The 57,671-nt window shown below is 58.5% G+C and carries 44 protein-coding genes and 5 tRNA genes (2 of these 49 only partly in view); 37 read left to right on the top strand and 12 right to left on the bottom strand.

The window, feature by feature from the left end:
• On the bottom strand, positions 1 to 1,009 hold the start of the coding sequence (locus GRX76_RS18310; protein ID WP_160154597.1) for an RND family transporter. 1,430 nt of this gene lie to the left of the window's left edge; only the first 1,009 of its 2,439 coding nucleotides appear in the window; it begins with the start codon at positions 1,007 to 1,009; its stop codon lies off the left edge, out of view.
• A 13-nt stretch (positions 1,010 to 1,022) separates the two neighbouring features.
• Complete coding sequence (locus GRX76_RS18305; protein WP_160154596.1) at positions 1,023 to 2,147, bottom strand: YCF48-related protein; 1,125 nt, start codon at positions 2,145 to 2,147, stop codon at positions 1,023 to 1,025.
• Between the two features lie 267 nt (positions 2,148 to 2,414).
• On the opposite strand from GRX76_RS18305, the gene GRX76_RS18300 reads away from it, so the two are divergent.
• The 3 genes from GRX76_RS18300 to GRX76_RS18290 all read left to right on the top strand — a co-directional run bounded on the left by GRX76_RS18300 (position 2,415) and on the right by GRX76_RS18290 (position 6,849).
• On the top strand, positions 2,415 to 3,452 hold the full coding sequence (locus tag GRX76_RS18300) for an AraC family transcriptional regulator (protein ID WP_201276860.1): 1,038 nt from the start codon (positions 2,415 to 2,417) through the stop codon (positions 3,450 to 3,452).
• A 144-nt stretch (positions 3,453 to 3,596) separates the two neighbouring features.
• A complete protein-coding gene (locus tag GRX76_RS18295; protein WP_160154595.1) occupies positions 3,597 to 5,453 on the top strand; it encodes a DUF1302 domain-containing protein in 1,857 nt (618 codons plus the stop codon).
• Positions 5,454 to 5,469: 16 nt separating this feature from the next.
• Complete coding sequence (locus GRX76_RS18290) at positions 5,470 to 6,849, top strand: DUF1329 domain-containing protein (protein ID WP_236250464.1); 1,380 nt, start codon at positions 5,470 to 5,472, stop codon at positions 6,847 to 6,849.
• A 60-nt stretch (positions 6,850 to 6,909) separates the two neighbouring features.
• On the opposite strand, the gene GRX76_RS18285 is transcribed toward GRX76_RS18290, so the two are convergent.
• Positions 6,910 to 7,098, bottom strand: a complete 189-nt coding sequence (locus GRX76_RS18285) for a hypothetical protein (RefSeq protein WP_160154594.1) — start codon at positions 7,096 to 7,098, stop codon at positions 6,910 to 6,912.
• A gap of 54 nt (positions 7,099 to 7,152) precedes the next feature.
• Here GRX76_RS18285 and GRX76_RS18280 point away from each other — a divergent pair, with 54 nt between their 5' ends.
• The 5 genes from GRX76_RS18280 (at position 7,153) to GRX76_RS18260 (ending at position 13,400) form a co-directional block, all read left to right on the top strand.
• Positions 7,153 to 8,508, top strand: coding sequence for an 8-oxoguanine deaminase (locus GRX76_RS18280; protein ID WP_160154593.1), 1,356 nt, complete (start codon positions 7,153 to 7,155; stop codon positions 8,506 to 8,508).
• A 67-nt stretch (positions 8,509 to 8,575) separates the two neighbouring features.
• A complete protein-coding gene (locus GRX76_RS18275) occupies positions 8,576 to 9,967 on the top strand; it encodes a uracil-xanthine permease family protein (protein ID WP_160154592.1) in 1,392 nt (463 codons plus the stop codon).
• 317 nt (positions 9,968 to 10,284) lie between these two features.
• A complete protein-coding gene (locus GRX76_RS18270; RefSeq protein ID WP_236250463.1) occupies positions 10,285 to 10,731 on the top strand; it encodes a MarR family winged helix-turn-helix transcriptional regulator in 447 nt (148 codons plus the stop codon).
• Positions 10,728 to 11,810 (top strand): HlyD family secretion protein, encoded by a 1,083-nt coding sequence (locus GRX76_RS18265; protein WP_201276859.1) that lies wholly within the window; start codon positions 10,728 to 10,730, stop codon positions 11,808 to 11,810. The genes GRX76_RS18270 and GRX76_RS18265 overlap by 4 nt, the downstream gene beginning before the upstream one ends.
• Before the next feature lie 69 nt (positions 11,811 to 11,879).
• A complete protein-coding gene (locus GRX76_RS18260) occupies positions 11,880 to 13,400 on the top strand; it encodes a DHA2 family efflux MFS transporter permease subunit (RefSeq protein WP_160154590.1) in 1,521 nt (506 codons plus the stop codon).
• Between the two features lie 208 nt (positions 13,401 to 13,608).
• On the opposite strand, the gene GRX76_RS18255 is transcribed toward GRX76_RS18260, so the two are convergent.
• From GRX76_RS18255 to GRX76_RS18245, 3 genes are all read right to left on the bottom strand, one after another.
• Positions 13,609 to 14,022 carry a DUF2147 domain-containing protein gene (locus GRX76_RS18255; RefSeq protein WP_160154589.1) on the bottom strand — a complete coding sequence of 138 codons (414 nt, stop codon included), beginning with the start codon at positions 14,020 to 14,022 and terminating at the stop codon, positions 13,609 to 13,611.
• A gap of 169 nt (positions 14,023 to 14,191) precedes the next feature.
• A complete protein-coding gene (locus tag GRX76_RS18250) occupies positions 14,192 to 15,682 on the bottom strand; it encodes a YdiU family protein (protein WP_160154588.1) in 1,491 nt (496 codons plus the stop codon).
• On the bottom strand, positions 15,682 to 17,163 hold the full coding sequence (locus GRX76_RS18245; RefSeq protein ID WP_160154587.1) for a Ppx/GppA phosphatase family protein: 1,482 nt from the start codon (positions 17,161 to 17,163) through the stop codon (positions 15,682 to 15,684). The genes GRX76_RS18250 and GRX76_RS18245 overlap by 1 nt, the downstream gene beginning before the upstream one ends.
• Positions 17,164 to 17,251: 88 nt before the next feature.
• Here GRX76_RS18245 and ppk1 point away from each other — a divergent pair, with 88 nt between their 5' ends.
• A complete protein-coding gene (gene ppk1, locus GRX76_RS18240) occupies positions 17,252 to 19,426 on the top strand; it encodes a polyphosphate kinase 1 (protein ID WP_236250462.1) in 2,175 nt (724 codons plus the stop codon).
• Positions 19,427 to 19,434: 8 nt separating this feature from the next.
• Here the strand turns inward: ppk1 and GRX76_RS18235 are convergent, their stop codons facing one another.
• The 3 genes from GRX76_RS18235 to aceK form a co-directional block, all read right to left on the bottom strand.
• Positions 19,435 to 19,944: a hypothetical protein gene (locus GRX76_RS18235; RefSeq protein ID WP_160154586.1), complete on the bottom strand. Its 510-nt coding sequence runs from the start codon at positions 19,942 to 19,944 to the stop codon at positions 19,435 to 19,437.
• Positions 19,945 to 20,054: 110 nt separating this feature from the next.
• Positions 20,055 to 21,113, bottom strand: coding sequence for an AraC family transcriptional regulator (locus tag GRX76_RS18230; protein ID WP_160154585.1), 1,059 nt, complete (start codon positions 21,111 to 21,113; stop codon positions 20,055 to 20,057).
• Between the two features lie 209 nt (positions 21,114 to 21,322).
• On the bottom strand, positions 21,323 to 23,083 hold the full coding sequence (gene aceK, locus GRX76_RS18225; protein ID WP_160154584.1) for a bifunctional isocitrate dehydrogenase kinase/phosphatase: 1,761 nt from the start codon (positions 23,081 to 23,083) through the stop codon (positions 21,323 to 21,325).
• A 67-nt stretch (positions 23,084 to 23,150) separates the two neighbouring features.
• Between aceK and GRX76_RS18220 the strand changes: the two genes are divergently transcribed.
• The gene (locus GRX76_RS18220) at positions 23,151 to 23,759 is read left to right on the top strand and encodes a MarC family protein (protein ID WP_160154583.1); all 609 of its coding nucleotides are present in this window, start codon (positions 23,151 to 23,153) and stop codon (positions 23,757 to 23,759) included.
• 101 nt (positions 23,760 to 23,860) lie between these two features.
• Here the strand turns inward: GRX76_RS18220 and GRX76_RS18215 are convergent, their stop codons facing one another.
• Positions 23,861 to 24,007: a lmo0937 family membrane protein gene (locus GRX76_RS18215; RefSeq protein ID WP_160154582.1), complete on the bottom strand. Its 147-nt coding sequence runs from the start codon at positions 24,005 to 24,007 to the stop codon at positions 23,861 to 23,863.
• Positions 24,008 to 24,400: 393 nt separating this feature from the next.
• On the opposite strand from GRX76_RS18215, the gene msrP reads away from it, so the two are divergent.
• Entirely contained in the window at positions 24,401 to 25,402 is a 1,002-nt protein-coding gene (gene msrP / locus GRX76_RS18210; RefSeq protein ID WP_160154581.1) for a protein-methionine-sulfoxide reductase catalytic subunit MsrP, read from the top strand.
• A 32-nt stretch (positions 25,403 to 25,434) separates the two neighbouring features.
• Positions 25,435 to 26,016: a sulfite oxidase heme-binding subunit YedZ gene (locus tag GRX76_RS18205; protein WP_236250661.1), complete on the top strand. Its 582-nt coding sequence runs from the start codon at positions 25,435 to 25,437 to the stop codon at positions 26,014 to 26,016.
• A gap of 37 nt (positions 26,017 to 26,053) precedes the next feature.
• Here GRX76_RS18205 and GRX76_RS18200 read toward each other — a convergent pair whose 3' ends face one another.
• Positions 26,054 to 28,033 carry a PhoX family phosphatase gene (locus GRX76_RS18200; protein ID WP_160154579.1) on the bottom strand — a complete coding sequence of 660 codons (1,980 nt, stop codon included), beginning with the start codon at positions 28,031 to 28,033 and terminating at the stop codon, positions 26,054 to 26,056.
• A gap of 273 nt (positions 28,034 to 28,306) precedes the next feature.
• On the opposite strand from GRX76_RS18200, the gene GRX76_RS18195 reads away from it, so the two are divergent.
• The 3 genes from GRX76_RS18195 (at position 28,307) to GRX76_RS18185 (ending at position 34,090) form a co-directional block, all read left to right on the top strand.
• Positions 28,307 to 30,913, top strand: a complete 2,607-nt coding sequence (locus tag GRX76_RS18195) for a TonB-dependent receptor (RefSeq protein ID WP_160154578.1) — start codon at positions 28,307 to 28,309, stop codon at positions 30,911 to 30,913.
• A gap of 246 nt (positions 30,914 to 31,159) precedes the next feature.
• Positions 31,160 to 33,094 carry a phytase gene (locus tag GRX76_RS18190; RefSeq protein ID WP_160154577.1) on the top strand — a complete coding sequence of 645 codons (1,935 nt, stop codon included), beginning with the start codon at positions 31,160 to 31,162 and terminating at the stop codon, positions 33,092 to 33,094.
• 81 nt (positions 33,095 to 33,175) lie between these two features.
• Positions 33,176 to 34,090: an aldo/keto reductase family oxidoreductase gene (locus GRX76_RS18185; RefSeq protein WP_160154576.1), complete on the top strand. Its 915-nt coding sequence runs from the start codon at positions 33,176 to 33,178 to the stop codon at positions 34,088 to 34,090.
• 389 nt (positions 34,091 to 34,479) lie between these two features.
• Here GRX76_RS18185 and GRX76_RS18180 read toward each other — a convergent pair whose 3' ends face one another.
• Positions 34,480 to 35,436: a hypothetical protein gene (locus tag GRX76_RS18180; protein WP_160154575.1), complete on the bottom strand. Its 957-nt coding sequence runs from the start codon at positions 35,434 to 35,436 to the stop codon at positions 34,480 to 34,482.
• A gap of 332 nt (positions 35,437 to 35,768) precedes the next feature.
• Between GRX76_RS18180 and GRX76_RS18175 the strand changes: the two genes are divergently transcribed.
• The 22 genes from GRX76_RS18175 to rpoC form a co-directional block, all read left to right on the top strand.
• Entirely contained in the window at positions 35,769 to 37,043 is a 1,275-nt protein-coding gene (locus GRX76_RS18175; protein ID WP_236250461.1) for an alpha/beta fold hydrolase, read from the top strand.
• Positions 37,031 to 37,288, top strand: coding sequence for a hypothetical protein (locus tag GRX76_RS19320; RefSeq protein WP_236250460.1), 258 nt, complete (start codon positions 37,031 to 37,033; stop codon positions 37,286 to 37,288). Before GRX76_RS18175 ends, GRX76_RS19320 begins: the two co-directional genes overlap by 13 nt.
• On the top strand, positions 37,285 to 38,034 hold the full coding sequence (locus tag GRX76_RS18170) for an ATP-binding cassette domain-containing protein (RefSeq protein WP_160154574.1): 750 nt from the start codon (positions 37,285 to 37,287) through the stop codon (positions 38,032 to 38,034). Before GRX76_RS19320 ends, GRX76_RS18170 begins: the two co-directional genes overlap by 4 nt.
• Positions 38,031 to 39,233 carry an ABC transporter permease gene (locus GRX76_RS18165; RefSeq protein WP_160154573.1) on the top strand — a complete coding sequence of 401 codons (1,203 nt, stop codon included), beginning with the start codon at positions 38,031 to 38,033 and terminating at the stop codon, positions 39,231 to 39,233. The genes GRX76_RS18170 and GRX76_RS18165 overlap by 4 nt, the downstream gene beginning before the upstream one ends.
• Before the next feature lie 37 nt (positions 39,234 to 39,270).
• Positions 39,271 to 40,392 carry an alanine racemase gene (gene alr / locus GRX76_RS18160; RefSeq protein ID WP_160154572.1) on the top strand — a complete coding sequence of 374 codons (1,122 nt, stop codon included), beginning with the start codon at positions 39,271 to 39,273 and terminating at the stop codon, positions 40,390 to 40,392.
• Positions 40,393 to 40,464: 72 nt separating this feature from the next.
• Entirely contained in the window at positions 40,465 to 41,538 is a 1,074-nt protein-coding gene (gene birA / locus GRX76_RS18155; RefSeq protein ID WP_160154571.1) for a bifunctional biotin--[acetyl-CoA-carboxylase] ligase/biotin operon repressor BirA, read from the top strand.
• Positions 41,535 to 42,326: a type III pantothenate kinase gene (locus GRX76_RS18150; RefSeq protein ID WP_160154570.1), complete on the top strand. Its 792-nt coding sequence runs from the start codon at positions 41,535 to 41,537 to the stop codon at positions 42,324 to 42,326. The genes birA and GRX76_RS18150 overlap by 4 nt, the downstream gene beginning before the upstream one ends.
• Before the next feature lie 136 nt (positions 42,327 to 42,462).
• Positions 42,463 to 43,203, top strand: coding sequence for an SPOR domain-containing protein (locus tag GRX76_RS18145; RefSeq protein WP_160154569.1), 741 nt, complete (start codon positions 42,463 to 42,465; stop codon positions 43,201 to 43,203).
• Positions 43,204 to 43,405: 202 nt separating this feature from the next.
• Positions 43,406 to 43,481 (top strand) — tRNA-Thr (locus GRX76_RS18140).
• Positions 43,482 to 43,592: 111 nt separating this feature from the next.
• Positions 43,593 to 43,675: transfer RNA gene (locus GRX76_RS18135), tRNA-Tyr, on the top strand.
• A gap of 81 nt (positions 43,676 to 43,756) precedes the next feature.
• Positions 43,757 to 43,830, top strand: a tRNA-Gly gene (locus GRX76_RS18130).
• A 131-nt stretch (positions 43,831 to 43,961) separates the two neighbouring features.
• Positions 43,962 to 44,036: transfer RNA gene (locus GRX76_RS18125), tRNA-Thr, on the top strand.
• 168 nt (positions 44,037 to 44,204) lie between these two features.
• Positions 44,205 to 45,428, top strand: a complete 1,224-nt coding sequence (tuf, locus tag GRX76_RS18120) for an elongation factor Tu (RefSeq protein WP_160154560.1) — start codon at positions 44,205 to 44,207, stop codon at positions 45,426 to 45,428.
• A 123-nt stretch (positions 45,429 to 45,551) separates the two neighbouring features.
• A tRNA-Trp gene (locus tag GRX76_RS18115) sits at positions 45,552 to 45,627 on the top strand.
• A 116-nt stretch (positions 45,628 to 45,743) separates the two neighbouring features.
• Positions 45,744 to 46,112: a preprotein translocase subunit SecE gene (gene secE / locus GRX76_RS18110; protein ID WP_160154568.1), complete on the top strand. Its 369-nt coding sequence runs from the start codon at positions 45,744 to 45,746 to the stop codon at positions 46,110 to 46,112.
• A gap of 10 nt (positions 46,113 to 46,122) precedes the next feature.
• Positions 46,123 to 46,656: a transcription termination/antitermination protein NusG gene (gene nusG, locus GRX76_RS18105; RefSeq protein WP_078083382.1), complete on the top strand. Its 534-nt coding sequence runs from the start codon at positions 46,123 to 46,125 to the stop codon at positions 46,654 to 46,656.
• 176 nt (positions 46,657 to 46,832) lie between these two features.
• A complete protein-coding gene (gene rplK, locus GRX76_RS18100; protein WP_160154567.1) occupies positions 46,833 to 47,264 on the top strand; it encodes a 50S ribosomal protein L11 in 432 nt (143 codons plus the stop codon).
• On the top strand, positions 47,265 to 47,963 hold the full coding sequence (rplA, locus tag GRX76_RS18095) for a 50S ribosomal protein L1 (protein ID WP_160154566.1): 699 nt from the start codon (positions 47,265 to 47,267) through the stop codon (positions 47,961 to 47,963).
• Between the two features lie 317 nt (positions 47,964 to 48,280).
• Complete coding sequence (rplJ, locus tag GRX76_RS18090; RefSeq protein WP_160154565.1) at positions 48,281 to 48,775, top strand: 50S ribosomal protein L10; 495 nt, start codon at positions 48,281 to 48,283, stop codon at positions 48,773 to 48,775.
• Between the two features lie 86 nt (positions 48,776 to 48,861).
• Complete coding sequence (gene rplL / locus GRX76_RS18085; protein WP_160154564.1) at positions 48,862 to 49,230, top strand: 50S ribosomal protein L7/L12; 369 nt, start codon at positions 48,862 to 48,864, stop codon at positions 49,228 to 49,230.
• 284 nt (positions 49,231 to 49,514) lie between these two features.
• Positions 49,515 to 53,588 carry a DNA-directed RNA polymerase subunit beta gene (gene rpoB, locus GRX76_RS18080; RefSeq protein ID WP_160154563.1) on the top strand — a complete coding sequence of 1,358 codons (4,074 nt, stop codon included), beginning with the start codon at positions 49,515 to 49,517 and terminating at the stop codon, positions 53,586 to 53,588.
• Between the two features lie 123 nt (positions 53,589 to 53,711).
• A protein-coding gene (gene rpoC, locus GRX76_RS18075; RefSeq protein ID WP_160154562.1) for a DNA-directed RNA polymerase subunit beta' crosses the window boundary here: on the top strand, positions 53,712 to 57,671 show its 5' portion. 273 nt of this gene lie beyond the right edge of the window; 3,960 of the gene's 4,233 nt are visible here — the first part of the coding sequence; its start codon is at positions 53,712 to 53,714; its stop codon lies off the right edge, out of view.

Raw genomic sequence — 57,671 nt, 5'->3', positions numbered from 1 at the left:
AGCGGAACGCGAGTTTGGCCGCGGTCAGTTTGTCTGCACCCTGTACGGTGTTATGGACCACCGCGCTGATGATCTGCACCCCGTGGCTGACGCCGATAGCGAACACCAGGAAGGGCACCAGCATGGAGTAGGGGTTGATGCCGTAGCCCAGCAGGTTGAGTACGCCCAGCTGGCAGAACACCGCAAAGATGGAGCAGGCGAGTACCGCAAAGGTGCTGCGCAGGCAGCGGGAGTAGAGCCACAGCAGGGCGAAGGTGATGAACACCGCGAGCACGAAGAACAGCACTACCTGCACCGCGCCGTCGATCAGGTCGCCGATGACCTTGGCGAAGCCGACGATGCGAATCTGTGCCTGGTCGCTGCTGTATTTGTCGCGCACATTCTGCTCGAGGAAATCCGACAGCTCGCGGTAATCCAGCGGCAGTCCGGTTTCCGGGTTCACGTCCTGTAGCGGCGCCAGCACGATCGCGGAGCGGAAGTCGTTGCCTACCAGCACGCCAACCTGGCCGGATTTGAACACGTTTGCCTTCAGGCGCGCGAGCATGGCCTCGCTGCCGTCGTAACCATTGGGAATCACCGCGCCGCCGACAAATCCCTCTTCGGTGACTTCCTGCCAACGTACGTTGGGTGTCCACAGGGACTTCATCCCGTCGCGGTTCACTCCGGGGACATAGAACACCTCGTCGGTGACCTGCTTCAGCACTTCCTGGAATTCAGGGGTGAAGATGTCGCCTTGCTTGCTCTCCACCACGATGCGCACCACGTTGCCGAGGTCCGCCAGCTCCTGGCGGTAATCCATGTAGTTGTTAATGAACTCATGGTTGCCGGGAATCATTTTGGTAAAGCTGGCTTCGGGGCGCACCTGCAGGCCCTGCCAGCTAAGGAATACCAGTAACAGGGACAGTACAGACAACGCCAGCGCGCGCTGCCCGAACACCAGAGATTCGAAAAATGCCTGTACCCCGGAGGCCGGTGCAGCAGCTTGTTGGTTCGGAATTGTATTGCTCATGCTTGCCGCTACCTCAGTTCATGTTCCAGGCGGTGACGCCGAACTGGCCCGCCAGAATCAATTGCTCGCCCTCTACTGCCACTGCGGAGAATGCCGCACCGGAGGGGTGTTTGCGCACGGTGATGTCGTCGGGCTGCGCGATGGAGAAGCTGGCGACCAGGCCGCCGTGGCCCACCAGTACGACGCGACCGCGGTCATCGATGGTGCCGCCGAGGAGGCTGGCACCGGCATCCAGCTGGTGGTGCTGCCAGCTGTTGCCATCGTCGCGGGAAACCAGCACATGCCCCTGCAGGCCGAAGGCCACCAGGTTGCGGGAGCCAGCTTGGCTGACGATGCCAAACAGGCTGCCGTCGTAGGGCAGTTCCATGGCTGCCCAGCTGTCGCCGTTGTCGCGGGAGACAAAGCCCGTACCGCTCTCACCGACGATATACAGGCTTCCATCGGCACCGCGGGTGATGGCGTTGAGGTGAAAGCGGTTGGGGTTGTCGAGACCGGCGCTGGCGAGCTGCCAGCTTTCGCCGCCGTTATCGCTGCGCAACAGGGTGCCGTAGGCACCGGTGGCGAAGAGCCGCTGGTCGCTGGCGGCAACGACATCGAGCAGCGGCTTGTTGGGGCCGCTTTCCAGTTCGGCCTGGGTGTCTTCGAGGGCGAATTCGAGCTCTTCCAGCTGGTAACCCAGTTCGTCGATATCGGCGTCTTCCTCCGGGTTGTCGATCTGTTGCTGCAGCTGGTCGCGGCGCGACTCCAGTGCGGCGATCTGCAAGCGGGTGAGGTCGTAGCCGTCAAACACCTTCTGCCAGGCACCGTCGCGGACCCGGTGCAGGATGGCTGCGTCGTGGCCCACCGCCACGGCACTGCCGCCGGCGAGTGTTGCGACCGAGGTGAGGCCTACGCTCACGGGAGAATCCAGCTGTTGCCACTGGCCATCGGACTGCCACTGCAGCAACAGGCCGCGCTCACCGGTCAGCAGGTAGCCGGCGTCCAGCGGGTACAGGTTGGTGATGACGCCTTGGGCGGCGCGGCTGCTCTGCAGCGCCGGTGTTTGCAGCAGCTCGACCTTGGCACTGGCGGCCAGGGGCTGGGCAGCGATCATTGCCGACAGCAGAAGCTGGGGGATAGAAAGTCTTGAAAGTCTCATAAGTCGCTTTGCGTGTTTATTATTCGTTCGCCCGATTATCTGGTAGCGGATTCGCGACTCGATATGTCATTCGCGCCAAATCATTATCCGAGCCCGCAGGGTCGTTCTCGCCCGCGACCAAGTCATCTCTCGAAATGGCTGTGAATTTTCGGTGGTCAGGAGTCACAGATTCCTGCGCAACAGGCCAGATTGTTACGGCATCCTGAATTGAGTGTTGATAGACTACCGTCCAATTATGTTCACTGTCATAAAAGTCAGGATAAAAAAGTGAATATTGAACACGCGGTGATGAGTGGCTGGCTGATCCTGATGGTCAGGGCCATGCAGGCTTGTGATATCGATGTGCCGGAGGCGCTGGCGGCCTGTGAAATTGACTGGGAGGAGCTCGGGGATCTGGAATCCAGGGTGACTCTCACCAAACTGGTGGAGCTGCTGAACTATGCCAGCACCCGCGCCCCTGGGCGGGATATGCGAGTGCTGATGGCAGAAAACTTCCACCCCAGTATGTTGCATGTACTGGGCTACGCCATGATGTCAGCGCCCAGCCTGTGCGAGAGCCTCGATTACATCGTGCGTTACCGGCGTATCGTTTCCAGCCTGTGCAATGTGCGTCTGCAAGAAGTGACCGGCGGTTTTGAATTCGGTATTCGCCCGGTGCGCCTTGAACAGCGTGTAGTGCCGGGGCTGGGCATGCGCGAGGCGGAGGTCTTTATTGCCTCGCTGGTCAAGTTCGCGCGGGACCTGGTTAGCAGCGATCTTACACCGCTGTGTGTTTATCTGGAGGCCGAGCAGCCCAGGCAAGCGGTGGATCCTCTGCAGGAATTCTTCGGTTGCGAAATCCACTATGGCTACAGCTATAACGCGGTGGTTTTCCGGCAGCAGCACGCCAAGCGCAAGCTGCTGACTCACAACAGTTTTCTCGCCCGCAGCCACGAGGCCATGCTGGATGAGTACCTGGCCCGGGTGGACAAAAGTGACCTGGTGAATCTGATTCGTTGCAAGATCTACGACTATCTGCCGGGTAGTGCGCCAGCACAGACCGAGGTGGCTGAGGATCTGGGCATGAGTCTGCGCAACTTGCAGCGTCGGCTGAGTGAGCAAGGCACCAGCTACAAGGAAATCCTTGAGCAAACGCGCAGGAAGCTGGCCGTCAAATACATGGGGCAGGCCAACCTGTCCCTGGGCGAAATCGGTTACCTGGTGGGCTTTTCATCGGTCACCAATTTCAATCGGGCATTCAAGCGCTGGACCGGGCTGACACCCGGTGACTACCGGGAAAACCAAGTGGTGCATCACCTTAATTAAGCCGGTGCTTTTTTGCTGTCACTGGCACCCCGATCCCTGTGCGGCATGTACGGATAAACAACTGGCACGTAACGCACATTGAACGGGATCGACCCTTGGCGGCTCTCGTTTTAAGTTTTCCCATGCATGAATGGGAGAACACCAATGCCTATAAGAATAAATTTTTCTGGTTTCAATCGAGTTTTGCTCGCTGCCGCCATCAGCGCTGCCGTAGTACCCGCACAGGCCGCCGAGTTTTATTTCGGTGCAGACGATGACATTTCTCTGCGGGTGAACTCGCAGCTGGACGTCGGTGCAAGCTGGCGTCTTGGCGACGCAGATCCTTACTTTATCGGTTACCTCAACGGCGGAACCGGTTTTACCAGCACCACTGATGACGGCAATCTGAACTTCGAAAAAGGCGAGACCTTTTCAAAAATTATCAAGGGCGTGCACGACATCGAGCTGTCGAAAGACAACTTCGGAATGTTCCTGCGGGTTAAATACTGGTACGACAAAGAGCTGGAAGACGAGAATCGCGCGCACGGTACCAACTCGAATAATTACGCAGCCAATAGGCCTCTTTCCGACGAAGGCTTTTCCGAATTTGCCAAATTCTCCGGTCTTTCGGTACTGGATGCCTACACCTACCTGGATACGGAAATTGCCGAGATGCCCGTCAGCCTGCGCCTCGGGCGCCAGGTGTTGAGCTGGGGTGAAAGTACCTTTATCCAGGGCGGCATCAATGCCATCAACCCGGTAGATGTGAGCGCATTCCGACGCCCGGGTGCGGAACTGAAAGAAGGCCTGCTGCCAGTGGGAATGGGGTACTTCAACGCCGGTGTTACCGAAAACCTGAGCATCGAAGGTTTTTACCAATACGAGTGGGAGAAAACCCAGATCGACGGTTGCGGCACCTACTTTTCTTCCGCGGACTATGCGGCGGACGGCTGTGATCGCGTAACCATTCAGCTTGCAGATCAGGCCGCGGTGGAGCAGGGCTTTTATGCGCAGCGTCTGACAGATATCGAACCGGAAGATGGCGGTCAGTACGGTCTTGCCGCGCGCTACTATGCAGCTGCGCTGAACGATACCGAGTTCGGTGTTTACTTCATGAATATTCACTCGCGCATGCCTTACGTCAGCGCGATTCGCTCTTCTGTGCCGGCAACGGGCGCGACCGACCAGCTTGGAAACCCGCTGATTTTTGTCCCTGAATCTCTGGACCCAACCGGTGGCCAACTGTCGGCGTTGAACCCCGGCTATCAGGTGAGCTTTCCCGAAGACTTGAAAGTATACGGTCTGAGTTTTGCCACCAATGTGTCCGGCATCGCCCTGTCCGGTGAGTTGTCCTACAAGCCCGACACCCCGGTGCAGATCAACGGCACCGATGTTCTTTACGGCGCACTGACGGAAAGCCCGATATTCACCTTTTCCAACCGAGTGAACGCGGTCGGCTATGGAGAGGCAGTCGCCGGATTTGACACCTTCGACCAGACCCAATTGCAGGTTACCGCAATCAAGTTCTTCGAGCGCGTACTCGGCGCTTCACGCCTGGCACTGATTGGTGAAGTGGGTGTGTCCATGCTGGACGGGGTGGAAGATTCCGACCAGCGCTACGGCCGCAACACCGTGTTTGGTATTGGCGATTTCGATCTGGGTAACGGTGTGAATTGCTCCAACCTGGTGGCGATGGGGCAGATCGACAGTGACTGTCGCGCCGACGGTTATGTTACCGACTCCGCCTGGGGTTATCGCGCGCGCGCGGCACTGGAATACCCCAATGTGTTTGCCGGTATTTCCCTGAACCCGACACTGGCCTGGTCCCACGACGTGGATGGTTACTCCGCGGAGCCCGGTCAGCAGTTTAACGAGGGCGCCAAGTCCCTCGGCCTGGCAGTGGAAGCCGTGTACAAGCTGAAGTACAGCGCGACCCTCGGTTACACCGCGTTCGACGGTGGCAACCACAACATTCTGGAAGACAAGGATTTCGTATCCCTGAGCTTCAAACTCTCCTACTAAGTAAGAGGTAGCAGACATGAAAAAGACCATGCATAAAAAAATGACTGTGGCAGCGATGCTGCTGATGTCGCTGGTAGCGGGAAGCGCAGTTGCCAAGGTTTCCGAACAGGATGCAGCCAAGCTGGGTGATTCCCTGACGCCACTGGGTGCGGTAAAAGCGGGCAATGCGGAAGGCAGTATTCCCGCCTGGAACGGCGGCCTGATCAGCGGTGGTGAAGTGGCCAAAGCCAACGGCGACCCCGGTCGTCCGGTAAATCCATTTCCGGAAGACAAGCCGCTGTTCGAGATCACCAACGCCAACCTGGATCAGTACAAAGACAAACTGAGCCCGGGCCAGCTGGCCATGTTCAAGAAGTACCCGGAATACCGCATGCCGGTATACCAGACCCGTCGCACCGCGGCCTACCCTGAGTCCCTCTACGACGTGGTGAAGAAAAACGCCGTCAATGCAGAGCTGGTCTCCGGCGGCAACGGCGTGACCAACTTCGACACCGTGATTCCCTTCCCGATGCCGCAGAGCGCACTGGAAGTGGTGTGGAACCACATTACTCGTTACCGCGGCGGTTCCGCTATTCGCAACACCACCGCAATTCCGGTGCAGGCGGACGGTTCCTTTGTACCGGTGAAGTTCACCGACCAGCTGGTGTGGCCTGAATTCCTCGACGGTGGCCGCGACGACAAGGGCGACGACAATGTGTTGTTCTACTACCTGCAGCAGATCACCGCACCGGCGCGTCTTACAGGTACCGCGCTGCTGGTACACGAAACCGTGGACCAGGTGAAAGAAGCCCGTCGCGCCTGGGTCTACAACGCCGGCCAGCGCCGTGTGCGCCGCGCGCCGAACGTGGCTTATGACGGTCCTGCCGAAGGCACCGACGGCCTGCGCACTGCCGACAACCTGGACATGTACAACGGTGCCCCGGACAAGTACGAGTGGAAACTGATCGGCAAGCGTGAAATGTACATCCCGTACAACGACTACAAGCTGATGGATACGGCACTGAAGTATGACGACATCGTGCAGGCCGGCCACCTAAACCCGGAGCACCTGCGCTATGAGCTGCACCGGGTGTGGGAAGTGGAGGCAACCCTGAAAGACGGCGAGCGCCATATCTACGCCAAGCGCACCATGTTCCTGGACGAAGATACCTGGGGCGTGTCGGTCGTGGACCACTACGATGGCCGCGGCAATTTGTGGCGCCTGGGTGAGGGCCACAACGTGATGTTCTACGACGTGGGTACCCCCTGGATGTCCGCCGAGGTATTTCACGACCTGGATTCCGGCCGCTACCTGGTGACCGGTCTGGCGAACGAGGAACCGAAGTTCATGGAGTGGGGCAACAAGGTTAACCGCCGGGACTTCTCTTCCGCCGCACTGCGCAGAATCGGCCGCTAAACAATCTCTCTATTGCGGTGTCCTCGCAATTTCTCTTGGGCCGGCTTTGCCGGCCTTTTTTTATCCTGTGTTATCCACACCTTCGCCTGTTTCATCCCCGTCGGCGCCGGCCGAATCCCCGCAGCCTGGCGGAACTTTTGCCTCTTCGCGCCTACCACGTCTCTCCCCGATATTTTTGCGGTTGACATCCGCACCCAAGTGGGGCAATTTTGAATACATTAATGTATACAAAAAAATAAACAACTGCATACCGGGGTTCCGGTGTGCGCCTGCGATGCGAGAAAGGCGAGGAAGGAGAGACCTGTGAAGCGAGAAACTGCCACTTTGTGGATTCGCAATCCATTGGCCTGTAGTGATGATGACGCCGGCGGCGGCGTCGTTATCGACGGCAACCGGATTGTGGAAAAGGTGCCTGCCGGTGGCCGGCCCAGTGTGCCGCCAGACGAGGTGTTCGATGCCTCGCAACACGTACTACTACCGGGCCTGATCAATACCCACCACCATTTCTACCAGACTCTCACCCGCGCCTATTCCCCGGCGCTCAACAAAGAACTTTTCCCCTGGCTGGTGACGCTTTATGACGTCTGGGCCAATCTCGATGAAGAGCAACTCAGTGTCGCCAGCGAGCTGGCAATGGCAGAGCTGCTGATGTCGGGCTGTACCACCGCGGCAGATCACCACTACATATTTTCCGGAGCCCTGGCGAACGCCATTGATTGCCAGGTGGAGGCGGCGCGCAAACTCGGGGTGCGCGCGGCGCTGACTCGCGGCTCCATGAGCCTTGGCAAAGAGGACGGCGGCCTGCCACCCCAGGCCGTGGTCCAGGACGAACAGACGATTCTCGATGACAGCCAGCGCCTGATCGATCGTTACCACCAGCGCGGCGAAGGCGCGGAGATTACGGTGGCACTGGCTCCCTGCTCGCCGTTTTCCGTAAGTCGTGAATTGATGCGGGAAAGTGCGCGCCTGGCTGAGAGCAGCGATGTGCGGTTGCACACCCACCTTGCCGAGACCGGTGATGAAACCGAATTCTGCCAGCGCCTGTTTGGCATGCGTCCACTGGATTACCTGGAGGACTGTGGCTGGCTGTCGGGCCGTACCTGGCTGGCGCACGGCATCCACTTTGACGACGCTGAAATCCAGCGCCTGGGCAGCGCCGGCACCGGTATCGCCCACTGTCCTTCTTCCAACATGGTACTGGGCTCCGGACTGTGCCGGACTCTGGAACTGGAGGCGGCGGGTGCGCCGGTGGGTCTGGCGGTGGATGGCTCCGCGTCGGCGGATCACTCGAACCTGTTACAGGAAATGCGCCAGGCCCTGTTGCTTGGTCGCCTGCGTTACAGCCCCGCGGAGGTAACCCATCAGGCGGTGATCCGCTGGGCTACCGAAGGTTCTGCACGCTGCCTCGGGCGCTCGGATATCGGCACCCTGGAGCCGGGCAGCCAGGCAGACCTGGCGCTGTTCCGTCTCGATGAGCTGCGTTTTTCCGGTGCGGAAAATCCGCTGGCCGCGCTGCTGCTCTGCGGCGCCAGCCGCGCAGACCGGGTGATGGTTGCGGGGCGCTGGCGGATCCTCGAAGGCCTACCGGTCGACCTGGACCTGGAGGCGCTGATGGCGCGACACGGCCAGGCCGCGCAGCGCTTGCGTCGTGCACTCTGAATCCGAAAAAACTGAACAACGACCTGAACAACTACCTGAATAACGATAAAAATCAGGAGAAATTCCAATGTCTAGCATCTCTACAGGCCCGCAAGTGGCCAACGGGACAGTTGCGCCCGAAAATCGTGATGTGAACTACATGCCGCCGCTGACGCGAGCGGTGCCCCTCGGTATCCAGCATGTTCTGGCCATGTTCGTGGCCAATGTCACGGTACCGATTGTGATTGCCGGTGCTGCCGGCTTATCCGCGGAAGACACCGCCTTTATGGTACAGGCGGCGATGTTTGTCGCCGGCGTCGCAACCCTGATCCAGTCGCTGGGAATTGGCCGCATCGGTGCGCGCTTGCCCATTGTTATGGGCACCAGTTTTGGCTTTGTACCGGTGCTGATTCCCATCGCCGTGGGGATGGGGGTGCCCGCGGCACTGGGTGCCGGTCTCTGTGGCGGTATCGCCATGGCCCTGGTGGGGTTCTTCTTGCCCTGGCTGCGGACCCTGTTTCCGCCCATCGTGACCGGCACCTTTGTCATCATGCTGGGTATTCTGCTGATGCCGGTAGGCTTTGCGTATATCGGTGGCGGTTACGGCGCCGAGGATTTTGGATCGCTGCAGCATATTTCCCTGGCGGCGCTGGTGTTTTTCGTAACCGTGGGGCTGCACCAGTTTGGCCGCGGCATCTGGTCAGAAGCCGCGCCACTACTGGGACTGCTGGTGGGATTTGTGACGGCCATTGGATTTGGCATTGTCAATTTTGACAAGGTTGCCGAGGCGAGCTGGATTTCACTGCCGCGGCCGTTTGCCATCGGGATTGAATTTCATATGGCGGCGATCGTGCCGGTGGTGCTGCTGTCGCTGGTTACATGTGCGGAATCTATAGGCGATATCGTCGGTACCACCGCCGGCGGCCTGAACCGGGCTCCGACCCAGCGCGAGCTGTCTGGCGGCGTCATGGCCGACGGGCTCACCACGGTGTTTGCCGGGATCTTCAACAGTTATCCACAGATCAGTTTCAGCCAGAACGTGGGCATGGTGGCGCTCACCGGTGTCGTCAGCCGCTATGTGGTTGCCATTGGTGGTGGCTTTCTCGCGATTGCCGGACTGGTGCCGAAACTGGGCGCGCTGATCACCAGCATCCCCAGCGGTGTGCTGGGCGGGGCCGTGATCATCATGTTCGCGATGATTGGCAGTGCCGGTATCCAGATGCTGAGCCAGGTTGAATTCAACAAGCGCAATATGATGGTGATCGGGTTGTCACTGGCGGTGGCCATCGGCCTGCCGGCGAACGAGGGGCTGTACATCAATCTGTCGGAAAACCTGCAGGCGATTATTGAATCGGGGCTGATTCCCGCGGCGATTACGGCGATAGTGCTGAACCTGGTGTTGCCGGGGCGCGAGCGTGAGCTGGGCGAAACGGCTGAACCTGAAATGACGGTCGGGGAAATCAGCGCACAATCACTTTAGGGTCTCTGCTCGATCAGCGGTCCGGCGCCGTATGTCTGCGCCGGGTCGCTGTTGTCATCTCCACTCCTGAACAGTTGCCGGTTGTGGCTTTTACCTCCTTTGCTCCGATTCCATTCATTCGCTTGTCATTCTCTCTTCAGCTTTCCTTCATTCGTCCATTCCTATCTCTGACACTGGCTCTGACATTGGCATTGCCTCGGAGCTGAATTCCCGGTCACCGGATGTTTACGGATGCTTGTCACTCGGGGCTAACTTGCCAAATTCGTAAGCATGCTTACAATAAGCACCCTCAAAAATGCCCGGAATGTAAAAAATCCGTGAATAAAACCGATACCGCAGCCCAATTGGGCTTCGAGTTACATACTGCCGCGCGCCTGTTAAAACGCAATTTTGACCGCCGCGCCAAAAGTCATGGGCTGACCCGTTCCCGCTGGCAGGTCCTTTGGATCCTGAATAAAGACCAGGGGCTGAAGCAGGCGGCGTTGGCCGAGCGCATGGACGTAGCCCCGATTACCCTGACCCGCCAGATAGACCTGCTGGAATCTGAGGGGCTGGTGGAACGCCGGCCCGATCCCCAGGACCGGCGTTGCTTCCGTATTTTTCTTACCGATGCCGCGGCCCCAGTGCTGGAAACTCTCCAGGGCCTCGCTGGACATACCCGTGCCCAGGCACTGGCAGGTATCAGCGCGGATGAGCAGCGGCAATTGATGCATTTACTGAGCCGGGTGCGTGAAAACCTGAGCCGAGAGGAGACGGTCGAGTGACTGAGGTCGTGAATAAAATGAAATCCCGCCCACTGGCGTTTGGCTTTGGTATCGCTATCGCCGGCGCTATCGCCGCCTGGTGCATCTGGGGTGGTGGCAACAGCGTACACACCGACAATGCCTACGTGAAAGCCGACAAGCTGTCCCTCGCGCTGGAAGTCAGCGGCATCGTCGCCGAGGTGCCCATCAAGGCCAACCAGCACGTGAACAAGGGCGATCTGCTGGTGCAGTTGGACGACACCACCTTCCGTCTGGCCGTGGCGGAAGCCGAGGCCCATCTCGCGCAGATGAAAAACCAGGTACACGCCCGCCAGGCGGATTACGCCGAGGCAGAGGCGGAGTTGCAGCAGGCCCAGACCGATGCGGAATTCTACCGCCGCCAGCTGGACCGCAATGAAAAGCTCGGCAAGGTCGCGCTGTCGGAATCTCAGTTGGACGAGTCTCGCCAGAAGCTGGATCAGGCCCGCGCGAAAATTGCCATCAGTTCGGAAAAGCTTGCGAGCCTGCGTGCAGAGCTGGGGGGGAATTCCCAGGTGCCGCTGGAGCAGCAGGCCGATGTGATGGTGGCCCAGGCACAGCTGGAAAAAGCCCGTTATCAGCTCTCCCGCACCCGCATCGTGGCGCCGGTGTCTGGCGTCATCGCCAACCAGACGCCACAGGTGGGTGAACTGGCCGTGACCGGTATGTCTGTGGTGACACTGCTCAGCACCGATGACATGTGGATAGAAGCCAACCTGAAGGAAACCCAGCTGGAACATGTACACGCGGGGCAACAGGCGGAAATCACCGTGGATGCCTACCCCGGCGTCAAATTCCAGGCGCTGGTGGAAAGCCTGAGTGGCGCTGCCGGCAGTGAGTTCGCGCTGATCCCAGCGCAGAATGCCAGTGGCAACTGGGTGAAAGTGGTACAGCGGGTACCGGTGCGCCTGCGCCTGCTGCCGGTGGACCATGTTTCTGACAGCCCGGTCCCGGTGCTGCGTGCGGGCATGAGTGCGGAAGTGGTGATCGATACTGCGGAAGACAAAAAGCTGGTTTCTGCCCGCGCCGCCAATGGCGATGACAGCCGTGTCGTACTTTAAGCGGTCGCGCCTGACCGCGAGTCGATTGGTGTAAGTCAGTGGGTATGAGACAACGGGTATGAAACGGGTATGAGTCAAACGGCACAAGCCAGCGCCCAGACTGCGCCGGGGCCCCAGGCCAAAGCGCGCGGTGGTGAACTGATGGTGGCCCTCAGCGTCATGCTGGCCACCATCATTCAGGTACTCGACACCACCATCGCCAACGTCGCCCTGCCACATATGCAGGGCAGTCTCGGCGCCAGCAGCGACCAGATTACCTGGGTGCTCACCTCCTACATCGTCGCCGCCGCCATCATGACTGCGCCGGTGGGCTTTCTCGCCCAGCGCTTCGGTCGCCGCCAGCTGTTCCTGTGGTCGGTAGGTGGTTTCACCATTACCTCCATGCTTTGCGGCCAGGCCAGCAGCCTGAATGAAATGATCCTGTGGCGCGTACTTCAAGGTGTATTCGGTGCATCGCTGGTGCCGCTGTCCCAGGCCACCTTGCTCGACACCTATCCCAAGGAAAAGCATGCCTCCGCCATGGGAATCTGGGGCGTCGGTGTGATGATCGGCCCGATCCTCGGCCCCACACTCGGCGGCTGGCTCACCGAGTACTACTCCTGGCGCTGGGTGTTCTACATCAACCTGCCGTTCGGCATCCTGTCCATGCTCGGGATCTATTTCTTCGTACCCGAGACCGAAACCCGCAAGCTGCGCTTCGACGCCTTTGGCTTCGCCATGCTCGCGCTGGCGGTAGGCGCACTGCAAATGCTGCTGGACCGGGGCGAACAGGTGGAGTGGTTCGAGGCACTGGAAATCCAGCTTTACGCCATCGCCGCGGCGCTCGGCCTGTATCTGTTTATCGTGCACTCGCGCACCACCAGCAACCCTTTCCTGTCACCGGGACTGTTCCGCGACAAGAACTATGCCTCCGGCGTCGTGTTCATTTTCATCGTCGGCATTACCCTGCTCGCCACCATGGCCCTGCTGCCGTCCTTCCTGCAACAGTGGAAAGGCTACCCGGTCGTCACCACCGGCCTGATCCTCATGCCGCGGGGCATCGGCACCATGATCTCGATGATGCTGGTGAGTAAACTGATGCAGCGTTTTGACGCGCGCGGGTTAATTTTGCTGGGAATGGGGTTGATCTCCTTCTCCCTGTGGCAAATGACCGGCTTCAACCTGCAGGTAAGCCAGCACGACCTGATCGTTACCGGTGTTGTACAGGGCCTGGGACTGGGCTTGGTATTCGTCCCCATATCCACCCTGGCCTACGCCACCCTGGAGCCGCGCTTGCGCGGCGAAGCCACCGCCTTGTTCAGCCTGTCGCGTAACCTCGGCAGCAGTATCGGCGTGTCCATCGTGATGGCCGCGCTGACACGTAACCTGTGGATCAACCAGCAGCAGCTGGGCGAGCGGGTTCAGATCCCACCGGGAATGAACCTGCCATCCGCTGACCAGCTCAGCGCACTACCGGCGGAAGTAATGAGCACCATTACCCAACAGGCGGCGGAGATTGCGTACGTGAACGATTTCCAGATGCTGATGTGGATCAATATCGCGGCGATGCCGCTGGTGTTTTTGTTATCGAATCCCGACAGGAAGGGGTGACGCAAATTTTGTAGCTTCCAGGACTCTGTTCGAAGCTACAGGAGTCAGAATGGAAGGGTAGGGGACAGCGGAAGGGTTTTCGGAAGCGTCGGCGACAGGGATGTCGCCGACGCAGCGTACAGGGATGTATTTAAGGGGGGCGCCTAGCCCGGTTCCGAAAACCCTTCCGCTGGCACCTGCCCGCCACAGACTGTATTCGAGATGAGGTTTACTTCACCGGATACCAGGTCTGGGTGCGATAAAAGAAGCCGAGATAGCCCCGTACCATCAGGTTACCGCCTTCTTCCCACATCCGGCAGTCGTATACCTTGCCCTTCACCGGGTCGAGGATCTGTCCGCCCTCGTAGATATCTCCTTTCTTCACCATCCCGGTGATGATATCCATGCCCACAATCTTCTGGCCTTTCTTCGCCCCCGGGCAGGCATCACACACCGTATCGTCCGGCTTCATCAACAGATCCACCACCCGACCGTAATATTTACCGCCTTTCTCATAAACCTCCACGATCGACTTCGCCTGCCCGGTTTCATCATCGATCGTCTTCCAGCGGCCGACAACATCGGCGAAGGCAAGCTGGGTGCTCAACAGCAAAGTGGTAATTGCAAGGAATAGAGTTTTCATAAGGCATCCATCGCTAAGGGAAACAGGGTGTGACCATAACACCATATCTGGTCTATTTCCGCCTCGGGGCATCCACCACAGTGTAGTCCGATAGTTTTGCCCAGGTGTTTTGACCAAGTGTTTTAACCAGATGTTTTGGCTCGCAATATTGTTATGTTTTCGTTGTGTCTCAGGAAGAGCAGCTGATCGGCAAATGCTTTCCTGACTCCGGCGGCGCGGCCGCCCAGCTCTCAAACCCCGGGTGCTCCGCAAACGGCGACTGCAACAAGGTAAACAGTGTCTCCAGCGGCTGGTAATCCCCGGCTTCCGCCGCATCAATGACCCGCTGGGCCAGGTAATTGCGCAGTACAAACTTGGGGTTGGTTGCCAGCATGGCGCGACTGCGCTCCTGTGCTGAGCGCGTCTCCTTCTGCAGGCGCTGGTCGTAGTGTCCCAGCCAGCCGTGCAGTGCCTCATGCTGGGAAGGGGCAACCAGTGCTTCCAGCGCCGCCGCCGGACGCTCGCCGCAATAGCGACTCAGGGCACGGAAAAACAGTGAATAGTCCACCCGCCCGTCCGCCAGCAATTGCAGCAGGTCGGCACACAGCTGCTGGTCGCCATCGTCCTCCAGGGCTAGGCCCAGCTTCGCCCGCATCAAACCGGAATAGGCCTCGATCAACAATGGCTGGAACTGACCCAGGCAGTCTTTCAGGACTTCTGTATCCAGCAGTGATGAAAAGGCATGGGCCAGGGCATTCAGGTTCCACAGCACCACGCCCGGTTGTGCATCAAAGGCGTAGCGCCCGGTGTGATCCGAATGGTTGCAGATAAATCCGGGTTCGTAATCGTCGAGAAAACCGTAGGGGCCGAAGTCAAAGGTGTCGCCGATGATCGACATATTGTCGGTGTTCAGCACCCCGTGGGCGAAACCCACCGACTGCCAGCCGGCCGCCAGTTCCGCACTGCGCCGTACGGTAAACCGCAGCAATGCCTCGGCCTGTTCCTGAACCGGCGCATTGGCCACCTGCGGCAGAAATTGCGCGCACACAAATTCCACCAGCTGGTGCTGGGCCTCGAGTTGGCGGGTGTAAAACAGGTATTCAAAGTGCCCGAAGCGCACATGGCTCTGGGCAACCCGGATGAGGGCCGCGCCGGTTTCCATTTTCTCCCGCGCCACCGGTTCCTCGCTGCCCGCGATACACAGGGCACGGGTGCTGCGAATTCCCAGCGCGGTCAGGGCCTCACCGGCGAGGTACTCGCGGATGGTGGAGCGCAAAACCGCGCGGCCGTCGCCAAAACGGGAGTAGGGGGTTTTGCCGACGCCTTTCAGGTGCAGGTCCCAGCGCTTGCCGCCGTGCTCGACTTCACCCAGTAACAGTGCGCGACCGTCACCGAGGTCGGGGTTGTAGCCGCCGAACTGGTGACCGGTATATTTCATCGCGAAGGGTTTGCTGCCGGCAAATAATTTTTCGCCGGTTGTGAGCTGGGCCCAGTCCGGGTGCTCTGCTTCAGCGGGGTCCAAACCCAGCAGTGCCATTGCCGATGTATTGACGTGAATCAGGTGCGGCTTCTGCAGTGGTGTCGGCGCGGTGGGGGTGCCGAATACCGCGCCCAGGTCGGCGTACCGGTGGTGCAGGCAGAGGTCTTTGAGGGGGGTAAATGATTCGTTGGAATTTGGCACTAATCACTCAATGTCAGTTTGATATGTTTGTCGTCCCAGCACTCTACCTCCAGCGCCAGCAGATCCTCGATGGCCGGGTTCTGGTAGAGCCAGTCGCTGGGAATCGCCAGTTTGTAGCCGGGGCCGTCAGCGGACAGTTGCAGGCCATCGATACTGCGGTCGACGTGATCCCGGTGCACGATACAGGCAAGGCGCAGGCAGAGTAGCAGGTCGTTGTTGGGGTGGAAGCCGTAGTGCTCCTGCACGGCTTTGATGTCGCCGCGCTGGTTGCGCACCAGGTAGGCCAGGTTTTCCTGCTCACTTTTGCCGAAGCCCGCCATATCGGCGTGCTCGATCATATACGAACCCAGCTTGCGGAAACTGCTGTGGGAAAGCGCCAGCCCGATTTCGTGCAGGTCCGCGGCCCAGCGCAACATGCGCCTCTGTGACATCAGCGAATGCGGGTTCAGGTGGCCGAAAAATTGCAGCGCCGTATTGGCGACCCGCCTGGCCTGGTCCGGATCGATATTCCAGTTTTCCATCAGTGTGCTGACGGTATCCGCACGGCGGTCGCCACCGTGGGCGCGCCCGGCGAGGTCGTGCACTATGCCCTCGCGGATCGCGTAGGGAGAGACATGCATTTCCCGGATATCCAGCTCGCGGAATATACCGTGCAGAATGGCGAGACCGGCGGCAAACACCGGGCGACGCTCGGGGTCCAGGTGGGGAAGGTCAATGGCATTGACGGTTTTGCAGGCCGCTACCCGCTCGGCGAGCTTATCCAGATCTTCCCGCAGTATCGGCAGCAGTTCGCCATCGTTCAGCACGCGCGCCACCGATTTGACGGTACCGGAGGCGCCCATCACCAGTGCATCGTCTGCCAGGTGCCTGAGCTCCTGTAATTCCGCCTGGGCCGCGCGACGGGCGCGGATGAAATTGTTGTGTTTGCCGGATTCAATTTTGCCATTGTCGAAAAAGCGGCGATTGAAAGCGACACAGCCCATGCTGACGCTCTGTAACTGCCGCGGTGTTTCAACACCGCGCACCAGCTCCGTGGAGCCGCCGCCAATATCCACTACACAGCGCAGGCAGGGCGGGCCTTCTGCCGCCGCCATGACCCCGGAGTAAATCAAGCGTGCTTCTTCAATACCGGAAATGATTTCAATGGGGGCGCCGAGAATGGCTTCTGCCGCTTCCAGGAAGCCGTCGGCTCGGGTGCTGGCGGCACGCAGGGTATTGGTGCCGACGATGCGTACATTGTCGTCGGGCAAACCCTGGATCACCGGGGCAAAACGTCGCAGGGCTTCCAGTGCGCGCTCTGCCACCGCGGTATCCAGATTGCACTCGGCATCCAGTCCCTCCGCCAGGCGCACCATGGCGCGGTCGGTGTGCAGGCGCACCATGCGCTGGTCGCGGAATTCCGCCAGTAGCAAGTGAAAACTGTTGGAGCCGAGGTCCAGTGCGGCGTAACGTTCGTGCCCGTTGTCGGTGTCGTTTGTCATCTTATTGGTTGTCAAATCTCTGTAACAAAAATGTAGCAAACTGCGTGATTATCACCTATGGCTTTGATGTGCCGGAAAAAATCTGCCAATGACTAACGATACGCTGGTGTTAGACCCTGTTGCGCCGGAAACTATGTGCGCACCGAAACGTCTGGGCCACCCGGAAAACTCTGTCGCTCACGGACGCAATTTGCTGGAAAACGCAGTAGAGAGTATGGCAAAAGAGATTCCCCTATACCCCAAAGAGCTCAGCTGGCTCTCATTCAACGCCCGTGTTCTGCAGGAAGTGGAAGACGAGAGCGTACCTATTATTGAACGGGTACGCTTTCTTGGCATCTTTTCCAACAACCTCGATGAATTCTACCGGGTTAGGGTGGCGGATGTACGCCGCCTTGCCACTTTTGCCAAGGGCAGCAAGAAAAAAGAGCATTTTTCCGAACTGCTGGGGGACATCAATGAAAAAGTGCTGCGGCTGCAGGCGCGCTTTGGCAATGCCTATACCAAGGCATTGAAAGACCTGGGGCGACACAATATTCATGTCATCAACGAGCGCCAGTTGACCGACAGCCAGCGGGTCTATGTGGAGGAGTTCTTTCACCGGGAGGTGCTTCCGGAGCTTGAGCCCTTTTTTATTGATGACCGGGACACCATGCCGTTACTGAACGAAGCGAGCATTTACTTCGGGATTTATCTGGAGCTGGAAGATGGCAGCCTGCGCTTCGCCGCGCTGGAAATTCCCACGGATATACTGCCGCGGTTTATCGCCATCCCCCACCGGGACGGCCGCCATGAAAAGGTATATATCGTTCTCGATAACGTGATCCGCGCCTGTCTGCTGGATGTATTCCGCTACGTGCTGCCGATCGAAAAGGCGGCGGCCTTCACCTTCAAAATCAGTCGCGACGCCGAGCTGGAAATGGGCGAGCATGTCACCCAGCATATCGTTGACCGTCTCGCCAAGTCCCTGAAAAAACGCAAACAGGCCGAGCCGGTGCGTCTGGTGTACGACTCCACCATGCCCGAGGCACTGCTGCAGGCGATCAAGAAAAAGCTGAAGATGGGGCGCTATGACAGCTATACCCCCGGCGGCCGCTACCACAATTCCAAAGACTTCATGAGTTTTCCGGCGGATATCAAACGGCATACTTACGCCAGCATCAAGCCGCTGCCCACGCTGCCGGACAGTGCCAATATTTTTGACTGGCTGAGAGAAAGCGACCGCCTCTGCTATTACCCGTATCACGACTTCCGGGTGATCACCAAGCTGCTGGCCTCCGCGGCGATTGACCCCAAGGTGCGGGAAATTCGCATCAACCTCTACCGGGTGGCAAAAAATTCCCGGGTGGTGGCAGCCCTGGTTAACGCGGTGCGCAACCAGAAACAGGTCACCGCGGTGGTGGAGTTACAGGCGCGCTTTGATGAACAGGCCAACCTGCACTGGTCCAGTGAGTTGAGCGACGCCGGCGTCGATGTAATTTACGGCGTGCCCGGTCTGAAAGTGCACTGCAAACTGATTTCCATCGTGCGCGAGGAGGCGGGGCGCGAGCGCTATTACAGCCACTTTGGCACCGGCAATTTCAACGAAAGTACCGCGCGCTTTTACTGTGACTTCAGCCTGCTCACCAGTGATGACAAGCTGGGTCTGGATGCCTACCGGGTATTTGATTTCATCAAGCAGACCCATTTACAGCCGGACTACGAGCACATCTGGGTGTCGCCACACTCCAATCGCCCCAATTTGCTGGCGGCGATTGAGCGGGAAATTTCCGCGGCGGTGGCCGGCGAGCGCGCGGAGATTTTCATCAAGTGCAACAACCTGGTGGATTCCGAGGTGGTTGAACACCTCTACCGGGCCAGTGACGCGGGCGTTAAGGTACGCATCATCGTGCGCAGCATGTGCTCGCTGCTGTGCCAGAGCAAAGGCCTGTCTGACAATATCAAGGTCATCAGCTTGGTGGATAAGTTTCTGGAGCACGCGCGGGTATACGCCTTCCACAATGGTGGCGAGGAAAAGGTCTATCTCTCGTCTGCCGATCTGATGACCCGCAACCTGGATTTCCGGGTAGAGGTGACCTTTCCGCTGCTCTCTGCCGAGCACCGCCGGACAGTGCTGGATATTCTCGAACTGCAATGGCAGGACAACCAGAAGGCCCGGTTACTGGATGCGGATCAGAGCAATGGTCGCATTGCCAACCGCAAGAGCAAGCGCAATGTGCGCTCGCAGGATGCGATTTACCGGTATTTGAAAAAGCGAGATGTGTAACCGGACATTCAGTTTTTGCTGAACCCCACCAGCTTGCCGTTATCAAACGAGAAGCGGTAGCGCTCGCCCACTTTCAGTTGGCCTTTGCAGCGGGACTCAATGGTAATGCGGGGGAACTGCGGGGTGACGACCCAGGTGGAAAAATCATCCTCTGGACCGCGCTTGATCAACCAGTAGTAGTCACCGTGCTGGCAGGTGCCTTTCTCCCCGCAATTGTCGTAACCCCACACATAAGCGCGCACATCGTACTTGGCCGGAATGTTCGCGGCGGGGCTGAAGGGATGGCGGGGGTCGCCGGTGACATCGTAGAGGTCGTCGAAGGCGACCGTCTGGTAGCCCTTGGCGCGGCTGTCGCAGCTGGCGGCATGCAGGCTGACGCCGGCGGCAGACTCCGGCGCCTTTGATTTCTCAGCCTTGGGCTTGGGTTCCATTTCGCTGGGCAGATAGCCGCAACCCGTTTGCGCCAGGCTCAACAACGCCAAACCGACGCACACCGCGCCACAGCCTAAATACCGCACTGCCAAACCTCCATCGGTACTCGATCGCTTCTCTAAAACTATAGCCGTTGATTGTGTGCATAACCGTTGGGCGCAATTTGCCACCTGGTGATGCGAAATGGCGTCGCCGCTCAGGTCAGGGGAGCCGCATGCGGAGTGCGTAAATGACTGGCCGTTTTCCCGCTCCAGTTCTTGACCGCCCGGCGCAGGCTTGAGGCGCAGGAAAAGCCTGTGTACTCGGCAATCTCCTCCACTGCCAGGCAGGAGTGTTGCAAATGGTGCAGGGCGATCTCCATGCGGATTTCATGCAGCAGGCCGCGGAAGGTTTCGCCGTCTGCGGAGAGGCGCCGGGACAGGCTGCGCGGCGACAGTTGCAGTTGTTCCGCGACCTGGTTCAGTTCCAGGTTCGGAGTGAAGTGGGAGCGCATATGCCAGCGCACCCGGTTGCCGAAACTGAAACGCTCGGAAAAACGATCGAGCTCCAGTTCGCACTCCCGTTGCAGGCGTTCATAAGTGCGTATCCGCATGGGCCGGAAGCGCTTGAACACCAGCTCGATACTTCCGGAAATCGTCGACTGGTCGCAGCCGAACTGCAGGGACTGACAGGGCAGTTGCGCGTAATACCCGTAGCTGCTGGGCACGGGCAGGTCCAGCCGCACATGGATGTCCGGGTCCGCCACGGTTTTGTTGCCGCACTCATCCCAGATTCGCAGGGTCGTGGCGAGACGAAACTGTCGCAGGAAATCTTTAAGAACCGGATCCGTGTCCTGGGAGGTGGCGTAGTTAATGGGTTCGACCACCCGGTTTCCCTTGTCCAGGTAGGAGTTGGAACGGCCCGCGTGCAGGGCGTAGAAGGGCTGCACCGTAACCATATAGCGCCGAAAGGCCTCGGCGATGTCCTTGAGGCTGGGGCTGCAATGCACCATAAACCCCATGGGCCCCCAGAAACTCCAGTCGAACTTCAGTCCTGCGATCAGCCCCAGCTGTGCGTGGGCGCACTGGTGCACGCCATTGTGCAGCAGCGCGCGCCACTGGTTGTAGCTGATACGCGCTTCCTGAAGTTCAAACATGGCGGGGGAAATACCGGTGCCTTTCAGCAGCGCCTCTAAACTGGCGCCGAGCCCGCAAAAGACCTCGATAAACCCCAGGGGGTGTCGGTGCAGGGGGATCAGTCGTGCGTCGAAATCCATATCCGCTCCCAAAACTTCTTATTATTCTTCGGGATAATGTTTCGCTGTTCCGGCAATCACTGGCGGTGATTGTTGCTGGCGAAAATGCTTGCGGTTAGTTTTACTGGTTCACCGGAGGCAGGGCAAGCCTGCCCGGTGAGTTGCCCGGTTCTTTAGCGTCAGCTTGTGACGGCGGTAGTTGATCGCCAGTGAGTCCAGCCTGGACCCGGTTACTGGCTGCGCTTGATCGGTAGGCGCCGGAAGCGCACTTTGCGCCGGTAGGGGAAGGTGCTCTCCACCCGGCCCGCACGAATCCGTTCCTGCAGGCGTTGCCAGTAGCGGTAGTCGTAGAGATCGCTGTGCTGTTCTTCAAAGGCCTGGCGGGCCACCGGGTTGCCGGAGAAAAACAGCCGGAATTCCTCCGGAAATACATCCGCTTCCGCCACCGTATACCAGGGCCTGTCTGCCAGTTCCTGTTCCGCGGTATGCGGTTCCGGGATCTTGCGGAAGTTGCACTCGGTCAGGGGGCAGAGTTCGTCGTAATCGTAAAACACCACGCGCCCGTGGCGGGTGACGCCGAAGTTTTTCAGCAGCATGTCCCCGGGGAAAATATTCGCCGCGGCCAGCTGTTTGATGGCGTTGCCGTATTCTTCCATGGCGGCGATGGTCTGGGGTTCGTCGGCGGCATCCAGGTAGAGGTTGAGCGGCTCCATGCGTCGCTCTACGTACAGGTGTTTGATGATGACCCACTTGTCGTCCATCAGCAGCTTCGATGGCGCCAGGGTTTGCAGCTCCTGCAATAGCTCTTCACTGAAGCGATTGCGATAAAAAATAAAGTTGGTGTATTCCTGGGTGTCCGCCATGCGGCCCACCCGGTCGGCGCGGGATACGAACTTGTATTTTTCCTTGACGATTTCTTCGGTCACCGTTTTCGGGTTGTCGAATTTGTCCTTGATGACTTTGAATACCACCGGGTAAGAAGGCAGGGTAAACACGCTCATTACCATCCCCTTGATACCGGGGGCGATAATGAATTTGTCGTTGCTCACTTTCATATGCGCCAGTACGTGGCGGTAGAACTCGGTCTTCCCGTGTTTGTGGAAACCGATGGAGTTGTACAGTTCCGACTTTTCCTTCAGCGGCATGATGGTGGAAAGGAAACGCACGAACCGCGATGGGATGGGCGCATCCACCATGAAATAGGAGCGGGTAAAGCTGAAAATGATACTGGCAGAATCGTTGTCGTAGATAACGGTGTCCACAAAGATACTGCCGCGGCCATTGTTGAGGCAGGGCAGAATCAGCGGAATCACCTCGCCACCAAACATCAGCCGGCCTACCAGGTAGGCCGCCTTGTTGCGGTAAAATACCGACTCCAGCATATCCACCCGCAGGCGCTGTTCGTCGTCTTCATCTTCCAGCTTGCCCGCCAGCGGCCCTTCGCGCAGCGCGTCGCAGATGTTTCCGAGATCGCGTTCCAGATCCTCCCAGGGAATGGAAAATTCATAGTCGGCGAGAATATCCTCGATCATTGCCCGGAGACCGTGGCGGCCGTTGTAGCTGATATAGATGCTGTAATCCCGCAGCGGCTTCTCGTCCGGGGCGCGGGAGGATTTCACAAAAATGTGGCTGTCGTGGATGTGGGCGTGCTGAAACTGGCTGCAGAACACCGAGTTGAAAAAAGTCTCGGCAATTTCGTAATTGTTGTTGTTGGCAATGAGCTGGCTATAGGTCGCCTTGGCCTGCCCCCAGAGCTCCAGCTGGGTGGTATCTTTACTGGTGACCGAGTGCACCAGCTTCAACACCTGGTTGACCTTGACTTTGTACAGGTCAATGCGCTCTTTATTGGTTTCGTGCACGGCTGGCCAGGCGGCGGTTTCGAAGCGCGCCTTGGCGCCCAGGGTAATATTCTGGAAGTCCGCGAAGTAGGCATCAAAGCCATTGAGAATCGTTTTGGCGATACGGCGCGCCGTCGGGGAATGGTTTGTCATGCACTAGACTCTTGTGGAATCATCTCCGTTATTTTTCCGATACTAGCACGGGCTTACGGGAGACCACTTGAACGATTGGATCAGTAGCTTTGTCTTTTTCTTTGCGGTGATCGACCCGGTGGGCACACTGCCGGTCTTTATTGCCGTTACCAGCCGCCACAGTGAGTGGCAGCGGCGCAAGATTGCGATTCTGGCGGTAGCGGTGGCCACCGGTATTCTGATGTTTTTCCTGCTGTTCGGGCAGTATCTGCTCGAAGCCATTGGCGTTCCGCTGTCGGCGTTTCAGGTGGCCGGCGGCATAGTGTTGTTCCTGTTTGCCCTGACCATGATCTTTGGCGAGGGCAAGCCGGAAAGGGAGGTGGAAATCATCCGTGAGGGACACGAGACCGCGATCTTTCCCCTGGCAGTCCCTTCCATTGCCTCGCCCGGTGCCATGCTGGCCGCAGTGGTACTCACGGACAACCACCGGTTCGACCCCATTCACCAGATGAATACCGCCAGTGCGATGCTTGCGGTACTGGGCATCGTTTTACTGTTGTTGCTGACTGCCAACTGGATTTACCGCTGGATTGGTAATGCCGGCGCCAGCATCGTCAGTCGGATCATGGGGCTGATCCTGGCCTCGGTGGCGACCACCAATGTGCTGGTTGGACTGCAGCAATTTTTTATGACGTGATCCAGCTCGCGGTTGCGCACGTATTTAATTGTCACAAAAAACGCCGGAAAGCCGGCGTTTTTTGTGACTGGCGCTTACTGGCCTGTCTACTGGAATCTCTGCTATGGCCCGCGACCGCGCACCAGGCGCAGGATCAACAGGATGACGGCAATCACCAGTAATATGTGCAGGAAACCGCCCATGGTATAGGAGCTCACCAGCCCCAATAGCCAGAGCACAACCAGAATAACGATAATCGTCTCGAGCATTTGTGCTACCTCGCAGTGATTACGGGGTTTCCAGCCATTCCCACCATGAGAGCGGGGAGACAGCTGTCGTGGTAAAACAATAGTTTGCCCGGATAGCAGGCACCAAGAAATTTGTTCTACATCGCGAATGGATATAAATAGGAACAAACCCATTTGGAAGTGTTCTTAAAGTCGGAAGGTGTTGTGGTTCGACATTAAAGTACCTCCTAGAAAGTACCCTCCAGGCATAGGTACCCAATAGACATAAGTACCCAATAGGCAATTGGCGGGACCAGGTGGATGTGTAAACCGGCCGGAGCAGTGTAAGAACTTCAGTCCGCTGGCGACCAACAGTCTGTAGGCAAAAACTATTCGCGGCCACGGCAGCCGACAAGTAACAAAGAGGATAGCCCAGTGTTGATCAAATCACGTACGCGCAGCGCTTTGACCGAAGCAGAGGCTACTCCCGAGTCGTCCTATGTCTCCCGGCGCACGTTGATAAAAGGTCTGGGGGCCGGCCTCGCCAGTCTGGCGGTTTCCAGTAGTACCTGGGGCCTGGATCTATTCGGTGGCGATAATGGCAAGGAGGCTCCGCGCAAACCGTTGGAATTTTCGCCGCAAAAGCGGGTCCCTGATCTGATGCTGACGCCGGAAACCAAGGTGATCAACCACAACAATTTCTACGAATTCGGCACGGGTAAAACCGACCCGGCGAAAAACAGCCAGGGGCTCAAAATCGAACCCTGGACCCTGACCGTAGAAGGGGAGGTTGCCAAGCCGGCCACGGTCGATGTGTGGAAACTGATGGCAGACATCGGTCTGGAAGAGCGTATTTACCGCATGCGCTGTGTCGAGGCCTGGTCCATGGTCATCCCCTGGGTGGGGTTTGAACTCGGCAAATTCCTCAAACGCTTCGAGCCTACCAGTCGCGCTAAGTATGTCGCGTTTGAAACCCTTTACGATCCGGAGCAGATGCCGGGCCAGCGCAACCGCTATGTGGGCGGCGGTGTGGATTACCCCTATGTGGAAGGCCTGCGCATGGATGAGGCCATGCACCCGCTCACCATTCTCTCGGTCGGCCTTTATGGTAAAACCCTGCCGCCACAAAATGGCGCCCCCATTCGATTGGTGGTGCCATGGAAATATGGCTTCAAGGGCATCAAGTCCATCGTCAAAATCAAGTTGGTGGAACAAATGCCGCCCACCAGCTGGAACAGGCTCGCTGCCAACGAATACGGTTTCTATGCCAATGTGAATCCCGCGGTTGACCACCCGCGCTGGTCCCAGGCCAGTGAGCGTTTTATCGGCCCCGGTGGTCTGTTCGCGGTCAAGCGCCAGCCCACGCTGCCGTTTAATGGCTACGGCGAGGAAGTGGCCTCTCTTTACCGCAACATGGATTTAAGGAAGTTTTACTAGTGGCCGGCGGTTGGAAAAAACCTACGGCCATTGTGTTGCAGCTGGCGGTGCACATCGGTGCCCTGCTGCCATTACTGTGGTTGGTTGTGGCCATTAACCAGGGTCGTCTCGGTGGCGATCCGGTCAAGGAGCTGATTCACTACCTGGGGATGGGCAGTATTCGTTTGTTACTACTGACGCTCTTGGTATCCCCGCTGGCGAAATCACTCCAATTTGGGCAATTGAACCGCCTGCGCAGACCCCTCGGGCTCTGGTGTTTTACCTGGGCGAGCCTGCATTTCTGCACCTGGCTGGCGCTGGACCTTGGCCTCGACTGGTCGTTGATTGGTGGTGAGCTGGTCAAACGCACCTATATTCTTCTGGGCTTTTCTGCCTGGCTTATTCTGTTGGCACAGGCGATTACCTCGATTCCCGCACTGCTCAGAAAAATGGGAAAAAGCTGGAAGAAGCTCCACGGACTTCTGTACGTCGTGGTCTTGCTCGCATGCTGGCATTTCTGGTGGTCGGTGAAGAGCGGTTGGATAGAGCCGGCGATTTATTTTGCGATAGCGGTTTGCTTACTGGTTTGGCGGCGAGCGGCCGTCGCGCGTTGGGCCAGATCGTTCAAGGGTTAATGAGCCAAAGCCGCTAGCGACTTTGGCTCCGGCACATTTAGCTGCCCACCAGTCCGCCGTCTTTGCGGCGAATGGCCAGCACGGAAGGTCGTGGTGGTAAGTCGGGGTCATTGTCCGGCCAGCGGTGCATCGGTTTGTCGAAGGTGGAAAAATCACCGTCTGCCGGGTGCTGGACCGAGACAAACAGGGTCTTGCCGTCGGGGGTAAATTCGGGCCCGCAAATCTCCGCGCCCTCAGGGCAGCCAAAGAAATGCTTCGGTGCCGCGCGCAACTCGCCTTCGGTTGCCATTGCCCAGAGCCCATCGTGGAAACCGAAACTCTCGCAGCCGTCGGTGGCAATCCACATATTGCCGCGCTGATCAAACGCCACATTGTCCGGGTTTGCAAACCACCCGTTGACAGAGATGTTCCCCGGGTGCTGCTGGCCGTAAGCGCCGCGCTCCGCCGGGTTCTCTGCGTTCGGGTTGCCGCCCAGCAAAAAGGTATTCCAGTGGAAGCTGTCGCTGGCGTGGTCCCGCTCGCCGGTTCTTCCCGGCGGCACTATTTCAAGCACATGACCTGCGGTATTGCGCGCGCGTGGATTGGCCGCATGCTCGTCGCCTTCCTTGCGTTTTTTATTCTTGGTCAACATCACATAAGTGCAATCGTTCACCGGATTGGTTTCCACATCCTCCGGCCTGTCCATTGGCGTTGCGCCCAGCAGTTTGGCAGAGCGCCGGCAATCGATCAGTACGTCCGCCTGATTGCGAAAACCCTGTTCTTCCGTCAAGGGGCCGTGACCGAATCGCAGTGGCAGCCATTCACCCTGGCCGTCTTCGTTGAATTTTGCTGCGTACAAAGTGCCTTCGGTGAGCAATTGCCGGTTGTGTGCACTGTCGCCGGGGCGATAGATGCCGGATGACACAAAGCGGTACACAAACTGGTGTTCGTCGTCGTCACCGCCATAGGCCACCACTGGCTGACCGGGCTTGGTGACCAGGGTAAAGCCCTCATGCTCGAAGCGTCCCAGGGTGGTGAGTTTGCGGGGCACCGAATCCGGGTCGTAAGGATCGTACTCCACCATCCAGCCGAAGCGGTTGGGCTCGTTGGGCTCCACGGAAATATCGAAGCGGCGATCGTAATCTCCCCAGTTGCGGTTGTCGGTGGATATGCCAAAGGCGTGGTGGTTACGGGCTTCCACCTCGTCCGCCACATTGTCCGGATCTCCCTGGAAAGCGCCGCCAAACCCTTCCTCCGCAATCAGCACAGTTCCCCAGGGTGTCTTGCCGCCAGCGCAATTGCCAACGGTGCCGAAAACCCGGGTGCCACTGTGATCGGCGCCGGTTTGCAGGCGCTGGTCACCGGCGGCGGGGCCGACGATATCCATTGCGGTGGTCAGGGAGAGACGGCGGTTGTAAGGGCTGCCGGTGACCGGGAGCCAGCCATTCGGGGTTTTTTCAATTTCCACAATGCTGTGCCCGCAGGCCTGCTGCTCCACCGCGATGTGCTGGTGGCTGGTACCGCGATTGGCACTGTCTTCGGTGTAGCCGGAAAACATCAGGTGAGGCTGGGTGTATTCGTGATTTACACACAGTAGGCCGCGTTCGCTGTTGCGGCTCAGGCTGTGCCTGTCGCCCTCTCCGGGACCCGCATCCGGGGCCAGTGGCATAAACGCGATGAAATCGTTGTTGTAACCGAAACGACGGGCCTGCTCGGTGGCGTCGAGTCTGTCCGGCACAAACTTGCCGGCGAACGCATCCAGGGGGTCGCCCCAGCGCAACAGTAAATCGGCGTGGTAACCGTCGGGCAGATGATGCTCGAAGTCGAGCCTGTGGGGAATCTCCGTGAAGCCGAGGTCGTCACCCGCTTGCCGCGATTTGGGCTCGCTGCAGCCGGGCAGCAGCGCTGAACCACTGACCACTGCGGCGGCGCCGCCCACCGCTTTGAACAGGGCTCGGCGCTGCAGGTTAATGCTTTGCTCCTGTTGCTTTGAGGGTTGATCCGGGGATTGTTCCTGGGTGTTTTTGCAATCTGTCATAAATTGTTCACCATTTTTTTGTTCGTCACCTGCGTGTGCCGAAATGGCACCAGAGGCCGCGTTTTTGTTTGCGGTCGCAGCGACTGCTTCATTTTTTCTGAGCCCAGATTAGCGGCGCTTTATGACAAATTTAAAAAAAGCGTAACGCAAAGTTCACATCGCAAGTCTAGCCTGCGCCCACAAATCAACAGGCCGGACTTGGATTTCAACGCCAAAGTACCGGTCACCCAACGGCTTCTTCCGACTAAATCAAATCCAACGGGGACGGGGACTATGACCAAGGTTGTATTCAATCTGAAAATGCTGGCGCCTATTGCGGCGGCGGTAATTAGCGTCAATGCTGGCGCACAGCAAGCCACTGAACAGGCAGCGGGAAAGCAGGGCGAGCTGATGGAGACTATCGTGGTCACCGCACAGGCCGCCAATGCCCGCAGTGATATCGAGCGTCAGCGCGACTCCAATAAAGTCGTTGCGGTACAAACCTCCGAGGCCATTGGCGAACTGCCGGATGCCAATGTGACCGAAGCCCTGCAGCGTATGGCTGGCGTTTTTATTGCCCGAGACCAGGGTGAAGGCCGCTTTGTCGGTGTGCGTGGTATTGATCCCAACTTGAACGCTTCTACCATCAACGGCATGAGCCTGCCGGCACCGGAAACCGACAGCCGTGCGGTGGCCCTGGACGTGATTCCGTCTGACCTGCTGGCGAGCCTGGAAGTCTTCAAGACCCTGACCCCGGACATCAGCGCCGACTCCATCGGTGGTGCCATTGAGATCAAGAGCATTAACGCACTGGATCACGACGGCCAGACATACAAGGTGACCGTAGAGCATGGCTACGGCGAGTTGCAGGGTGAAAATAGCCCCAAGCTGGCCGGTACCTACACCAATAAATTCGACCTTAACGGACGCACTCTGGGCGTTGCCATTGCCGCCTCTCATCAGGAGCGCAACTTCGGTTCCGAGAACGTGGAAACCGATGGTGTGTGGGAAGAGTTTACTGCGCTGGACGGGAGCGAAGGTATCACTGCTGCAGAAATCGAGCAGCGCGATTACACCGTTACCCGTGAGCGCACCGGTCTCGCCGCCAACTTCGACCTGGAAGTTTCCGAAGGCCATCAGCTTTATCTGCACAGCCTCTACTCAGATTTTTCCGACAGTGAGGAGCGCCAGCGCAATTCTTACAAGTTGGATGAAGAGAACGACGACCCGGATACCATTTCCGGTAGCGCGGTAATCTGGTCCGATGCGGCTTTGGAAAAGGAACTGAAAGACCGCTATGAAGAGCAGGAGATCCTGTCTCTGGTGGTCGGCGGTTCCCACGACTTGAACAACTGGGGTGTTGAGTACGCGCTGGGCTTCTCCCACGCAGAAGAGTCCGAGCCGCACCGCCGCGACACTACCTTCGTTCAGGAAGGTCTGGAACTGGGTTACACCCGCGCCGGTAAAATTCCGCAGATGGTTGCCAGCGGCAGTGCTCTGGATGCCGCCAGCTATGAGCTGGATGAGCTGGTGATCGAAGACAACTACACCGACGATGAAGAAGTCAGCTTCCGCATCGACATCCGTCGCGATATTGACGTTGCTGGCAAGCCGTCCGAGCTGAAGTTTGGTCTGCAGGAGCGTCGCCGCGAAAAAACCGGTGACCTGAATGCCACCGTATACGATGGCTTCGGCGGTGACTTCACCCTCGCAGACTTTGCCAACAACGGTATCGAATACGGCCTCGGTACCTTCGGTCCGGGCGTAAACAAAGCCGCATTGAACGCCTTTATCAATGCCAACCTCGCCGACTTCGACGTCGACGAAACCGATACTGCTCTGGATAGTGCGCGCGACTATGTGATGAACGAAGACATCACTGCGTTTTACGTAATGAACGACATTGATTTCGGCCGCGCCAACCTGGTTTACGGTGTGCGCTACGAAGCCACCGATTTTTCCGGCCAGGGCTACCGTGTAGCGGAATCCGGCGAAGCCATCCCCGGCTCTGAGGAAATCGCCGAAGACGTTTACGCTTCAGCCGTGGAATACCAGAGCGATTACAGCAAGCTGTTCCCGAGCGTGAACTTCAAGTTCGACTACAGCGAAAATATCGTACTGCGTGCGGCCTACACCGAGTCTCTGTCCCGTCCGTCCTTTGGTGACCTGAACCCGTCTCCGGCTGCCATCGAATACGATGAGGGCGAGCTGGAAGTGGAAGCCGGCAACCCGCTGCTGGACCCCTATGAAGCGCGCAACTTCGACGCTTCTTTCGAGTACTACGCTGACGCACTGGGCATGTTCTCCGTCGGTGCTTTCTACAAGCAGATCGACAACTTCGTGGTCACTGCCGACGTGGCCAGCACTGCAGACTACAGCATGTATGTGGGAAGCCTGGCAGTGGAAGAAGCGGAAATCTTCCAGCCAATCAACGGTGACAAAGCGACCCTGACCGGTGCCGAACTGTCCTGGACCCGTGGATTCGACAACGGTTTCCTGCTGCGTGCCAACGCCACCATGACCGACTCCGAAGCGAGCCTGGGCCTGGGTGCAGACACTGAACGCAGTGACAAGATCGCACTGCCTTCCCAGGCGGATCTGGTGGCTAACTTCATCGTTGGCTACGAGCGCGACGCCCTGAGTCTGCGTCTGTCCACCGCCTACAAAGGCGAGCGCTTGCTGGAAGTGGATCTGGAAGACGAAGCCTTCGACCTGTATGAAGACAACCACATGCAGGTAGATTTGTCCGCCAAGTACCGCTTCGAAAACGGCATGCAGGTGTTCTTCAATGCGGTCAACCTCACCGACGAACCTTTCTACGCCAACCGTCGCGGCTATAACGGCCAGTACGAAGAGTACGGCCCTGCCTACGTGCTGGGTGTCACCTACAGCACTTTCTAAACCTGGGGCTAGACACGGTCTCATCTGATTGAGGCCTGGGCAGCAAGCCCGGAGCGCTTCTGGATCACCCAGAGCGCCCGGGCTTTCTGCTATTTTTTTATATAGGATTCATTGGTCATCTGTTTGCCATATTCCGGTCACACCTGTGGCGTATTTTGACGCGGCATGTGGTCCCAGATTGCAGGTCTCGACAGCAGACAAGCTGGGCCCCGGAAGCAAGCGGAACAATTGCGAAACGAAACTGTTATGGCGTTCAAAACCTTTTATAAAGTTGCAGCCGCTCTGGCCACCGCCGGTGTGTTAAGCGCCTGCGGCCCCCAGATTGAGAAAACCGCCGCGGAACCAAAGCGGATTACCTCGCAGCAGCAACTTGCTCTAACGGATGTGGTCTCCAGTCAGCTGGCACCACTGGCGCTTGGCGGCAAGGATTACCTGCTGCTGGCCAGTGAAAAGCGCGGCCTGGTGCTGGTCACTGGCGAGGGCGAAGAAAAACTGGCACTGGATGGCGGTACCGTCGAGCGCTTTGCGTTGCAACAGCTGGCCGATGACAGCTGGTTGATCGCGGTCTACGACGAAGACGGCGCTGAATTGCAGTTGCGCCTGCTGGACGTGGAAGACGGCAGCCCGCGCATTCGCTACCTGGCGTCCATGGCCACCACAGCGCCGCAAGTCGCCATGTGCTTTTCCCGCCAGGCGGGGCGGACCCACCTGTTTGCCATCGATGAAAATGGCCTGGGCCACGAATATGTGGTGCATCCCCGGGAGCAGGCGTGGGAGTTTACCGGCCTGCGTCCGCTGTACTTCGGTGAACAGGTGTCCTCCTGTGTGGTCGATGACCGCAGTGGCAAGCTGCTGGTAGCTCAGCCGCCCCTGGGAATCTGGAGCCTGAATGCGGACGCGGAAATGGACGAGGCGCGCGAAGTCTTCGTCGCCGCCAGCGAATTGCCGGCGGGCGAGTTCGGCGGCCTGTGGCTGGACAGCAGCAGTGGCAACCTGTGGCTTACCGGTGGTGAGAAGGTACTGGCGTTCAATATCAATGCACCCGGCCAGGGCCCGCTGTTTGTCGAAGCGCTGGCGGACATTGAGCCGGTTTCCGCGGCGGTGCAGCAGGGCGCATTACTGGCGCTGGAAGAAGAAAGTGACCAGGTGCACCGCTTTGCAGTGACCCTACCGGAGCCCGCGGCGGAAATGCAGGCATTCCGTAGCCCAGTGGAAATACCGCGGGTACGTGCCAGCGGCCAGACGGCACCGGTGCAATCCGGGGGCGATGCCGCCGACGACCCGGCAATCTGGGTCAACCCGGTCAACCCGTCGGCCAGCCTGATTCTGGGGACCGACAAGAAAAGTGGTCTCAGCGTCTACGATCTGAACGGCAAGCTACTGGAGCACTTTGCGGTGGGCCGCGTTAATAACGTGGATCTACGGCCGATGCAGCACGGCAAATTTGTTGCCATCGCCGCTGCCACCAATCGCACCGATCCCGGTGTCAGCCTGTTCGGTATCAGCGCTGCCGGTGAAGTGGAATACCTGGGCCTGCGCAATCTGGAAATGGACGACCCCTACGGGCTCTGTGTTTACCGCAAGGGCGCGGACCTGATGACCTGGGTGTCGGATAAAGACGGCGCCGTGCAGTTACTGCAGATAGTGCCTGGCACGGGCAATGTGGACTGGAGTCTGGAAAAAGTTGCCACACTCCAGGTTGAGAGCCAGGTGGAAGGTTGTGTCGTCGATGATGAGAAACAGATGTTGTTCTTCGGCGAAGAAGACGGCGGCATCTGGCGCCTGGACATTGCCGCTTTCCTCAGTGGTGAAGCCAAGCCGCAGCTGATCGCACCGGTGGATGGCGAGCGCCTGGCGGCGGACGTGGAAGGCATGGGCCTCTATCACGCGGGCGACAAGAGCTACCTGGTGGTGTCCAGTCAGGGTAATAACAGCTATGCGCTGTTCAGCCGCGACGGCAGCCAGTTTGTGGGCCACTTCAAGGTGGACATCAACCTGGATAAAAACCTCGATGGCAGCTCGGAAACCGACGGCCTGGAAGTTTCAAGTGCGTCGTTCGGCAGCCAGTACCCGCAGGGCTTGCTGGTGGTACAGGACGGCCGCAACCGCATGCCGAGCCAGACGCAGAACTTCAAGCTGGTATCCTGGGCGGACATCGCCGAGACCCTGCAGCTGAAGTAAGCCGACCCCGGGGAGGGTTTTCTCTCCCGGGCAATATGCGAAAATCCGCCGGAATCATTTCCCGATCCGGCGGATTTTTTTATGCAGCGCGTACCATCCTCTCTCCTCTCCGATTTTTCCCTTTCCCGTATCGCCTTTGGCCTGTGGCGGCTGACGGACTGGAACTACTCTCCATGCGAGCGTCTGAGCCTGTTTGAGCAGATGCTCGACCTGGGTGTTACCACTTTTGACCTGGCGGATATTTACGGGGATTACCGCTGCGAGCAGTCTTTTGGCGAGGCACTGAAGCTGAAGCCGGAACTGCGTGCGCGCATGGAAATTGTCAGTAAGTGCAGTATTCGCCTCGCCGGCGCCGCCTCGGGTGCGCGTATCAATCACTACGACACCAGTGCGGAACACGTGCGCGGTGCGGTGGAAACCAGCCTGCGGGATATGGGTGTCGAGCAGATGGACCTGTTGCTGTTGCACCGCCCGGACCCGCTGATGGATGCGGATGCGCTGGCAGGCGTACTGGAGCAACTGGTGGCCGAAGGCAAGGTAAAACACCTCGGCGTGTCCAATTTCCTGCCGCATCAGGTAGACCTTTTGCAGTCGCGCTTGTCGCTGCCACTGGTGGCAAACCAGATTGAAGTTTCCCTGCTGCATTCCCAACCCCTGTTCGACGGCCAGCTGGATCATTGCCAGCAGCACCGGATCATTCCCATGGCCTGGTCGCCATTTGCTGGTGGACGTTTATTTACCGGCGAAGATACGGATTCCGCGCGCGTACGAAGCGCTTTGCAGGCATTGTGCAAAACCCGCGGATTGAGCGAGGAGAATGGCACCATGCAACTGGCACTGAGTTGGCTGCTGAAGCACCCTTCTCAGATGGTGCCGGTATTGGGAAGTGGTAACCCGCAACGACTGGTTGCGGCTCTCGCTGCTCTGGAAATGGAATTGGATCGGGAAGAGTGGTTTGAATTGCTGCGCGCTGGGCGTGGGCGGGATGTGGACTGATTTGAGCGGCGGTGGTAGTTCTTCTAAAACAGCCCGGTGGCGCAATGGCACCGGGTGTTTGTTTTTGAAACCGCTGTAAATACATCCCTGTACGCTGAGTCGGCGACGTCTCTGTCGCCGACGCTTTCAAAAACAAACACCCGCCACCCTTGCTTCAATTTGAAGCTATTTACTTCGTAAGCGTTGGTTGGTCGAAGTAGCTGAGGTGGAACTGAAGACGTTGTCGCCGGGGAAAGTTTGCGGGACCGTCTGCGGCCTGGATGGCCGCAGCCGAGCCCCCAGGGATGGGTTAACGGGGGGGCGCCTAGCTCGTGTCCCGCAAACTTTCCCCGGTGACAGCGTCGCCACCGAAAGGAGATTCGAAGTAAATAACCTCGCGTGCCGGGAGGCTATCCCGCGTAGGCGTTCTCTGGCACCAGATCGTAATTCACATCTCCGAGATCAAACTGTTCCAGAGGTGCGAGTTGCATGGGCACGCGGTAGCAGCGCAGCAGTTCGCCATTGCGACGATCCATTACGGCCAGGTCATGGCCGGCTATGCTGTGCAGCAAGCGGTCAAATTCAGTTACCGCTGAGGCAATCAGGGTTTTGTATTCCAGCTCGTCACCCAGCTTGATGTAGCGGGCATCGCCACCGGCTTGCTCGATGCGCAGCCAGCCCGGGCCACGCTCGGCGCCGGAAACGCCCAGCACCAGGGGGCCCAACTGATCCTGGCACAGGGGCGCCAGATCGTGCACCGAAGGTTCGGCTTCAGATTCCAGTCCAACCCACACCCAGCCCGGAAGACCAATGCGGGTCAGGTGCCACTCCGAAAGCCATACGGTCTGGTCGTCGTCCACCCGGAACTCACTGTATTCCTTCTGGCCGCTACCGCTGGTGAGACTCACATTCGCATCGGGGTTTTCTTTGCGGAAACTATTTAGCTGCTGGGTCATCTCGTAATTGACCTCCCAGTGCTTTTGCAGTCGCCACTGCATCGGGTACTCGCCCCATTCCACCAGGTATTCCTCACGCTCGCGCAGGGTTTCTGCCACGCGCCAGAAAGCGCCATCGATCAGGATGCAGGTATCACCCGGCTTGCTGCCGGGGGCGATGATGCTGTGTTCTGGGGAAGCTTCAGAGGCGTTGACCACATGCTCGCTGCGGCCCTCGATCACCTCGTACCAGGGAAAGCCGTGGCGCAGGGGGGGCGGGAAGGCGAGGGGAGGGCGGCCCGCCAGCAGGCGGCGAAAGAGCACCGACTTCTCTATTTCCAGATCAGACAGGGTATAGCCTTCTTTTTGAGTGATCTGCCCCCAGGCAAAGGCTGCCCTTACTAGTTGTTTTTCTCTATCTGAAAAGCTCATTGGTCGGTGTCTAGAAATTATTCGATTACCAAGCGACCGCAAACCTTACCACTGTGCGCCGCAGGGCGCCACGGATATTCCCCGCAGGGCCCGCAAGACGTGGGCGGGCGCGGAAAAAGTCCGGTAGACTGGGCGAGTTTCGTATCCCGTCAGGTGAGTACAAGGTGAAAAATAAGGAAGCTGTGTTGGATTCAAGGACGTTATCCCCCAAAAGCTCGCATGCGAGCGGTAGGCGGCCCGGCAGGGCAGTGGCAGTGGTTGCTAAATCTCTTCAGGTAAGGCCTGTATGGTCTCTAAGGTCACTTACAGGGCTGGCCCTACTGGTCGCCGCCTTGTGCGGTTCCGCGGCAAGCGCGGATGACCGCTCCCAGGCCGCGCAAGCCTGGCAGGCTCCCGCGAGTGAAGCCTGTTACGCCGACGGCTGGGCAGAGTCCCTGCGCTGTTACCAGATCCCGGTGGACGATGCCGGTGAGGTAGCGCTGTCGGTGCTGGTGGCGCCGGCGCTGAACAGTGGCCAGCAAGAGCCGCTGTATCTGCTGGCCGGGGGGCCGGGGCAGGCGGCCAGTGATCTGGCGCGGTTGCTGAACCCCCTGCGCAAACTGAACCGGGGGCGGGATATTGTGATGGTAGATCGCCGCGGCGGTGGCCGTTCCGATGCGTTCGACTGCGGCCTGAAGGAAGATGTGCCGTCAGACCTGGATCAGTTTTCCCGCCGTTTGGCCGAGTGCTATGCCGGTGCTGGTGAGCGCCCGCTGACCATCAACAGCCGCCAGACAGTTGAGGATCTGGAAAGCGTGCGCCAGGCGCTTGGGCACCCACGGATTTCTCTCTGGGGAGGCTCCTGGGGCACGCGCACCGCGCTGCTGTATCAGCAGTGGTATCCGGATTCCCTTCAGAGTCTGGTGCTCGATGGCGTGGCGCCAATAGACACCAAGGTATTTCTCGCGGCCGGTGCTGCGGAGGCGGCGCTGCAGGAATTGCAACTTGCCTGTAGCCAAGACCCGGCATGCGCAGGCTTCGGAGACTGGCGCCGCCAGCTCGACGTGCTGCTGGCGAACTGGAGTGAAGAGCAGGCGCGCGCTTTTCCCGATCCCATGACCGGCCGACCTTCTGAGGAACCCGTGGAAGCCTGGGTACTGGCCAGTGCCTTGCGCACGGCGCTGTACGATCCGGCCTCTGCGGCGCAACTGCCTTTTGCCATCACCGAAGCGAGCCGCGGCAACTATGCGCCGCTGTCCGGCATTTTTGGCCTGTTTGCAAAAATGGAAGGCGCCATGTCCATGGGGCTTACCTTCTCGGTTGCCTGTGCCGAGGAAATGAATCGGATTAGCGCTGCGGATATTGCCGAAGACACCGCTGGCTCTTTTGTTGGTGATGCCTTCATTCGCACTTTTGTGAAAGGCTGCGATGTGTGGCCGGTACCGGCGCGCCCCTACGACAAGCCCGAAGAGCGCGGTCATCCGGTGCTGCTGATTTCCGGTAGCGCCGACCCCATTACCCCACCGCTGTATGCCGAGCAACAGCTCGATTATCTGCCGAATCGGCAGCATCTTGTGGTACAGGGGGGGGCCATATCAATTCCGCGCGGGGCTGTATGCCCGACCTGATTTTGACGTTTCTCGATCACCCGGGCGAAAAACTGGATGGCAGCTGCCTGGAGGACATTCATCGTCCGCCGTTTATGGTTGGTGCCTATGGCCCGGCGCTGATGCCCGAGCCGGTGGTGCCGGAAGCGGAATCCATTCTTGCGGCGGATGACTCGGCTGACCGTCACCCGACGAATACTGGCGAAGAGCAAGGACCTACCGGGGATATGCCGGTGCAGGGCGACCAGGAGGTAGCGGACAAATGATCCGGATTGAAAACATCAGCAAGTCGTTCGGTGCGACCCCGGTACTGAAAAACCTCAACTTTGATGTGCCCGATGGCCGTATTACCGCATTGCTTGGTGCCAATGGCGCCGGCAAAACCAGTTGCCTGCGGATTATCTGTGGTCTGCTCAAGGCGGATTCCGGACGGGTACTGGTCGGGGATGCGGATCCTGCGCAGGACCCCATGGCGGCGCGCCGGCAGCTGGGTGTGGTAGGGGATCGCGAGGGGCTCTATGAGCGCCTGACGGTGCGCGAGTACCTGGCGTCTTTTGCTCAGATGCAGGGGCTGGGTGGCGCAGAATTGGTGGATGCGCTGAGTGCTGTGCGCGAAGAGCTGGAACTGGAAGCGCTGTGGGACAGGCGTATGAAGGGCTTCTCCCAGGGGGAGCGAATGAAGGTGTCCCTGGCACGGGCACTGGTGCATCGTCCTCCGCACCTGATTCTGGATGAGCCCACACGCGGCCTCGATGTACTGGCGGTGCGGCTGCTGCGCAAGACGCTGCTGCGGCTGCGGGCGGCGGGCACCACCATTCTTTTTTCCAGCCATGTAATGCCGGAAGTGGCCGAGTTATCCGACCGGGTACTGGTTATGGCGGCGGGGCAGATCGTCGGCAGTGGCACCCCGCAAGAGCTGGCCACAGAGACCGGCTGCGATAACCTGGAAGACAGTTTTGTCGCGCTGGCCTATGGGCAGCGCCCGGCAGCGGAACAGGGAGAGCCCGCATGAGTACCAACAATTTGGCGCAACAATGGATGCAGGGCTGGAAGCGGATGGCACCGCTGTTGCGCAAGGAACTGCTGGAAGCCTGGCGTGACCGACGCGCCTTGCTGATGGCCGTGTGCTTTTCGTTGTTGTTTCCCGCGGCACTGACCGGGGGCATGGTGTTTATCGCTAAAAAGCAGACCCAGGAAGTCACGCGGGTGGCACTGCTGGGAGCGGAGCGCGCACCCTTGATCCAGCAGCAGCTGCAGTCGCCCGACCTGGAAATTGAGGTGCTGGATAGCGGCGAGCCCCGTGACCTGCTGGCCGGCGATTACGATCTGGTGCTGGTGGTCGCGGAGGATTTCGCCCGCCGTTACCAGGAGTTTCGTGCGCCGCGGCTGTACCTGTACCTCAACAGCTCGGATACCAGCAGCGGGCGCGCCCAGCGCGACTTGCAGGAGCGCCTCGGGGAGCTGCAGCAGATGGTGGTCATCCAGCGGTTGTCTGCACGGGGCGTAGCACCGCAGCTGCTGGCGCCCTGGCAGCTGGAAACCCGCGACGTCAGCACGCCTTCGAGCCGGGGCGCGTTGATACTCGCCACGGTGCCCGGACTGTTGATCATGACGCTGTTTATCGCCTGCCTGGCAACCTCGGTGGACAGTTCTGCCGGTGAGCGCGAGCGCCTGAGTCTCGAAACCCTGTTGCTGCAGCCGATTCCTGGCTGGCAGATCATAACTGCAAAAATGCTCGCCGCGGCAAGCCTCGGTTGGCTGGGGGCGCTCTTGGCCATTGGTGCCCTGGTCGCATTGATGCCGGTGATGCCGCTGGCGGAATTCGGTATTCAGCAGGCCACAACGCCGGGCAGTGTTGTGGCCATGGGGCTGCTACTGTTGCCGTTGGCACTGCTGGTGGCGGTGCTGCAGATACTGCTGGCACTGCGTTCGCAGTCTTTCAAGGACGCCCAGACCCAGCTGAGCATTTTCCAGATCGCGCCGGTCATGTTGTTGACGATACTGGATATCGCGCAGGTCAAACTGGCGGATAGCTGGCAGTTGTTGCCCATGATTGGCCAGCAACAGTGGTTGAAAGGTTTGCTGGTAGGCGATTCGGTTTCGCCGCTTTGGATGCTGGCGGGCTCCGCCGTTACCCTTTTACTGGTAGCGGCGGCTGTTGCTTTTGGCGCGCGTGCTTTGCAGCGTGAAAGCCTGTTGTCTGCGGCGTGAGCCGCATTAGCATTGAATTCTGGGGATGACTGCGGCCATGACTGAAGACGAGTGCGAAGGGGTCTTGAGTATTGATCTGAGTGCCATCGCTGGGAATTACGCCCGGATGCGTGGCCGGCTCAGCGCCCGCAGCCGCTGCGGTGCTGTGGTCAAGGCCGATGCGTACGGACTGGGTATGGCGCGCGTCGCCCCTGTTTTGTACCAGGAGGGTTGTCGGGACTTTTTCGTTGCCACCCTCCGTGAAGGGGAGGCGCTGCGGGTACTGGTTGCGGATGATGCGCGCATTTTCATTCTGACCGGTGTCCGTCCGGGCTTTGAGCAGCGCTGTGTTGCCGCACGCCTGATTCCGGTGCTGGTGAGCGTGGCTCAGCTGCGCGCCTGGAGCGATGTCGCCGGAACCGGAATGGCGGCGGCGCCCTGTGCACTCAAGCTGGACTCCGGCATGACCCGTCTGGGAATGGGAGCGGCAGAGTTTAACCAACTGCTTCAGACGCCGGCGCTGTTGCAACAAGTCAACCTGCAACTGGTTCTCAGCCACCTCGCCTGCGCCGATGAACCCGGGCACCCGCAGAATGCGGCGCAACTGGCGTTTTTCGACGACGCAGTTTCCCGGTTGCGCAAGCTGTGCCCGCAAGTGGAGGCCAGTCTGGCCAACTCCGCGGGTATTTGTCTCGGAGACGCCTACCATTTCGATCTGGTGCGCCCCGGCTGCTCGCTCTACGGCGTGAACCCGGAGCCGGGAACAAAAAATTCCATGTCTGCTGTGGTTAACCTGCGTCTGCCGGTGCTGCAGCTGCGCCAGGTCGATGGCGATAGCTGGGTCGGCTACGGTGCAACCCAGTCGGTGACAGCCGGCAGCTGGCTGGCTGTGGTGAGGGGCGGCTATGCAGATGGCATGCTGCGCTCCCTGAGCGGTTGTGGACACGGCATGGCGGTGGTCGGCGGAGAGAAAATCCGGGTGCCCATTTTGGGGCGCGTTTCCATGGATACCACAGTGTTTGATATTTCCGCGCTCAGCCCTTCTCAGCGTGGTCAGCTGGGGGCCATTGAGGTTCTCGGGCCTGAGCTGGGTGTCGATGATATGGGCGCGGCCGCGGGTACCATTGGTTACGAAATTCTCACCGCCCTGGGGCGCCGCTACTGTCGCCGCTATCTCTGAGTTCCGGCCCCTGATCGCTGACTTTTAGCGCAGTCACACACGTATTTCGATTTGATGCCAACTTCCGGAGAAATGAATTTGGTCCCGCGTAATCCCGTCAACCCTGTCACTGGCACCGTCGAACCTTTACGCCCGCTGCTGAATCTGCTGGCGGATGGCGAAGTCCATTCCGGTGAATCCCTCGGTGAAGCACTGGGGGTGAGTCGGGCGGCCGTCTGGAAACAGCTGCAAAAACTGGAGCCGCTGGGGCTGCAGGTCGAGTCCGTAAAAGGGCGCGGCTACCGCTTGCCCGGTGGACTGGACTTGCTGGCGGAGAGCGATATTCGACGCCACCTTGCCGGGGATACTGGCGGATTGTTGTCGCAGATACAGATTTTCGATCAGGTAGATTCCACCAATGCCCGTCTGCTAAGTGCGCTGGATGCCGGTAGTGGGCACGGCCTGGTGATGCTGGCGGAGCAGCAGACTGCCGGGCGCGGTCGGCGTGGCCGCAGCTGGGAAAGCCCTTTTGCTTCGGGTATCAGTATTTCCATCGGGTGGCAGTTCAGCGGCGGCGTTCAGTTGCTGGAGGGATTGAGTCTTGCGGTGGGGGTGGCGCTGGTGCGAGCGCTGGCGAAATTCGATGTGCCGGACCTGCGCCTGAAATGGCCGAATGATGTCTGGTGTCGTGGGCGTAAGCTTGCCGGGGTATTGCTGGAGTTGAGTGGCGACCTCACTGACCGCTGCGCGGTAGTGGTGGGGATAGGGCTGAACATGCATTTGCCGGCAGCGGCTGCCGAGGCCATCGGCCAGCCCTGGATTGATCTGGCGGAGGTGCGTCCTGGCATTTCCCGCAACGCTCTGGTCGCTGCCTTGCTCGATGAGCTACTGCCAATGCTGTCCGACTATGCCGGTGCCGGTTTTGCACACTGGCGTGAGGAGTGGTTGGCGCTGGACCAGTTTGCCGGCGCTGATGTTTGCGTACAGTCTGCCCAGCAGCGCTGGTGTGGAATCGCCCGTGGGGTCGACGCAAGTGGCGCGCTGTTACTGGAAATGGATGGCGAGCAAAAAGTATTCCATGGTGGTGAGGTATCGTTGCGGGCTGCCGGGCAGAATCCAGGGCCGGGGGCGGGGCAAGAGCCGATAGGGTCGGGTGACAAAACTTGAGTATCAGTACCATTCTTGAGCTGGATCAGGGGAATACCCGTTGCAAGTGGCGATTGATTTCAGCGCCTGCGGAACGCGAGCAGCCCGGAATTATCGCCCGCGGCGCTTTCGCTCCGGGAGACTGGTGGGATGCAGAAGAGCTGCCCGCAATCTGGTTTGAGCGCCCGCCGGCCAGGGTGCGTATTGGCAATGTGGCAGGGCCGCGTGTCGAGAGCGGGATTGCCAGTCGCCTGCACGCCGCACTGGGTGTGGAGGTAGAGTTTGCGCGGGTCGCGGCCGAGTGTGGCGGCGTTCGCTGTGCTTATTCGGAGTATTCACGGCTCGGCGTGGATCGCTGGCTTGCTGTCCTGGCCGCTTTTCGGAGGCATCCATCACCGGCACTGGTGGTCGACTGCGGCAGTGCGGTGACGCTGGATCTGCTGGGCGGGGATGGGGAGCACCTGGGGGGCTATATAGTCCCGGGTATTAACCTGATGCGCCGTGCCCTGTACAGCGATACGGATGCGGTGAAAGTGGCGGCAGTCCATGAAGAGGGTATGTCACTGGCGCCCGGCTGCGATACCGAGAGCGCGGTCAACCGGGGGCTGCTGCTGATGGTGCTCGGTGCCATTGAGCGCACCTACGATGGCCTTGCGCACCAGTGTGCAGTCACAGGGTTGCCAGTGCCGCGGCTGTTGTTCACCGGAGGGGATGGGGCTCTCGTGGCGTCTCTGTGTGACCGTTCGGGGGAGTGGGTTGAGGATCTGGTGATGGAGGGATTGGCGCTGACCAATCCCTGGCCCCGCTGAAATCCCTGAGCTTGTACCTGAGTTTGTATAACCATCGGGCGCATCCTGTGCGCCAGTAGATGCCGGAATCTTGGGTAAGCCGCTAAAATGCGCGCCTTGTTTATCTATGATCGTAACAACCTGTTGATCGAAAAATATGCGCTGGATTTTCCTCTTGTTAGTGGTTGCCAATCTTGGGCTTCTGGGATGGTTTCTTACCGCGGAGCGGTCTCCCTCAGCGGTTACCGTATCTGCTGCGGGCTCCGATGACGCTGCGGGTATCACCCTGGTGGACGAAGCTGACCCCGACAGCCTGGTGCAGCCGGAAGCGCCTACAGCCAATGCTGCCAGGCCGCCGGTAGTCTCCGGCGGTGTAGATTCGCCACGTACGACGCCAGCGAGCCCTTCTGAGCCGCTGTGCACACTGGTGGGACCCTTCGGTGAGGCTTATCAGGGAGAGGATGTAGCCAGGCGTTTGCAGGCGCTCCAGGTGACGGCGGCCTTGCGCGAGATCGAGATGCAGGGGCAGATGCGATACTGGGTATACCTCGCTCCGCTAAATTCCTCCCAGGAAGCATTTCGCAAGTTGCGTGAATTGCAGGCGGCGGGAATCGACAGCTATGTTATACCCAAGGGGTCGCTGGAAAACGGTATCTCATTCGGGATATTTTCCGAGGTTGAGCGCGCCCAGGCATTGGCTGAAGAATTGAAAGAGCGCGGGTTCCGCGCGCAATACCGGGAGGAGCCACAGACCTATCTCGAGCGATGGGTGGTGGTGGATGGTGACGCAGAAGGACAGATCGCAGAGGCTTTCTGGGAGCAGTTGCAGTTGGACTATCCAGAAATCGACCGGCGCCAGAACCTTTGCAGCGAGATTCGCGAGGCCGGTGACGAGTAGTTTGGCGAACAATTTGGCGTGCTTGGGCGCGGTTCCCGGGCCACGGCTTGGAGGGATTTTTGCCGGGACAGCGGCGAGGTGAAGAAAAGCGACAATAGCCTGTTGCTTGTCAGGATCACTTCCCCTAGAATCCCGCCTCCACTTCAGGGGGTGTCAACAAACCCGAAGTGGTGAGAGCCCTGAGAGGGGTTCAAACAGAGATGCTGGCGTAGCTCAGTTGGTAGAGCAGCTGACTTGTAATCAGCCGGTCGGGGGTTCGACTCCTCTCGCCAGCTCCATCTCTTTCCTGTTTTGCAGGCTGCTGAAGAAAATCAGTTAAGTGTGTGAAATTAAAGGAAAAAATTGTTGACATCGAAATGGTTGCTGTAGAAAATACGCACCGCTTTCGAGCAGGGGTTCCCGAGTGGCCAAAGGGATCAGACTGTAAATCTGACGCGCAAGCTTCGGTGGTTCGAATCCACCCCCTGCACCATTATTCAGATGCCTATGTGCTGGCATCGAAGGCAGAAGAGGTTGTTTGGTCTTCTGTTGTTGAAGGTTTCGCACGCGGTATGCGGGCATAGTTCAATGGTAGAACCTCAGCCTTCCAAGCTGATGATGCGGGTTCGATTCCCGCTGCCCGCTCCATTCGATTGTGTGGAGCCTTAGTTGGCAAAAGTTTGGATTGCAAGGTTTTGTCAAAAGGTCATTCGGTTTGTTCCGGATGCATTGCAAGCGGCCCCGCTTGCGGCTCGGCAGGTTTGTCGAGTCAGGAGTAAGCTCATGTAGCTCAGGGGTAGAGCACACCCTTGGTAAGGGTGAGGTCGGCGGTTCAAATCCGCCCATGAGCTCCATTATTCGTAACCGCGGTGACTTGTGTCTCCGCGGTTATTTGTATCCGGGTTTTGTGTCTTTCGCTGTCCCCGGGTGCATTGGTTCCCGAGCAGGCCCCATGGGGTGCGCGGGGGCTGTTCTTACGTAAAGTCGCTAGTTCGGCTCACGCTTATATTGGGAGGCCCGCAATGGGAAAAGAAAAGTTTGAACGTTCCAAGCCCCACGTAAACGTGGGCACCATCGGTCACGTTGACCACGGTAAAACCACCCTGACTGCTGCGCTGACCCGCGTATGTTCCGAAGTATGGGGCGGCGCTGCCGTTGCCTTCGACGGTATCGACAATGCACCGGAAGAGCGTGAGCGCGGTATCACCATCGCCACCTCTCACGTTGAATACGAGTCCCCGACCCGCCACTACGCACACGTAGACTGCCCGGGCCACGCCGACTACGTTAAAAACATGATCACCGGTGCTGCTCAGATGGACGGCGCTATCCTGGTATGTGGCGCGACTGACGGCCCTATGCCGCAGACCCGTGAGCACATCCTGCTGTCCCGTCAGGTAGGTGTACCTTACATCGTAGTATTCCTGAATAAAGCTGACCTGCTGGCAGAAGACTGTGGCGGCGCTGGTTCTGAAGAATACGCCGAGATGATGGAACTGGTAGAGATGGAGCTGCGCGAGCTGCTGGATCAATACGAATTCCCGGGTGACGACACTCCGATCATCGCTGGTTCTGCCCTGATGGCACTGAACGGTGAAGATGCAGACGAAATGGGCACCAGCGCTGTTAAGAAGCTGGTAGAAACCCTGGACGCCTACATCCCTGAGCCTGAGCGTGCTATCGATCAGCCGTTCCTGATGCCGATCGAAGACGTGTTCTCCATCTCTGGTCGCGGTACCGTAGTAACCGGCCGTGTAGAGCGTGGTATCGTTCGCACTGGTGACGAAATCCAGATCGTTGGTATCAAAGAAACCACTTCTACTACCTGTACTGGTGTGGAAATGTTCCGCAAGCTGCTCGACGAAGGTCGTGCTGGTGAGAACATCGGCGCCCTGCTGCGCGGCACCAAGCGTGACGAAGTAGAGCGTGGTCAGGTACTGGCGAAGCCGGGTTCCATCACTCCGCACACCAAGTTCGAAGCGGAAGTGTACGTACTGTCCAAGGATGAAGGTGGTCGTCACACCCCGTTCTTCAAGGGCTACCGTCCGCAGTTCTACTTCCGTACCACCGACGTAACTGGTGCGTGTGAGCTGCCGGAAGGTACCGAGATGGTAATGCCGGGCGATAACGTTCAAATGACCGTTACCCTGATCGCTCCGATCGCCATGGAAGATGGTCTGCGCTTCGCGATTCGCGAAGGTGGCCGTACCGTTGGTGCTGGCGTTGTAGCCAAAATCATCGAGTAATCGATGCATTGAGTGCGGTCGTCAATATGAATTGGCGGTCGCGCTTGCAAATGTGGGGTTGGATGGTATGATCCGCCCCTCATTTTTTCCGGTAGTGACGCAGTTTGCTTCCGGAAGTGTTCCAGGCCAGTAGTTCAATTGGTAGAGCACCGGTCTCCAAAACCGGCTGTTGGGGGTTCGAGTCCCTCCTGGCCTGCCAAATTTCAGATGTCCGCAAGGAGCCTGAGTTTAGGCTATCCTGTACTGCTGTCGCTCTTTGCGGTCGTTGGCAATAAAGGCGCCTTGCAGTATCTGGCGCACTAAAGGCTTCTCTGTATGAACGCTAAAGTAGAGGCGAAAACCTTTCGTCTTGACGGCCTGAAGTGGCTGCTGGTGGTGCTGCTGATTGGCGCCGCTGTAGCGGGCAACTCCTACTACGCCGAAATCCCCCTGTTGTATCGTGTGCTGGCAATCGTTGTGCTTTGCCTTGGTGCTGTTGCCGTGGCGGTGCAGACCGAGAAAGGCAATGCCTTCTGGAATCTGCTGCGCGAAGCTCAGAATGAAGTGCGTCGGGTAGTCTGGCCGAGTCGCCAGGAGGCCACTCAGACCACCCTGATCGTGGTGGTGTTTGTGCTGCTGATGGCGGTCATTCTGTGGGCGTTGGACTCCGGTCTCGGTTGGGCCGCCTCCAAGATTATTGGCTAAAGGTTAATCCATGGCAAAGCATTGGTATGTAGTTCAGGCCTACTCCGGCTATGAGAAGCGTGTGAAGACTTCTCTGAAGGAGCGCATTGAGCTACACGAAATGGATCACCTCTTTGGCGAGGTTCTGGTGCCCACCGAGGAAGTGGTGGAAATGCGTGCCGGCCAGAAGCGTAAAAGCGAGCGCAAATTTTTCCCTGGCTATGTGCTGGTGGAAATGGAATTGAATGATGATACCTGGCATCTGGTGAAAGAAACGCCGCGCGTGCTGGGCTTTATTGGTGGTAAGGCGGACAAGCCTGCGCCGATTACCGATCGCGAAGCTCAGGCAATCCTGAATCGCATCGATGACTCTGTTGACAAGCCCAAGCCCAAGACGCTGTTCGAGCCGGGTGAGATGGTGCGTGTCATCGACGGTCCGTTTAATGATTTCAACGGTGTGGTCGAAGAGGTCAACTACGAGAAGAGTCGCCTGCGGGTGGCGGTGTTGATCTTCGGTCGCTCCACTCCGGTAGAGCTGGAATTCGGTCAGGTAGAAAAGAACTGATTTCGAGCTGGAAGGATTCGGCCCTCTTTCGTTTCGGCGGAAGAGGGCTTTCGCGTCCCTGAAAACCCTGTTGGGCTTTTGCCTGGCGAGGCGGGACAAAGCAGGGGAGCTGAGCGTTGCACGTTTGTATGAGTGTACAGCGCAGGCGCTAATACCCAGTTAAAGAGGAAGCTGTAATGGCTAAGAAAATAGAAGCTTACATCAAGCTGCAAGTGAAGGCCGGCCAGGCCAACCCGAGCCCCCCCGTTGGTCCCGCACTGGGTCAGCACGGTGTGAACATCATGGAGTTCTGTAAAGCGTTCAACGCACAGACTCAGAACCTGGAGCCGGGCCTGCCGGTACCAGTAGTGATCTCTGTATACAGCGATCGCTCCTTCACCTTCATCATGAAGTCGCCGCCCGCCGCTGTACTGCTGCGCAAGGCTGCCAAGATCAAGAGCGGTTCCGGCCGTCCGAATACCGACAAAGTTGGTAAAGTGACCCGCGCTCAGATCGAAGAGATCGTGGAAATGAAAAAAGCTGACCTGACTGCTTCCGATATGGACGCAGCGGTGCGCACCATCGCGGGTTCTGCGCGCAGTGCCGGTATCGAAGTGGAGGGTCTGTAAGTGGCTAAATTGACCAAACGTCAGCGCGCAATCGCTGAAAAACTGGAAGCGGGTAAAGCATACGGTTTCGACGAAGCTGTAGCGCTGCTGAAAGAATTCTCCAACGTGAAGTTCGCAGAGACTGTTGATGCCTCCATCAACCTCGGCATCGATCCGCGTAAGTCCGACCAGGCTGTTCGCGGTGCCACCACTCTGCCGCACGGTACTGGTAAAACCGTTCGTGTTGCCGTGTTCACCCAGGGTGCCAACGCCGACGCCGCTAAAGAAGCTGGTGCCGACCTGGTAGGTATGGATGAGCTGGCCGCTGAAGTTAAAGCGGGCAAGATGGATTTCGACGTGGTTGTAGCTTCTCCGGATGCTATGCGCGTTGTTGGTCAGCTGGGTCAGATCCTCGGCCCGCGCGGCCTGATGCCGAACCCGAAGACCGGAACCGTAACCCCGGACGTTGCGACTGCGGTTAAGAATGCCAAGGCTGGTCAGGTGCGTTTCCGCGCTGACAAAGGCGGCATCATTCACGGCGGTATCGGTAAAGTTGGCTTTGACGCCAATGCACTGAAAGAAAACCTGGAAGCACTGGTAGCTGACCTGAAAAAGGCCAAGCCGGCTTCCGCGAAGGGCGTGTATCTGAAAAAGATCACCCTGAGCACTACCATGGGCCCGGGTCTGACCATCGACCAGGCTACTCTGGACGTTAAATAATCTTCCGAGAATTGAATTCTCTGAAGGTTAACAACGTTCAGTAAAAAGAACTTTGGGGTTCGCCACTTTACCCGGGTTTTATTCCAGGCAGGGTGGCGGGTCGTCAAAGACCGTAGGTGTGGCGAGTATTTGAGGTTTAAATGCGCGCTGCTTAATCCATTCTCCGACCAGGTTGGTCATTCGGTGTCAAACCGAGGAGAGCGAGCCTACGCAGACGGTGTGCCCAAACCAGTATTTTTACTGGATTTGAGCTTTAAGCACCGGAACGGATCGGGGTCATGATGTCCCGATCTTTTTTCAAATCCAGGAGTGACACTATGGCTATTGGACTCGTAGACAAGAAAGCGATTGTCGCGGAAGTCCAGCAGGCTGCTGAGGGTGCTCTGTCTGCGGTCGTTGCGGATTCCCGTGGCGTAACCGTGAATGACATGACTGCCCTGCGCAAAGAGGCTCGCGAGAACGGCGTTTGGTTGAAAGTCGTCCGCAATACTCTGGCGCGTCGCGCTCTGGCCGGTACCGAATTCGAATGTCTCATCGAGAAATTCGTCGGTCCCAGCATCATTGCCTTTTCCAACGAACATCCGGGTGCCGGCGCGCGCATCCTGAAAGAGTTCGCCAAGGGCAACGACAAGCTGGAACTGAAAGGTGCCGCCTTCGAAGGCGTAGCGACTGACATCGCTTTGTTGGCAAGCCTGCCGACTTACGATGAAGCAATCGCGAAGCTGATGAGCTGCATGAAAGAAGCCTCTGCTGGCAAACTGGTTCGCACTATTGCGGCCGTTCGCGACCAAAAAGAGCAGGAAGCTGCATAAGGGTTTCGCAAACGCGAAGCGGCAGTTTTCACTTTTTAATGAATATACGAGCAGTTTCCTGCTCACACGAAATCAGGTACTAACTCATGTCTCTGACTAAAGAAGATATCATCAATGCGATCGCTGAAATGTCTGTTAAGGACGTTGTTGAGCTGATCGAAGCTATGGAAGAGAAGTTCGGCGTAACCGCAGCTGCTGCAGTTATGGCTGGCCCGGCTGGCGGCGAAGCTGCAGCTGAAGAGAAAGACTCTTTCGACCTCGTTCTGGCTTCCGCTGGCGACAAGAAAGTGAACGTGATCAAAGCGGTTCGCAGCATCACTGGTCTGGGTCTGAAAGAAGCGAAAGCTCTGGTTGACGGCGCTCCGAGCACCGTTAAAGAAGCTCTGTCCAAAGACGACGCTGAAGCAGCCAAAAAAGAGCTGGAAGAAGCTGGCGCTACCGTAGAACTGAAGTAATTCGGTTTTACACATCACCGCCAGCAACCGCAATTCGTGGGGCTGGCGGAAAGGCTGGTGGACTTTTGTCCGCCGGCCTTTTTGCCGTTTGCAGCATCGGGCTTTTGAATGCTGAAAAACGGTCCAAATCGTGAAGTTTGCGCACAGGGCAGTATGGTTTTTAACCGCCTGTTAAAAGCGTAGTGCATTGTGCAGAGACTTCCCGCCCGGACGGGTTGCGTACTGTCAGAAATCTGACCGCATCTCTACTGAAGTCTTGTCATTGATCAAGCTGGGGAATATGAATGGCTTACTCATACACTGAGAAAAAACGTATCCGCAAGGATTTTGGCAAATTGCCTAAGGTCATGGACGTACCTTTCCTGCTTGCGATACAGCTGGACTCGTATCGCAAATTTACTCAGGCCGACACGCGCCCAGACGAGCGCCTGGATATCGGTCTGCAGGCGGCGTTCAAGTCTGTATTTCCAATTGTTAGCTATTCCGGTAACGCCGCGCTCGAATATGTGAGCTATACCCTCGGCAAGCCGGCATTTGATGTGAAGGAATGTACCCTGCGTGGCGTGACTTACGCTTGCCCGCTGCGTGTGCGTGTACGCCTGATCATTTACGATAAAGAATCTGCCAATAAGTCCATCAAGGACATTAAAGAGCAGGAAGTGTACATGGGCGAAATTCCGCTCATGACCGAAAACGGTACCTTCGTTATTAACGGTACCGAGCGTGTAATCGTATCCCAGCTGCACCGCTCCCCGGGTGTATTCTTCGATCACGACAAGGGCAAGACCCACTCTTCCGGTAAGCTGCTGTACGCCGCGCGGGTAATTCCTTACCGCGGTTCCTGGCTCGATTTCGAATTCGACCCGAAAGATCTGGTCTACGTGCGTATCGACCGTCGTCGTAAATTGCCGGCGACTATTCTGCTGCGCGCCCTGGGATACAGCTCCCAGGAAATGCTGGAAATGTTCTTCGACACCAGCAAGTTCACCCTGAATGACGACACTGTCAGCCTGGAGCTGATCCCGTCGCGCCTGCGCGGTGATGTTGCCTCCTTCGACATCAAGGACGGCAAGGGCAAAGTGATCGTGGAAGAGGGGCGTCGTATTACCCCGCGCCACATCCGTCAGCTGGAAAAGGCTGGTGTGGAAACCCTGGAAGCACCGCTGACCTACCTGAACGGCCGTGTTCTGGCCCAGGACATCATCGATGAGTCCACCGGTGAAGTGGCGGTAGAGGCGAATAGCGAAATCACTGATGAAGTGGTTGCCAAGCTCAAGGTCATGAATGTCAAAGACATCGAGACCCTGTACACCAACGACCTCGACTGCGGTCCGTTCGTTTCCGACACCCTGCGCGCTGATCCTTCCCGCACCCAGCTGGAAGCACTGGTAGAAATCTACCGCATGATGCGCCCGGGCGAGCCGCCCACCAAGGAATCTGCGGAATCCCTGTTCGAGAATCTGTTCTTCTCCGACGAGCGTTACGACCTGTCTGCAGTTGGTCGTATGAAGTTCAACCGCCGTTTGAGTCGCGAAGACGAAACCGGTGAAGGCACCCTGAGCAAAGACGACATCGTCGATGTTCTGAAAACCCTGATCGAGATCCGCAACGGTCGCGGTATGGTCGACGATATCGACCACCTGGGTAATCGTCGCGTACGTTCCGTGGGCGAAATGGCCGAAAACCAGTTCCGTGTGGGTCTGGTACGTGTCGAGCGCGCGGTGAAAGAGCGTCTGTCCATGGCGGAATCCGAAGGCCTGATGCCGCAGGATCTGATCAACGCCAAGCCGGTTGCCGCTGCGGTAAAAGAGTTCTTTGGCTCTTCCCAGCTGTCCCAGTTTATGGACCAGAACAACCCGCTGTCAGAAGTTACCCACAAGCGCCGTGTATCGGCTCTTGGCCCGGGTGGTCTGACCCGCGAGCGCGCGGGCTTCGAGGTGCGCGACGTGCACCCGACCCACTACGGCCGCGTATGTCCGATTGAAACGCCGGAAGGGCCGAACATCGGTCTGATCAACTCCCTGGCGACCTATGCCCGCGCCAACCACTACGGCTTCCTGGAAAGCCCGTACCGCAAGGTTGTCGACGGCCAGGTGACCGACCAGATCGAATACCTGTCTGCGATCAACGAAGCCAACTACGTGGTTGCACAGGCTTCCGCTGCGGTGGACGAGAACGGTCGCTTTACCGATGACCTGGTCAGCGTGCGTTACCAGTACGAATTTACCCTGAAGACCCCGGACGAAATCCAGTACATGGACGTGTCCGCCCGTCAGGTGGTATCCGTTGCTGCGGCCATGATCCCGTTCCTGGAACACGATGACGCCAACCGCGCATTGATGGGATCGAACATGCAGCGTCAGGCGGTCCCCACCCTGCGTGCTGAAAAGCCGCTGGTAGGTACCGGCATGGAGCGCACCGTAGCGCGCGACTCCGGCGTGTGTGTGGTAGCGAAGCGCGGCGGTGTGATCGAGCGTGTTGACGCCAGCCGTGTTGTTGTTCGCGTGGCGGACGATGAAGTAGAAGCCGGTGATGCGGGTGTGGATCTGTACGGTCTGACCAAGTACACCCGTTCCAACCAGAACACCTGTATCAACCAGCGCCCGATCGTGAAGACCGGTGACGTGGTTGAGCGTGGCGATATCCTGGCCGACGGCCCGTCCGTTGACCTGGGTGAGCTGGCACTGGGCCAGAACATGCGCATCGCGTTCATGCCCTGGAACGGCTACAACTTCGAGGACTCCATCCTCGTATCCGAGCGCGTGGTACAGGAAGACCGCTTCACCACCATCCACATCCAGGAACTGACCTGTATTGCCCGTGACACCAAGCTGGGCAGTGAGGAAATCACCGCGGATATCCCCAACGTGGGCGAGTCTGCGCTGAACAAGCTGGACGAGTCCGGCATCGTGTACATCGGTGCGGAAGTGGGCGCTGGCGACATTCTGGTCGGTAAGGTCACCCCGAAAGGTGAAGCCCAGCTGACTCCGGAAGAAAAACTGCTGCGTGCGATCTTCGGTGAGAAGGCCTCCGACGTTAAAGACACCTCACTGCGCGCGCCTTCCGGCACCCGCGGTACCGTGATCGACGTCCAGGTCTTCACCCGCGACGGTCTGCAGAAAGACCAGCGTTCCCTGGCGATCGAAAAAGCCCAGCTGGACGAAGTGCGCAAGGACCTGAACGAAGAGTACCGTATCGTTGAGGGCGCGACTTTCGAGCGTTTGGCAGCGGCACTGGAAGGTCAGGCAGTGGCCGGTGGCAAGGGCGTCAAGAAAGGTGACGTGCTGAATGCTGAAACCCTGTCCGCGCTGCCGCGCGAAGACTGGTTCAAGCTGCGCATGGCCGAAGAGAGCCTGAACGAGCAGTTGGAAAAAGCCGAAGCCCAGCTGAAAGAGCGCCGCAAGCTACTGGACGAGCAGTTCGAAGACAAGAAGAAAAAGCTGGAATCCGGCGACGACCTGGCACCGGGCGTACTGAAAATCGTCAAGGTGTACCTGGCGATCAAACGTCGCATCCAGCCCGGTGACAAGATGGCCGGCCGTCACGGTAACAAAGGTGTTATCTCCGTGATCAAGCCGGTTGAAGACATGCCGTACGACGAAAACGGTGAGCCGGTGGACGTGGTTCTGAACCCGCTGGGTGTACCGTCTCGTATGAACGTCGGTCAGGTACTGGAAATGCACCTGGGCATGGCGGCGAAAGGTCTCGGCGTGAAGATCGATCGCATGGTCAAAGAAAAGCAGGAAGCGGAGAAAGTACGCGGCTTCCTGGAAGAGGTGTACAACTCCACCGGTGGCCGTGTTGAAGACCTGAACGAGCTGACGGACCAGGAAGTTCTGGCCATGGCCGAAAACCTGCGTCGCGGTGTGCCGATGGCGACTCCGGTATTCGACGGTGCGGCAGAGCCTGAAATCAAGAAACTGCTGCGTCTGGCGGACATTCCGGATTCCGGTCAGATCACCCTGTTCGACGGCCGTACTGGTGACTCTTTCGAGCGTCCGGTCACCGTGGGCTACATGTACATGCTGAAGCTGAACCACCTGGTAGACGACAAGATGCACGCGCGTTCTACCGGTTCCTACAGCCTGGTTACCCAGCAGCCGCTGGGTGGTAAGGCGCAGTTCGGTGGTCAGCGATTCGGTGAGATGGAGGTGTGGGCACTGGAAGCATACGGTGCCGCCTACACCCTGCAGGAAATGCTCACGGTCAAATCCGATGACGTTGAAGGTCGTACCAAGATGTATAAAAACATCGTGGATGGCGACCACCGCATGGAGCCGGGCATGCCCGAATCCTTCAACGTACTGGTTAAGGAAATCCGCTCGCTGGGTATGAACTTCGAGCTGGAAAACGAGTAACACTGGTATCAATCGGATTTAGTAGACAGAGGCCGGTGGCGGCGATTGCGAATCACCACCACCGGCACTTCCGGCCCCAAAGGCAGTTGGCCGGAATGACTACCCCCTAGTGGAGGAAAGGCCTTGAAAGATTTGTTAAACCTGGTGAAAGCCCAGGATCAGCTCGAAGAATTTGACGCTATCCGTATCGGTCTGGCTTCGCCGGACATGATCCGTTCCTGGTCCTACGGCGAAGTGAAAAAGCCGGAGACCATCAACTACCGTACCTTCAAGCCGGAACGCGAAGGCCTGTTCTGCGCCAAGATCTTTGGCCCGGTCAAGGACTACGAGTGCCTGTGCGGTAAGTACAAGCGCATGAAGCACCGCGGCATCATCTGTGAGAAGTGCGGTGTCGAAGTGACCAAGGCCAAGGTGCGTCGTGAGCGCATGGGCCACATCGAACTGGCGAGCCCGGTTGCCCACATCTGGTTCCTGAAATCCCTGCCGTCCCGTATCGGCCTGCTGCTGGATATGACCCTGCGTGATATCGAGCGCGTGCTTTACTTCGAATCCTACGTGGTGACCGATCCGGGTATGACTACCCTGGAGCGCGGCCAGCTGCTGAACGACGAGCAGTACTTCGAAGCAATGGAAGAGTTCGCCGATGAGTTCGAAGCAAAAATGGGTGCCGAAGCCATCCAGGAGCTGATGAACGATATCGAGCTGCCGTCTGAAATTCAGCGCCTGCGCGAAGAGATTCCGGCAACCAACTCCGAGACCAAGATCAAGAAGCTGTCCAAGCGCCTGAAGCTGCTGGAAGCCTTCTACAAGTCCGGTAACAAGCCGGAGTGGATGGTAATGCAGGCACTGCCGGTTCTGCCGCCGGATCTGCGCCCGCTGGTACCGCTGGACGGTGGCCGTTTTGCGACCTCCGACCTGAACGACCTGTACCGTCGCGTGATCAACCGTAACAACCGTCTGAAGCGCCTGCTCGAGCTGAACGCGCCGGACATCATCGTGCGCAACGAAAAGCGCATGCTGCAGGAATCTGTTGATGCCCTGCTGGACAACGGCCGTCGCGGCCGTGCCATCACCGGTTCCAACAAGCGCCCGCTGAAATCCCTGGCCGACATGATCAAGGGTAAACAGGGTCGTTTCCGTCAGAACCTGCTGGGTAAGCGCGTCGACTACTCCGGTCGTTCCGTGATCGTGGTTGGTCCGACCCTGCGTCTGCACCAGTGTGGTCTGCCCAAGAAAATGGCCTTGGAGCTGTTCAAACCGTTCATTTTCGGCAAGCTGGAAGCCCGCGGCCTGGCCACCACCATCAAGGCGGCCAAGAAGATGGTCGAGCGCGAAGAAGCGGTGGTGTGGGACATCCTCGACGAGGTGATCCGCGAGCACCCGGTACTGCTGAACCGTGCACCGACCCTGCACCGTCTGGGTATCCAGGCGTTTGAGCCGGTACTGATTGAAGGTAAGGCGATCCAGCTGCACCCGCTGGTGTGTGCGGCGTACAACGCCGACTTCGACGGTGACCAGATGGCGGTACACGTACCGCTGACGATCGAAGCGCAGATGGAATCCCGCGCGCTGATGATGTCGACCAACAACATCCTGTCGCCCGCCAACGGGGAGCCGATCATCGTACCGTCTCAGGACGTGGTACTGGGCCTGTACTGGATGACCCGTGAGCGCGTGAACGATAAAGGCGAAGGCATGTTCTTCTCCGATATCAAGGAAGTGAGCCGTGCCTTCTACGCCAAGCAGGTTGGCCTGCAGGCGCGCGTGAAAGTGCGCATCAACGAAGCGGTCATCGGTGAAGACGGTGAAAAACACCCGTCGCGCAAGGTCTACGACACTACCGTAGGCCGTGCACTGCTGTGGAACATCGTACCGGAAGGCCTGCCCTTCGAGTACGTGAACCAGCCGATGAAGAAGAAGGCGATTTCCCGCGTTCTGAACGAGTGCTACCGCAAGGTGGGTCTGAAGGCGACCGTTATCTTCGCTGACCAGCTGATGTACACCGGTTTTGACTTCTCCACCAAGTCCGGTTCCTCCATCGGTGTGAACGACTTCGAGATTCCGGCGGCCAAGGCTGACCTGATCGCTTCCGCGGAAGAGGAAGTGAAGGAGATCGAAACCCAGTTCGCATCCGGTCTGGTAACTGCGGGTGAGAAATACAACAAGGTCATCGACGTTTGGTCCCGTACCAACGACAAAGTGACCCAGGCGATGATGGCCGGTATCAAGAAAGAGCCGGTAATCGATCGCGACGGTAAAGAGACCGAGCAGGACTCCTTTAACTCCGTCTACATGTACGCGGACTCCGGCGCTCGTGGTTCTGAAGCGCAGATTCGTCAGTTGGCCGGTATGCGTGGCCTGATGGCGCGTCCGGACGGCTCCATTATTGAGAACGCCATTACCGCGAACTTCCGTGAAGGTCTGAGCGTACTGCAGTACTTCATCTCGACCCACGGTGCTCGTAAAGGTCTGGCGGATACCGCACTGAAAACCGCGAACTCCGGTTACCTGACCCGCCGTCTGGTAGACGTGGCTCAGGACGTGGTGATCACCGAAATCGACTGTGGTACCGACGACGGCCTGACCATGGCGCCGGTGATCGAGGGCGGTGACGTCATCGAATCTCTCGGTGACCGTATCCTCGGCCGTGTGGTTGCGCGCGACGTAACCAAGCCGGGCAGCGACGAGATCGCGGTACCTGCGGGCACCATGATCGACGAGAAGTGGGTAGAGCGTATCGAAACCCTGGGTATCGACGAGGTAATGGTGCGTTCCGCAATTACCTGTGAGACCGCCCACGGTATCTGTGCCCAGTGTTACGGCCGTGACCTGGCCCGTGGTCACCGCGCCAACCCCGGTGAGTCCGTGGGTGTTGTGGCGGCCCAGTCCATCGGTGAGCCGGGTACCCAGCTGACCATGCGTACCTTCCACATCGGTGGTGCGGCAAGCCGTGCTTCTGCGGCGGACAGCATTCAGGTGAAACAGCCTGGTACCGTGCGTCTGCATAACGTGAAGACTGTAAAAACCGAAGGCGGCAACCTGGTAGCGGTTTCCCGCTCCGGTGAGCTGGCAGTGGCGGACAGTGCCGGTCGCGAGCGCGAGCGCTACAAGCTGCCCTACGGTGCTGTGATCAGCGTTGACGAAGGTTCTACCATCGACGGTGGCCAGATCGTGGCCAAGTGGGACCCGCACACTCACCCGATCATCACTGAGGTGGCCGGTTGGGTGAAACTGTCCGGTATGGAAGACGGTCTGTCCATTCGCAAGCAGACCGACGAAATTACCGGTCTGTCCTCCATCGAGGTCATCGATCCGGCAGAGCGCCCGGCGGCGGGTAAAGACCTGCGTCCGGCCGTAACCCTGGTTGACGAGAATGGCGAAGAACTGACTCTGGCGAGCAGCAATGCGCCGGCGCACTACGCGCTGCCGCCGCGGGCCATCCTCAGCCTGAAAGACAGCGACAAGGTGAACGTCGGTGACGTAATCGCGCGTATTCCGCAGGAATCCGGCAAGACCAAGGATATTACCGGTGGTCTGCCGCGAGTTGCTGACCTGTTCGAAGCCCGTAAGCCGAAAGAGCCGTCCATCTTGGCGGAGATCTCCGGTACCGTGTCTTTCGGTAAAGAAACCAAGGGCAAGGTTCGCCTGCAGATCACCCCGCGTGATGGCAAGCCGCTGGCCAATGGCAAGGATCACTACGAAGTACTGATTCCAAAGCACCGCCAGCTGACCGTGTTCGAAGGTGAAACCGTAGAGAAGGGTGAGGTTATCTCCGATGGCCCGTCCAACCCGCACGACATTCTGCGTCTTAAGGGCGTGGAAGAGCTGGCGCGCTACATCACTAACGAGATCCAGGAGGTTTACCGCCTCCAGGGTGTAGGCATCAACGATAAGCACATCGAGACCATCGTGCGTCAGATGCTGCGTAAAGTTGAGATCCTCGAGATGGGCGACTCTGAGTTCATCAAGGGCGACCAGGTGGAATACCAGCGCGTGGTGGAAGAGAACGAGCGCCTGCGTGCCGAAGGCAAGCAACCGGCTCAGTTCGAGCGTCTGCTGCTGGGTATCACCAAAGCGTCTCTG

This window comes from Microbulbifer sp. ALW1, assembly GCF_009903625.1.
Taxonomy (GTDB): domain Bacteria; phylum Pseudomonadota; class Gammaproteobacteria; order Pseudomonadales; family Cellvibrionaceae; genus Microbulbifer.
Note: the sequence above shows the minus strand (reverse complement) of the source record. Positions and strands in the feature narration are given on the sequence as shown.

Excerpts from the sequence above, each read along its gene's own strand:
- GRX76_RS18305 (WP_160154596.1), bottom strand. The coding sequence starts at position 2,147 with ATGAGACTTTCAAGACTTTCTATCCCCCAGCTTCTGCTGTCGGCAATG.
- GRX76_RS18295 (WP_160154595.1), top strand. The coding sequence starts at position 3,597 with ATGCCTATAAGAATAAATTTTTCTGGTTTCAATCGAGTTTTGCTCGCT.
- GRX76_RS18290 (WP_236250464.1), top strand. The coding sequence starts at position 5,470 with ATGAAAAAGACCATGCATAAAAAAATGACTGTGGCAGCGATGCTGCTG.
- GRX76_RS18285 (WP_160154594.1), bottom strand. The coding sequence starts at position 7,098 with ATGCAGTTGTTTATTTTTTTGTATACATTAATGTATTCAAAATTGCCC.
- GRX76_RS18275 (WP_160154592.1), top strand. The coding sequence starts at position 8,576 with ATGTCTAGCATCTCTACAGGCCCGCAAGTGGCCAACGGGACAGTTGCG.
- GRX76_RS18260 (WP_160154590.1), top strand. The coding sequence starts at position 11,880 with ATGAGTCAAACGGCACAAGCCAGCGCCCAGACTGCGCCGGGGCCCCAG.
- GRX76_RS18255 (WP_160154589.1), bottom strand. The coding sequence starts at position 14,022 with ATGAAAACTCTATTCCTTGCAATTACCACTTTGCTGTTGAGCACCCAG.
- GRX76_RS18245 (WP_160154587.1), bottom strand. The coding sequence starts at position 17,163 with ATGACAAACGACACCGACAACGGGCACGAACGTTACGCCGCACTGGAC.
- ppk1 (WP_236250462.1), top strand. The coding sequence starts at position 17,252 with ATGACTAACGATACGCTGGTGTTAGACCCTGTTGCGCCGGAAACTATG.
- GRX76_RS18230 (WP_160154585.1), bottom strand. The coding sequence starts at position 21,113 with ATGGATTTCGACGCACGACTGATCCCCCTGCACCGACACCCCCTGGGG.
- aceK (WP_160154584.1), bottom strand. The coding sequence starts at position 23,083 with ATGACAAACCATTCCCCGACGGCGCGCCGTATCGCCAAAACGATTCTC.
- GRX76_RS18215 (WP_160154582.1), bottom strand. The coding sequence starts at position 24,007 with ATGCTCGAGACGATTATCGTTATTCTGGTTGTGCTCTGGCTATTGGGG.
- GRX76_RS18200 (WP_160154579.1), bottom strand. The coding sequence starts at position 28,033 with ATGACAGATTGCAAAAACACCCAGGAACAATCCCCGGATCAACCCTCA.
- GRX76_RS18195 (WP_160154578.1), top strand. The coding sequence starts at position 28,307 with ATGACCAAGGTTGTATTCAATCTGAAAATGCTGGCGCCTATTGCGGCG.
- GRX76_RS18190 (WP_160154577.1), top strand. The coding sequence starts at position 31,160 with ATGGCGTTCAAAACCTTTTATAAAGTTGCAGCCGCTCTGGCCACCGCC.
- GRX76_RS18185 (WP_160154576.1), top strand. The coding sequence starts at position 33,176 with ATGCAGCGCGTACCATCCTCTCTCCTCTCCGATTTTTCCCTTTCCCGT.
- GRX76_RS18180 (WP_160154575.1), bottom strand. The coding sequence starts at position 35,436 with ATGAGCTTTTCAGATAGAGAAAAACAACTAGTAAGGGCAGCCTTTGCC.
- GRX76_RS19320 (WP_236250460.1), top strand. The coding sequence starts at position 37,031 with ATGCCCGACCTGATTTTGACGTTTCTCGATCACCCGGGCGAAAAACTG.
- GRX76_RS18170 (WP_160154574.1), top strand. The coding sequence starts at position 37,285 with ATGATCCGGATTGAAAACATCAGCAAGTCGTTCGGTGCGACCCCGGTA.
- GRX76_RS18165 (WP_160154573.1), top strand. The coding sequence starts at position 38,031 with ATGAGTACCAACAATTTGGCGCAACAATGGATGCAGGGCTGGAAGCGG.
- alr (WP_160154572.1), top strand. The coding sequence starts at position 39,271 with ATGACTGAAGACGAGTGCGAAGGGGTCTTGAGTATTGATCTGAGTGCC.
- birA (WP_160154571.1), top strand. The coding sequence starts at position 40,465 with ATGAATTTGGTCCCGCGTAATCCCGTCAACCCTGTCACTGGCACCGTC.
- GRX76_RS18145 (WP_160154569.1), top strand. The coding sequence starts at position 42,463 with ATGCGCTGGATTTTCCTCTTGTTAGTGGTTGCCAATCTTGGGCTTCTG.
- tuf (WP_160154560.1), top strand. The coding sequence starts at position 44,205 with ATGGGAAAAGAAAAGTTTGAACGTTCCAAGCCCCACGTAAACGTGGGC.
- secE (WP_160154568.1), top strand. The coding sequence starts at position 45,744 with ATGAACGCTAAAGTAGAGGCGAAAACCTTTCGTCTTGACGGCCTGAAG.
- nusG (WP_078083382.1), top strand. The coding sequence starts at position 46,123 with ATGGCAAAGCATTGGTATGTAGTTCAGGCCTACTCCGGCTATGAGAAG.
- rplK (WP_160154567.1), top strand. The coding sequence starts at position 46,833 with ATGGCTAAGAAAATAGAAGCTTACATCAAGCTGCAAGTGAAGGCCGGC.
- rplJ (WP_160154565.1), top strand. The coding sequence starts at position 48,281 with ATGGCTATTGGACTCGTAGACAAGAAAGCGATTGTCGCGGAAGTCCAG.
- rplL (WP_160154564.1), top strand. The coding sequence starts at position 48,862 with ATGTCTCTGACTAAAGAAGATATCATCAATGCGATCGCTGAAATGTCT.
- rpoB (WP_160154563.1), top strand. The coding sequence starts at position 49,515 with ATGGCTTACTCATACACTGAGAAAAAACGTATCCGCAAGGATTTTGGC.